This window comes from Candidatus Avelusimicrobium alvi, from assembly GCF_958451995.1.
Lineage (GTDB): Bacteria > Elusimicrobiota > Elusimicrobia > Elusimicrobiales > Elusimicrobiaceae > Avelusimicrobium > Avelusimicrobium alvi.
Window position 1 is genome coordinate 1 of the sequence record NZ_CAUDSG010000012.1, and the last position, 43,248, is coordinate 43,248.

The following is a 43,248-nucleotide window of genomic DNA, read 5'->3' on the forward strand; positions in this document are numbered from 1 at the left end:
CGATACAGTTGAAGGTGAATACCAATACTAACAGGCGGCACAGAAACGATTGCATAATAAAGTTCTCCCCAAAAGCTGTTATAACTTCCTGATACTATTATATTCTTTTCAGTCTGTTTTTCCAGCGGCCAAAGGACCTATATAAACTCTGCAAAAAGACCTATTTTTGGCATAGGTCTTTGGGATATAAAAGACAAAAAAAGAGCCGGGGGATGTGCCCGGCTCTTTTGTTCAGAACCGTTCGGGGGGTAAATCGAAAGGTTCTGGGGGATAAATCCGTCAGGTTATTATAAACCTATATAATTAATAATACATCCTGGGCAGTAAAAAAGCAAGCTTTTATACCCAAAAATTAAGGTCTAATTTACGTTAATCTTTTTATATTATATAAATATTTTTCCAAACCCGCTAAAAAATTTTTTCAAACTTTTGCTTCTGATTGGTTATAATATAGTAACTGGAGGAAGAAACCACATGAAAAAACTAGGATTCATTTTTGTTTTCACCTTGGCCGTCAGCCCGCTTTGCGCGCAGAACGCCCAAAGCCAGGACGACTATTACACAGGGTATGAAGGGGTTGTGCTGGGAGAGCGCGCGCCGCGTTCCGCCACGGACGCCATCGCCGAACAAGCCACCCAGGTTCCCGGCGATATTTACCGCGGCACCTTATTCGGCGCCGAACAGAAAAAATACGAAGGCGACACGCTGGGCAACCGCCCGCGCGCCACGACCAAATACGTGTATGACACGTCTTTGGTGCGCGCCATTAAAATCAGCGATACGGACCGCGTACGCACGCTGATGTACGCCAACGTAAACGTCAACGAAAAGAATTACGCCGGCATCACCCCGCTGACCATCGCCGCCGAAAAAGGCAATATGGAAATCATCAAGATGCTGGTAGAGGACGGAAAAGCCGTCGTCAATGATCCTTCCAGCTACGGCGTAACGCCGCTTATCGCCGCGGCCGCCGCGGGCAACGATAAGGTGGTGGAATACTTAATCGCCCAAGGCGCCGACGTTACCGCCAAAGACGATCTGGGCAAAACCGCCCTCATCTACGCCATCGGTTTCGACAACCCCAAACTGATTTCCAGCTTAATCAAGTTAGACAACAAAGCGGTCAACCTGCCGGACAATTCCGGCAACACCCCGCTGATTTACGCCGCCCAGAAAGGGCTGGTAAACAACATTAAACTGCTGCTTGCCAACGGCGCTAAAGTGGATTACCGCAACCCGGCCACCGGCCTCTGCGCGCTTTCCGCCGCGGCCGCCGAAGACCAGAGCGCGGCCATCCGCCTGCTGGTGCGCACCGGCAAAGCCGACGTGAACCTGCCCGACCTGTCGGGCCGCACGCCCATTTTCTACGCGGTGGAACAGGATAAAGCCGACGCGCTGCGCACGCTGATTTCGCTGGGTGCGGACGTAAACGCCCAGGACAACAACGGCGTTACGCCGCTGATGCGCGCCTCGGCCAAGAACCGCCAGGACTGCGTAAACATTCTGCTTAAACAAAAAAACATCAACACCAATTTAAAGGATTTTCAGGGCCGCACCGCCATTACCTACAGCGTGTACGCTGAAGAAGTGGCCCCTGCGCAGGCGCTTTTAAAAGCGGGTGCGGACATCAATACGCGCGACAGCGCTTCCAACACGCCGCTGATGGGCGCCGTTAAAGCCAAAAACGACCGTATGGCCCTGTTTCTTATCCAGCAGGGCGCGGACCTGACCGCCGCCAACGCCGCCGGCGAAAACGTATTTACGCTGACGGACGAGTATTTGCCGCAGTCTATGACCGCCAATGTGCTCGGCGTTAAAAAAGCCGAAGCGTATCAGCAGGCCCTGCAAATCCAGGCCGAAAAACTGGCCGACGTTCGCACGCTGGAACAACAGCTGGCGGACGAGGAAGCCGTCGTCCAGCAATTAAAGGACGAACAGGAAGCCCGGGCCAGAGCCGAAGCGGAAGCCGAGGCCGCCGCTTTGCGCGCGCAGATTGAGCAGGAATACCAGGCCAAAGCGGCTGAACAAATGCAGAACGACCCTGAGCTGATCCGCCTGCAGCAGCAGCTGGAAGCCGCCAAAGCCCAGAAAGAAGCCGCCTTGCAGGAAGAAATTGACCGCCAGGTAGCCGCCAAGCTGGGTAAAGACGCGCCGGAAGCCCCGTCCGTGCTGGCGGAAGAAGCCGCCGCCGTACAGGCCCAGGCCGAAGCCGCCAAACAGCAGGCCGTTAAAAAAGCCGCGGACATAAAAGCGCAGGCCAAAACTTCCGCCGCCAAACAACGCGCCGCCGCGACCAAAAAGAAAACGGCCGTAAAAACCGCCGCCAACAAGACGACCGCCGCCGCCAAACAAACCGTTCAGGCGGCCACCGCCGTCCCGCAGGAAATCAATATGGCGGACATTCTGTAAGAGGTAATTTTACCTGACTTAAAAACCCCGGGATTTTTCATCCCGGGGTTTTATTATACACGGCAACACAAAAGCCCCTCGGAAGAGGGGCTTTTGTGAAATAACTTTAATCTCAGGAAGGCCGGGCTTTGCACCAGCCTGCAAACGCCTGCCAGCGTTGGTGCAGGTCCGCCGCCTTCGCGCCGTCCAGGGCGGGGAGCACCCGCTCCGCGGCCGCTTCTTTCCAGGCCCCGGCGTTCCACCCAATCTGCCGCGCGGTAAGCCGCGCCGCGCCCAGCACGGTGCTTTCGGCTTCCTGCGCCACCCAAAGTTCGGCCTGTAACAAATCCGCCTGAAACCGCATTAAATAGGAAACGCGCGACAGGCCGCCCGACACCCGCACCGGAGAGGAAACCGGATATCCGCCCGCGCGCAAATAAGCCGCAATATCCGCCAGCAAAAACGCCACGCCGCGCGCCGCGCCGGCCACCCAGTCCGCCCGGCGGGTGCGGGGGGAAAGCCCGGCGAATGCGGGCGTAACGGAATAATCCCAATACGGCGCGCCCAGCCCGCCCAGGGCCGGCAGGAACCAGACGGGGTTTTTCGCTTCCCCGCACAGCGCGTCAATTTCCCGGTGGTCAAACGTGATACCCTGCGCGTTTAGCCACTGAAATACGCTTCCCGCCGCATTGACGGGCCCTTCCAGCAAATAATCGCATGCGCCGTCCGCGCCCGAAGCGGAAAGAGAAGTCAGCATTCCGGGCAGAAAAACGGGAGCGGCGGCCCCTGCATTATGAAGCAAAAACGCGCCCGTGCCGTAATTGATGCACGTTTGGCCGGGACGCAAATCCGTAAACGCGACGGAAGCCTGCTGGTCGCCCGCGCACGCCGCGATGGGAATGCGTACGCCCTTGTAGTCATACGCGCCGTAATCCGCCGCGCTAGGCCGGATTTCGGGCAAACAGGCGGACGGCACGCCAAACGCCCGGCAGAGTTCTTCGCTCCAGGTTTTGGTGCGAATGTCCAACAGCAGCATCCGCTGGGCCAGCGTCGGGTCCGCCGCAAAGGTTTTGCCCTGCGTCAGTTTCCAAATCAAATACGAAGCCACCGGGCCGATAAGCAGGTTCCCGGCTTTAAGAGCCTCCTTGGCGCCCGGCATATGCGCCAGACACCAGGCAATTTTAGGAGCCGAAAAATACGGCGTTTTGTATAACCCCGTTACGGCGTGTATTTCTTCCTGGGATACTTCCGCCCGACGGGCCTCCTCTACGGCGCGGCCGTCCTCCCACGTCAGCACGGGGGCTGCGGCGCGGCCCGTTTGCCTGTCCCATAATACAACCGTGGAACGCTGGGAGGTAACGGCCAAAGCGGCCGCGTTCTGCGGGCCGATTTCGTCCAGCAAATCATTTAACACGCCCAGCTGGCTGTCCGCCAAAATCTGCGCGTCGTATTCGGATAAACCGTCCCCGGGGCGCGAAGGAGCCAGCGGCGCGCTCTTCATGGCACGCACGGTGCCGTCCGCCGCCACGGCCAGCGCGCGGGAACTTGAAGTGCCCTGGTCCAGCGCCACAATAAATTTTTCGTCCGTCATTTGGCCTCCTCGCCGTTTGCGGCAGGGTCATACCAGCGGTTTTCTTTCAAAAGCGTATACGCCGCTTTATCTAAAGACAAAAGCGTTTCTTCCGCTTGTTTTACGTCAAAGCCGGGGGCATACTCTTCGGCGGACAGCAATTTGCCGCCGCTGTGGCGGATGGCCCCTTTATCCGTCACCAAGCCGATGTTTACGCCTTCGGACACCAACGCCGCGCGGGAATAAGACGCGTCAAACATATCACGCCCGAAAGCCGTATACATCGGGTTTAACCCCGTCAGGCGGTAGAGCGTAGGCACGATATCTAACTGGGAAACGACGTATTCCACCTGCTTCGGTTTTAAAATTTTGGGCGCATACACCACCAGCGGAATGCGGAAATGATTTTTTAGCGAGCCGTCCGCCGGGCCGCCGGAGGTATGGTCCGCCACAAAGACAAAAATGGTATCGTCAAACCAGCCGTCTTCTTTCGCGCGGCGCAGAAGTTCGCCTATGGACCAGTCCGCAAACGACAGCGTGTTTAAAAAGCCGTGCTCCCAGGAATCGTAGGGATACCTGTCAAACTGCGGCAGGGTGGACGCAAACGGCTCGTGCGTAATGCCCGTAAACACCATCCCCATAAAATTCGGTTCTTTGCGGTTTTTGATTTTGTCGGCGGCAAACATCATCGCGTCGTAATCGTAGCCGAAGGGAGCGCGGTCTTTGTATTTTAACCGTTCCGGGATGTCTTCCCAGCCGTAGCTGTCCCGCGCGCCCAAATAAGAAGCCAGCGCGCAGAGGCGGTAAGAATCGCGGCTGGAGGTTTGGGCGAAAAAGGTATAGTAACCCGCATCGGAAAAATGCTTGGGCATCGGCGAAAAGGCCGAAAGCTCCAGCCCGTAGCCAAACATCGGAAGCCCCGGCACCAGCGGCACGCCGGCAAACACCGCCGCAAAGCCGAAAATGCTCCGCTGGCCGGCGGCGTAAGCGTTGGTAAAATTCACGCCGTCTTTTAAAATTTGGTCAAATACGGGCGTGGAACCGAAATTATTGTGCGAAAGGCCGTCCACATAATACGGGTGCCAGCCTTCCAGAAGCACAATCAGCACATTGTATTTTTTTGCGGACGCGGGGGCGGCGTCCGTGCGGCGGCGCATTAACGGGAAATTGGGTTCCGCCGCCGTTTCGTCCGGCGCGATTAACAGCTTCTGCGTGTTTTTTATGGCTTCGGCGGGGGGGAAGTTATTGGCAATATCCACCGCGCCTTTGCGGCCCACCTGATAGGCGGTAAATACGCCGTTAAGCGTAAGAGCCGCGCCGGCGGGGGAAGAAGCGTAATTATATACATCCGCCACGCCGATGGATTTACCCGTGCCCAAGTGCCCGCGTATGCCCAGCACCGAAAGAGCCGTCACCGCCAGCAAAAGAGCGGCCGTCTTTTTCCAGCCCCAGGCACGCGGCGCATAATGCTTATCCGTCCAGCGCGAAATGCCCCACACCGCCAGCGCAAACCCGCCCAGCAAAATAAACAGCGGCAGCCAGGTCTGCGTCAGCATATAGGAAATAACAAAGCCCCAGTCACTCGACACCTGGACGATTTCCTCGGCGATGTGGCGGTTGACTTTGGGGAAATAAATCAAGTCCCCGATTAAAAACCCGGCCATAACAATCCATTCGGCCGTCAGCACGCCCGTCCAAATTTTCACCCAGCGGGCGGATTTGAGGGGGAGATTTAAAAGCAGTATCACCGGGCCCATAAAAAGCGCGATGACGGAAAAATCAAACCGCAGGCCGTTTAAAAAAGCGGAGCGGATTTCCGGCGCGGAGAGCGCCGCAAAAAACCCGTGATTTAACCAAAACAGCGCGAGGCGCGCGGCCGTAAACAACGCGCACGCCGCCAGCACCGCCAGCAGGGAAAGTTTTAAACGGAAGTCTTTTTTAGCCGCAGGCATAAGGGTTATTCCGCCTTTTCAATATCCAGTTTTACGTCCTCGGTGGTTTTGGCAAACGCCTTTAATTTGGCTTTGGCCTCGGCGGGGACGGACGCGTCCGTCAGGAGCCCGGCCACGGTGCTTTGCGTCGGCACCAGCACTTTGGCAATCAGTTTAAGCGTACGCAACAGCTCCACCACTTTGGCTTTATCGGTAAACTCCAGTTTTTCCACGCGCGCCAGCTCCGCCCGGTAATTTTTGCCGAAGTGGCGTTCAAAATTATTTTTACGCATCAGCGCGATAATTTCTTTCTGCAAAGCTTTCGCTTCGTCCAACAGCGCGCCGCAGCGGTCTATTTTCTCGCTCAGCAGGTCCTGCTCGCTTTTGGGTTCCTCTGCGGGCGCAGGCATGGGCGACAGGGAGCTGCCGCGCGCCGCAAAGCCCGTCGGGCCGTTGTAATCCTTCCCCGTAAACACGGGGCAGATGTTGCGGTAATCGCACCAGCGGCACTGGTTTTCGCCAGGGGTCGGGTCAAACTTGGCGGCGCGGATATTGTCCGCCACTTTTAACACGCCCTGCCAGAATTCAAAAATTTCTTTGTCCGGCGCGCGCTCAAACGTCATTTCGTGCAGGGTGGGCAAATGGTAAAAGCTCAGCTGCCCCACGCGCAGTTCTTTTACGCCCGGGTCTTTTTGCTGTACAAGCGCTTTGATGGCGGGGGAATTTTCCACCACTTTTTGGTACATATACAGCTGGTCCGGCTCGCGCTGGACGGTTTTGCCCGTCTTATAATCCAAAATTTTAATCTGCCCGTCCCCCAGGTAATCAATACGGTCCAAAATGCTGATCAGGCTCAGGCCGTCAATATCCAGGGTGCTTTTCATCTCCACGGACAGCGGATGAAAAAAATCCGCCGCGTGCTTGGCGTAATACGCTTCAATAATCCGCCGCCCTTCGGCGTAACCGGCCAGTTCCTTTTCCACCGACGCATAGCCTTTCTGGTCAAAAGTGGTTTTATTCCAGTATTTTTCAAAAAAGGCCAGCGCCTCGCCCAGCGTGGGGAAAGCGGGATTGGCGGGGTTATAGATGTATTCCATCACTTCGTGCAGGGCCGAGCCGAACGCAAAATAGTATTTGGGCTGTTCGGGCAGCATATGGACGTAGCGGAACTTATACTTCTGCGGGCATTCTTTATACATGCCCATTTTAGAATAGGAAAAAGACAGGTTTCTGGCCATTGGAAAACTCCCTGGAAATAGTTATTTTTATTTTAGCATTTTAAATGCCCTAAAAAGAGAAGCGTCCCTCCGGGGCGGCGGACATATAAAAACCCCCCGTAAAAACGGGGGGAAGAAAAACAAGCGGAACGCATCCGTTTTTTAAGGCTGATTAAAGCCGATAGGCCGGCGGGACGGCGTTTTGGGCACACGGATTTTGGCGCGCAGATACGTCGTAAACGGCGTTTGCAGGCCGCCGTCCAGCTTGGCCGCCAGAAGCTTTAACGAATCGCTGTAAAAAGACGGGTACAAATTAAGCAGATACACCAAATCCGCTACGCACTGGGCCGATTCCTTGGACAAGCGGTTCAGCCGGATGAGCGCGCCGCGCATTCGTCCCTGGTAAAAGCGGTTGGCCGAAGGGTTGCCCAACGGATCCAACTTATCTTTGGCTTTGATATACGCCGCACTTTCGTTTACAATTTCCAGCTCCATAGCCATTAATCTTTTGCGCAGCGCGCCGATTAATCCGTTTACTTCTTCGGGCACCTCTTCAACCTCCGGGATGGAGGCCGCCCACTCGCGGAAAAACACGGGAGAGATATTCTGATATTGGGACGCATTGGAAGATTTGGCCAAAAGCCCCGGGATGGAAGAATCTTTTTTAGGCAGGAAATTGGGGTTTCGCTCGCGCAGGAGCAAATCGCCCCATTGGGCCATTTCTTTAGTCAGCTGCGCATTAAGCGCCGCCAGCGTTTGGGCGGACTGGTCTTTTAATTGTTCCAGTATTTTCAGCCGGGCGGCGGTTTCCAGCGACGCATCCGTCAGCACCGCAGCCACCTGCTGTGCGTGCACCTGCTGCGTTACCTGCAGGGATTGGGCCGTCAGCGCATACCGGCTTTTTAAGATTTTGCTGGACAGGTTCATCCCGCCCGTTTTGGCACTTTGTTTAGCCAGCGCTTTGCCGGCCGCGCCGAGCTTAGATATTTGCGAAAACCCGGAAACGCTTAAACAGAGCATCAGTGCGGGCAGAAGAGAGAGTTTCATCAGTTTTATCATTTGTATGCTCCTTTGCTGAATGTAATGATTACTGTATAATTTTTTCATATAAAAAGCCAGCAAATTTAACTTAAAAATATTTCCGCGCCTAAATTTTCGGCTTTTGGCGCGCCGGCCGCACCGCAGAAGGTTTTGTATGTTTGGCAAAATTTTTGTAAAATAAATATGTTGCTGGAAAAACCGTTTTTGCCCCCATAGCTCAATGGATAGAGCATCTGCCTTCTAAGCAGGGGATATAGGTTCGATTCCTATTGGGGGTAAGATTTGTATAGGGAATGCTGCCAAAGTTTATTTCTTGGCAGCATTTTTTTACCTCTCCGCCGGCCCCTCTTCCGGGCATTAGTTCCAAAAATACAAGCCCCGGCCCCCGGGAACATTTATCCGTTCCTCCCGGAAAACACAATTTTGTATAATAAAAATAAGGTTTTTATATCTACAGGAGAAAACAATGCCCATCAAATGCACCCCTAAATGCAATTGTTCCCAGCTTCAGCGGCACCGCTGCCAGTTCCAGCCCGTGCTGCCCAACATCCTTAAAAAAGGCCCCGCTTCCGTCAAACCGAAAGCCGGCAAGGCCACCAAAAGCATCGCTGACCAGGCCGCCGTCAAACGGATTTTCCCCAACACGTACGGACTGCCGGAAATTACCTTTGTAAAAGGCGCCAATTCCGCCGCCTGCAAAAAAGCCGTGCGCGTGGGCGTGGTGCTCTCCGGCGGCCAGGCCCCGGGCGGACACAACGTCATCGGCGGGCTGTTGGACGGACTTAAAAAAGCCAACCCCAAAAACAAACTGTTCGGTTTCCTGGGCGGGCCCAGCGGCATCGTAGAAAACAAATGGACCGAAATCACCCCCGCTTTGATGAAAGATTACCGCAACACCGGCGGGTTTGACCTCATCCAGTCCGGCCGCACCAAAATTGAAACGGACGAACAGCTTAAAGCCGCCAAAGACAATTTAATCGCCAACAAAATGGACGCGCTCGTAGTGGTGGGGGGAGACGACTCCAACACCAACGCCTGCGTAATCGCCGAATACTTAAAACAGCAGGGCGTGGACATCAGCGTCATCGGCGTGCCGAAGACCATTGACGGCGACCTTAAAAACAAACAAATTGAAACCTCTTTCGGTTTTGACACCGCCACCAAAATTTACGCCGAGCTCGTGGGCAACATCTGCCGCGACGTCAACTCCGCGCGCAAATACTGGCACTTCGTGCGCCTGATGGGCAGAAGCGCCTCGCACATTACGCTGGAAGTGGCCTTTAAAACCCAGCCCAACGCCGTATTGATTGGCGAAGAAGTTCTGGCTAAAAAAATGACGCTCGGCCAAGTGGTGGACAATCTGGCCCAGCTGATTGCCAAACGCGCCAAAGCCGGCAAAAACTTCGGCGTGGTGCTCGTGCCGGAAGGGCTGATTGAATTTATCCCGGAAATGAAAGAACTCATCAGCGCGCTTAACGACTCGCTGGCCGACCACGAAGCCGAACTGGCCAAGATGTCCTCCATCACGGAAAAGAAAGCGTTTATCATCTCCAAACTGCCCGCCAAACTGGCCGGCTTGATGCAGTCCCTGCCGGCCGGCATCGCCAGCCAGCTGATGCTGGACCGCGATCCGCACGGCAACGTACAGGTGTCGCTGATTGAAACCGAAAAACTGCTGGTGGAAATGCTGCGCACGAAACTGGCCGAAATGAAAAAAGAAGGCAAGTATGACGGCAAGTTCTCCGCCATCACCCACTTCTTCGGCTACGAAGGCCGCTGCGGCGTGCCGTCCACCTTTGACGCCAACTACACCTACGCGCTGGGCTACAACGCGGCGGTGCTGGCGCTTAACAAATGCTCCGGCTATCTCTCTTCCGTGCGCAAGTTGACCAAAAAAGCGCAGGACTGGGAATGCGGCGGCATCCCGCTTACCATGATGATGAACATTGAACGCCGCAAAGGCAAAGAAAAACCCGTCATCAGAAAAGCGCTGGTGGAACTCAAGGGAGAGCCCTTCAAACACCTGGCCAAAAACCGCGCCGCCTGGGCGGAGCTGGACCAGTACATGTTCCCCGGCCCGATTCAGTATTTCGGCCCCGCGGAAGTGACGGATATGACCACGGTCACGCTGCTTTTGGAACAAGGCAAAAAGATTAAATAAACGTTCATACGCCGAAAAGCCGTCCGCCGAAAAGCGGACGGCTTTTTTGTATTTGAGGTATAAGGTAACGTCATTTCCGCAACCGTCCCTTGCGTCATTCTCTCTAAAACTCACGTCATTCCTGAGGGCCGTAGCCGGGAATCTGGTCGTTAATCAAAGACTAGATCCCCGACAGAAACCTTCGGTGATGACGGCATTGTGAGTGCCCCGCACCCTGCGGGCCGCCAAACTTTCGGGTATGACATCCTGGTAAGTTCCCCGCACCCTGCGGGTCGCCCGACGGGGGAAACTATCTTGCTAACCATTTAAGAGTAAATTTGCTACAATAATGCTGATCTATATACTCTTGGCGGAGGATAGAATGAAAGGCATTATTTTGGCCGGGGGTACGGGCAGCCGCCTGTATCCGGCGACGTTTGGCCTGTCCAAACAACTCATCCCGGTTTACGACAAACCGATGGTGTTTTATCCCATGTCCGTGCTGATGCTGGCCGGCATACGGGATATTCTGATTATCTCCACCCCTGCGGACCTGCCGTTATACAAAAAACTCTTTGGCGACGGCTCCGCCTACGGCATCCATCTTTCTTACATTGAACAGCCCAAGCCCGAAGGCCTGGCCCAGGCGTTTATTCTGGGCGAGCGGTTCATCGGCGCGGACAGCGTATGCCTGATTCTGGGCGACAACATCTTCTACGGACGCGACCTTAAAAAGCTGGTGGCAGAAGCCGCCGCCCAAAAATCCGGCGCGACGGTGTTTGCCTATCACGTGAAGAATCCGTCGGCTTACGGCATTGTAGAGCTGGACGCCGCCAAGAAACCCGTCTCGCTGGAAGAAAAACCCGTTCATCCCAAATCCAACTGGGCCGTAACCGGCCTTTATTTCTACGACAACCGCGTGGTAAACATCGCCAAGCAGTTAAAACCGTCCGCGCGCGGCGAGCTGGAAATTACCGCCGTAAACGACTGGTACCTCAAACACGGGGAACTCTCCGTGCAGCTGATGGGCCGCGGCATGGCCTGGCTGGACACGGGGACACATTCCGACCTGATTAAAGCATCTATGTTTATTGAAGCGCTGGAAAGCCGGCAGGGCCTTAAAATCGCCTGTCTGGAGGCTATTGCGTTTAAAAACGGCTGGCTGACGCCGGCGCAGCTCACCGAACGCGCCAATATGATGAAAAATACCGAGTACGGGCAGTATCTGTCCGATATTCCGGAGGATATGAAAAATGGATTTTTCTAAAACGCCGATTGAAGGCCTGCTGGTTTTAACTCCCCAGATATTTACCGACAACCGGGGCTATTTCTGCGAATCCTACAACCGCCGCACGCTGGCGGAGGCGGGGATAACCGCCGAGTTCGTACAGGACAACGAGTCTTTCTCCGCCCAAAACACCCTGCGGGGGCTGCACTTTCAAAAACCGCCGTTTGCGCAGGCCAAGCTGGTGCGCGTATTGGAAGGAACGGTGTGGGACGTGGCCGTAGATTTGCGCCGCGCCAGCCCGACCTTCGGGCAGTGGTTCGGCGTGGAGCTCTCCGGCGAGAATAAAAAACAGTTTTTTATTCCGCGCGGATTTGCGCACGGCTTTTCCGTGCTTTCACCCACGGCCAAATTCGCCTATAAGTGCGACAACTATTATAACAAAGCCTCCGAAGGCGCCGTGCGCTTTGACGACCCGGAACTGGCCGTAGATTGGAAAATAGACCTTTCCAAAGCCGTGCTTTCGGAAAAAGATTTACAAAATCCCGTCTTTGGGGCCTATAAAAAAGCTCCGGTATTCTAGGCTGGGCAAGGAGTGGAAGAATGTCTGAAGAAACTATTTTAGTAACGGGGGGAGCCGGATTTATCGGTTCCAATTTCATCCCGTATTTCCTGGAAGCTTTCCCGCAGTACCGCGTGATTAACCTGGATAAACTGACCTATGCCGGGAATTTGGACAATTTAACAGAATGTGCCGCCCATCCGCGCTATACCTTCGTACAGGGGGATATCTGCCACGCGGAACTGGTAAACAAACTGTTTGCCGAGAATGATATCCGGGGCGTATTTCACTTTGCGGCGGAATCGCACGTGGATAATTCCATCTCCGGCCCGCTGCCGTTCATCAAAACCAACATTGAAGGCACTTTTACGCTGTTGGAAGCCGCCCGCAAACATTGGATGAGCGCGCCCGGGCAGGTAAAACCCGGCTATGAGAACGCCCGCTTCCACCATATTTCTACCGACGAAGTCTACGGCACGCTGGGCGAAACCGGGCTGTTTACCGAAACCACGCCCTACGCGCCCAACTCGCCTTATTCGGCCAGCAAAGCATCCAGCGATTTACTCGTGCGCGCCTATTATCACACTTACGGGATGAACGTAACCACGTCCAACTGTTCCAACAATTACGGTCCTAAACAGCACGGCGAAAAACTCATCCCCACCATCATCCGCAAAGCGCTGGCCGGGCAAGCCATTCCGATTTACGGAGACGGCAAAAACGTGCGCGACTGGCTGTACGTGCTGGACCACTGCAAGGGCATTGCCCTCGTCTGGCAGAAAGGGCGCGCGGGGGAAACATACAACATCGGCGGACGCAACGAGCGCAACAACCTGCAGATTGTGGACGCCATCTGCGCTATTTTGGACGAATTAAAACCCGCGGCGGACGGACAACCGTACAAGCACCTGGTAACCTTTGTAAAAGACCGCGCCGGGCACGACCGCCGCTACGCCATTGACGCGACCAAACTGGAAACGGAGCTTGGCTGGAAAGCGGACGAAAATTTTGAAACCGGCATCCGCAAAACCGTAGCGTGGTATTTAAATTACGTCTAACTGTTGAATTCTATTATTATGAACGTAAAAGAACAAATTCAAACGCTTAGAGCACGGTATATATCTCGTACAATGCTGCAAAATTTCGTCAACCGCCAACAGGATTATACCCATCTCCCGGAGCAGAGCATACAAACAATTATATGCGGCGCTTCTAAAGCCCGTTATGATGTATATCCGAATACATTGGAAATGTTTACTTTTAACGCAGGAGAAGTATCCGCCGATCTGTATACAACTTTTTTTCTTGTAAAATCCTTATTATATCGGTGCCCAAATGTGCAAAATATAATTTTATTTTATTCATTTTATAACATAGGGTACGACCTGAGTAAAAGCAATTTTAAAGCGCTTTGCCCGTTATTTTCCTCCTATTTAAATGTTCCTCTGCCGCCGATTTCTAAAACTTTAAAATGGGGTGTTTATTTAAAAATCCTTCGTTCAAATGTAAAACCCAACCGCCAAGCATCTCCTACAGGGGACGATTTCCCCGGCATATTTACTAAACAGGACATTGATGCACTTGCCCACAAACACTACAAACAGGCAACTAAATATGGACAAAATCAGTGGAGTTGGTTTATCAAACTTCACGAATTATGTGCCCTATTACAGAAACGCCTAATTGTGGTGTTTCCGCCGGAAAGGACGGATTATCGCCAAAGCCTGAGTAAATTACAGAACAAAGAAAATATATATGCACCATTCCACACGCTAAAGCAGCTTGTTATTGATACAAGAGAATGGATGGAAGATAACTATTTTGGGGATGAATCCCATTTATCCAGAGAAGGAGCTAAAATCTATACCGATAAACTCAATAAGGCTTTAAAGCCCTATATTACTAAACCATGAAAATTATAGTTTCCGGAGCCAACGGATATATTGGCAGCCATGTTGTCAAAGCATTGCTTGACGCGGGAGCGTCTTGCACCGCCGTGGATTTTTCCAACGCCTATATTGACCCGCGAGCCAAATTCCTGCCATTAAACGTGCTGGAAAGCGGTGCGGATATTTATGTCAAACTAGGAGGGCCTGACGTATTTTTGCATCTGGCCTGGAAAGACGGGTTTGCCCACAATTCACCCGCTCATATGGAAATGCTCTCCGCACACGCCAGGCTGGTACACCACCTTCTGGAAGGGGGACTGAAACACTTGGCGGTGATGGGGACTATGCACGAAGTGGGATACTATGAAGGCGCCATTGATGACAACACTCCCTGCACGCCGATTTCTCAGTACGGCATAGCCAAAAACGCTCTGCGGGAATCCTCCCGGCTGCTGGCACACCAACACGGCGCTACATGGCAATGGCTGCGTGCCTTTTATATCTATGGAGATGATGCCAACGCTCACTCTATTTTTGGCAAGCTTTTACAAGCAGCCCGGGAGGGAAAAACTGCTTTCCCATTTACCTCCGGCAAAAATAAATACGACTTTATCCCCGTTACTGAACTGGCCCGGCAAATTGCCGCATGCATTATGCAGGACAAAATAACCGGCATCGTCAACTGCTGCAGCGGCAGGCCGGTCAGCCTGGGGGAACAGGTGGAAGAGTTTATCAGAGAAAACAACTTAAATATCCGGCTGGAATACGGAGCGTACCCGGACCGGGCGTATGACTCTCCGGCCGTGTGGGGCGACAGCACTAAAATCCAACGTATTATGGCACAAAAGTAAGTATGCGGAGCATTGAATGAAAAAAACATTGAAAAAAATAGGACAATGGTTTTATCACCGCAAATACAAAGGGAATATGTGCACCACACGCATTTTATTTTTCCGCACCTCATGCGACTTAACCCACTGCAGGGGCAAGCGGGGTCCGCAGGTAAAGTTAAATCGTCCAAATATCAAAAAGCTGGGCAGAAACACATATACCGCTCACGGATTAACTATTTATGCGGAAAACACCAGTATCGGCAGTTTTTGTTCTATTGGCCCAGGCGTAACAATAGGTCATGGTAAACATCCGCTTACCTATCTTTCTACGTCGCCCTACTTTTACTTTGATGCACTGGGCTTTAAAACCGGCGCAACTCCCAGTCATAATGAGTTTTGGGAAGCGGAACCCGTCCACATTGGTAATGACGTCTGGATTGGCGACGGTGCATTTATTAAAAACGGCCTGCACATCGGTGACGGGGCTGTTATCGGAGCACGCAGTGTGGTAACCAAAGACGTGCCGCCCTACGCCGTTGTTGCGGGTACGCCCGCGCGCATTCTGCGTTACCGCTTTGATGAACATATTCGGGCAGAACTTCTACAACTAAAATGGTGGGACTTAGAAGACGACGTCATCTGCCAAATCCCGTATGATAATATAGAGAGCGCGCTCGCATTCCTGCGGAACGTCCGTTCCCGGGCCACATAAGCCCATTGCCGATTTTCTCTCTGGCAACCCCAACGGTATATGTGAGAATAATTTGTAAGGAGAAACTTGATTAGTGAAAAGACTCGGTATCTATTTCTTTTATGATAAAGACGGCGTAGTGGATGATTATGTTCCCTATTATCTTAAACATCTAAAACCACTCTGCCAGGAGCTCTGCGTCGTCGCCAATAAACCGTTGACGGAACAGGGAGCAAGCGTCCTGCACGCCGTATGCGATAAATTAATTGTGCGCGATAACATCGGCTTTGACTCCGGCGCCTATAAGGAGGCTCTGGAAACCTACGGCTATGACGCACTTCACGCATACGACGAGCTTATTTTATGTAATTTTACCTGCTACGGGCCGGTATATCCTTTTCAGGAAATGTTTGACAAAATGGCCCTGTCAGAGGCGGACTTTTGGGGACATTGCAGATACCCCTTTGTACCCAACAAACGTCTCTGTGCGAAACAAAAAACCAATTACATTCCGGAGCATATTATGTCGTACTTTATGGTAATACGCCATAATATGCTGGTTTCACCCGCGTTTAAAGCCTATTGGCAAACATTGGAAACGGCCACCTCATACGCAGAGGCCATCGTAGTCAATGAATTACGTTTTACTGCTTATTTTGAAAAATACGGATTTAAGTCAGATACTTTTATTACCCAAAATCTCTCGTCCACATTAAAAGAAAATGCAGATGTATTTTTACCGCTGGAGTGTTTACAGGAACATAGCCCGCTGGTCAAACGCAGAGCCTTTTTAAGCGATTATGCGCTGTATTTGCATAACGGGCGGGGCACCGAACCCCGTCACGCGTTAGAATATATAAAAAATCATACTAATTACGATGAAAATTTAATTTGGGATAATCTGCTGCGTACGCAGCCAGGCTCCGTACTGAAACGCAATTTGCATTTAAATTATTTCCTTTCGGAAACAGACACCCAGGCCAAGCCCTGCACGCGGCAGCCTTCCCGCGTGGCCATGCTTTGTTATATTTATTATGCAGACATGGTAGAGTACTGCCAGAAATATGCCGCTAATTTGCCGCCAGATGCCGATATTTACGTCGTAATCGTGGATGAAGAATTAAAGAGGGAAGTACAGCACAAATTTTCCGCTCTTCCCAATAAGCTGGAAATACGCTTAAAGCCTAACCGCGGCCAGCTGGCGTCCACTGTACTGATTGCAGGACGCGATATTTTCGCGCGATATGATTATATATGCGTTACCCAGGCTAAAAAAACTTCGCAGCTGCCCGACAGTACCGCCGGGAAATGTTTTTGCGACCACTGCTGGGAAAATGTGCTCAAATCGCCTGAATATGTATTAAATGTCCTAAAAACATTTGATGATAACCCCCGCATGGGCTATGCGTGCGCCATGCCGCCGCATTGGGGAGTATTTTCACAGTTAATCGGAAAAGAAAATACACTCAACCGTGAAAATATGCTACATATCCTGCGCGATATATATCATATTTCCGTTCCCTGGGACGATGAACCGGTGGCTTCTTACGGCGAGTGTTACTGGGTGCGAGGCAAGGCCTACAAGACACTGCTATCCCATACCTGGCATTATGACGACTTTCCTGCCGAACCGGCCCCCAAAGACGGAAGCGTTTTAAACGCCTTGGAGCGTTTGAATCCCATGTTCGTGCAATATGACGGATATTACGCAGCATGGATTGCTCCGTTGTCATTAACTTCTGTATATTTAGACAACTTTTATTTTTATTTTCGTACTTTTATGCTGACGGATGCGGCTCCATTGCTCCTGCCTGAGTATTCTGAAACAACTGTAAAAGATGCAAAACAGCTTTTTAGATTGAAATTGCGGCTATGTAAATATAAAATAGCCAATATACTGACCGGGAAAAGAACAGAAAAATTTACAGCCCGGTGTTTTGAACTCAAACAAAGAATCTCCGCCGCAAAAAACTATCTTGAAATAATACGCTGGAGAAAACAATGAAACATATTTGTGTTACGGGAGCCAACGGTTACATTGCGCGCCATGTAATTCCTTTGCTCCAGCAAACCCGACAATGGCATATCACCGCTATTGATTTGACAGACAAGGGCGTATTTCCCCCTGAGATACCATTTTATGCCTGTAATATTCTCAACCCGGCACAAACTAATCAGCTATACACAAAAATAGACAGACCGGATGTTTGCCTGCACCTGGCCTGGCAGGACGGGTTTACGCATAATGCATTGAGTCACATAGACAATCTGCCCGCACATTTCCATTTTTTGCAAAGTTTAGTTGAGCACGAATGCAAGCAGCTGATGGTGGCAGGCTCCTTCCGCGAATACGGCCCGTGTAACGGCCGGGTAAGTGAAGACCACCCCTTAATTGCGGACAATTATTACTCCTGGGCTAAAATCTCACTAAAACACCTGCTTGAATTGTATTTAAAAGATAAACCGGTTACCTTGCAGTGGCTCCGCTTTTTTACGCCATACGGAGACGACGAACATAACAATTCCATTCTAAGCAAAATTATCCGTTGGGAAGCGGAAGGTAAAACTTCTTTTCCGTTTACCGAAGGAACCGAGCAGTACGATTATATCCACGTAGACGAACTGGCGCGGCAAATTTGTGCGGTCGCTGCACAAACGGACATTTCCGGAGCCATTAACTGCTGTTCAGGGAAACCTTCTTATTTAAAAGACAAAGTGGAAGAACTCATCCGTTCTCGCGGCTTTACGATTCGCCCCTCATACGGCGTATTTAAAGCAAGAGAATACGACTCACCCGTTATCTACGGAGATGACACCAAAATCCGACAAATTCTTAAAAAATATAAAAAATAATTCTGCACTCTTTTACTCCATATGACACAGACCATAAGAAACAATAATACATTACTTCGCCAAAACCGTTTGGGCATCTATTTGTTTTACGATAAAGACGGCATCGCAGATGATTATATTCCGTACTTCTTGCAGCGTTTTAAACCCTTTTTAAAGGAACTGTGTATAGTCGTCAACGGTAAGCTGACCGAAGCGTCCAGGCAGAAGCTGGCTCCGCTGGCCGACCGGCTGCTTGTGCGTGAAAATAAAGGTTTTGACGCCTGGGCCTATAAATATGCCCTGGAGTATTACGGGTGGGACAAGCTGACAGAATACGACGAAGTGATTTTATGCAATTATACGTTTTTCGGTCCGTTTTACCCGCTTGAAAAACTATTTACGGATATGGACAAAAAAGAATGCGACTGGTGGAGTCTGTACAAATGGTACGAACCCCTCCCCGTCAAACACCAACATATGCCGTCTTTTTGGATAGCATACCGCAAATCACTCGTTGGCAGTAAAGATTTCCGGAAGTACTGGGAAACCCTGCACGAAATTAATTCTTATGCGGACAGCACCATTTACCACGAACAGCGTCAAACACCCTACTACGACCAAAAAGGCTACCGGGCCGCTACTTGGATAGACCATCATAAATATAAAACAGTTTGGGAAGAACACTGGCCACTGTCATACGCGGATAAAACCGTCATTGAGGATAAATGCCCTTTTATCAAAAGAAGGTGTTTCTTTATTCAAGACGGCAAAATGCCGCTTGCCCAGGTGGTGCAGCATATTATCCCCTATCTTCGCACACACACCAATTACGACCTCGGCCTGATACAACAGAATCTGACCCGTACACAAAATACACTATCCCTGAAGCGTACATCCGGCGCCGGTTTTTGGCTTCGCGCTGCACGTTATTTTATCTGCGCATACTGCTTTCCAATCTGCGTACGCAGAAGAAAGTACCGAATGAAATTAGCCGCATGGCTGTTAGACGATAAAAAATTTAATAACCTGCTGGCGGGTAGATCCGACGGAGGAAAAATGACTTTACTAATGCTTAAACTCCGGCTGGAACTGCTGCGCCTGGTAAAACCAGTACTGGGTAAAATATTCTTCCACACCCGTAAACGAACGCTTGAACGCGCCCTGCTGCGCGAACGCACACGCCCGGCCCAAAACGTGAATTTACAACAGTTTTATGCATCTTACACCCCTTCTAAAGCCATCGTTCGCCCGATTGATATTCTCATTCCTGTTTATAATGGGTATGATGTCATCGGTCCGTGTCTGGAAAGCCTGCTTAACAACACCGATTTACCGTTCCACATCTACCTGGCGGACGACGCCAGCCCGGATGAAAAAATCTGGCCGCTCCTGCGCGCTTACCAAACCAGGCACCCGGATGCAATTACTGTAGTCCAAAACCCGGAAAACTTGGGCATTATCCATACGTTAAACCGCCTCATCGCCCTGACTAAAAATGATTTTTTGGTGTTAAACACCGATACCGAGCTGCCGCCCGGCTGGGCAAGCCGCCTGTTTAAACCTATTTTTGAAAATCCACACCTGGCCGCGGCCGGCCCGTGGAGCAATGCGGCCGATAAGCAAAGCGTCTACTTCCGCCATGAGGAACGCCCTCTGCCTATCCCGCTGAAACTGGCGGACCGGCAGGCCGCTTCTTTCGCGCCTGTGCAAATTACGCACATTCCCACCCTGGTATCGTTTTGTATGGCGATCAGCCGCCGCGCCGCCCAGCAACTGGGCGGGCTGGACCCGGTTTACGGGAAAGGATATTATGACGAAACAGACTGGCTGTTCCGCGCCAAACGCGCCGGATACGGCTTCTGCTTGGTTCCCAATGTATTTGTATATCACAAAGGCACGGCCAGTTTTCCGTCCAAGCAGAAAAAAGAACTGATGCGGCGCAACGGCAAATTATTTGAAAAACGTTTCCCGGGAGTAAAAAAAACAATGCGACGCGCCCAGTACAATCCGGCTTTTATGGCTCTTCACTTTTTAATGCTGGCCAAATGCCTGCGCGCACAATACCCGGCGCTTATACCCGCGCCCGCCGCCAAACGCCCGGGCGAAACCGCATTTTTCTGGCGTAAAGACAGAGACGCCTACCTCTACGAGTTATATGAAAAAGAGGAATACGAAGCATTGTATTCCTCTGTTACTCCTGATGAAATGGAACGCCTTACCCGACCAGTTTAAACCACGGGTCCAGCACGGGCATTAAGATATTGCGGATTTTGCGCACCCGGCGGGGGAAACCCAAATCGTTCTTTTCCACCGCTTTTTTGAGTCCGCGCGCTTTCCAGCGGAAAATCCAGTTGCGGTTTTTAAAAAGCGTTACATCCAGCGCCGCCATATCGGCGCGCACCCGGTCGTACGCTTTTTGCACCGTCTCCCGGGGCACGTTTCCAAGCCGTCCGGCAAAAAGATGTTCGTCGCCAATCAGCAGCACCAGCTTGTTAAACCAAAAGGTTTCCTTTACTTCTTCCAATACGCCGTATTTCTTTAAATTATTCTCCAGCACGCCAAAGTTTTCAATGCCGTCAAGCACCATCTTTTCGCCCCGGCCGGAAATATTGCCCGTACGGCCTACGCGGTAATAAAACAGATACGCTCCGTCCAGCATTTTCACGCGGCGGCACCGCGCCAGGCAGGAAACGCAAAACGGCACGTCCTCCGCGGCGCCCGGCGGAAAACGCAGGCCCGCGTTTTCAATAATATCGCGGCGGATGAGTTTGCCCCACACGAACGGAAGGGAGAAGGCGAACTTGACAAATTCCTCCGGCCCGTCGCCCGCGGAAGCGTCCAAATCGTGCTTGCAGGGCAGCTCCAGCGCGCGGGAGCGGGGGGTAAAAACGCCCGTTCTATCCTGATAGGTGTAAAAGTCGCAGGCGGCAATATCCAGCCGTTCCGTTTCGGCGGCGTTATAGAGGATTTCGCAGGCGCGGGTGTCTAAAAAATCGTCCGAATCCAAAAACAAAATGTATTTGCCGCGCGCTTCATCCAGCCCTTTGTTGCGCCCGATGCCCGGCCCCTCGTTGGGCACGGTAAACACTTTCACGCGCGGGTCTTTGGCGGCAACGTTTTGCAGCACGACGGCGGAACCGTCGGTGGAAGAGCTGTCCACGCAAATCACCTCAATATCCGTAAAAGTCTGCGCCAGCGCGCTTGTGAGGCATTTGGCCAGGTACGCTTCGGTATTATACACGGGGATAATCAGGCTGATTTGCGGCATATTGAAAAACACTCCTGTTTTGGATATATCACATCATAGCATTTCTGACGGGCGGAAAGAACCCCGTTTATGGGCCCAAAACAACCGTATTTCTGGGTCTTTTGGCCTATGGAGCCGGGAAGCGTTTTCGTTTATAATAAAAGTAAGGAGCGGTCCGCCAAACGGACCCGCGCACTATGATATATACGCGTTTTATGCTCAAGCCGCTCATCTGCGCCGTTTTGCTCGTCTGCCCGTTCTTACAAGTGCAGGCGCAGCTCGTATCCCCCTGGTTCAGAGGGAGCTCCGCCGCGTGGCAGGCGCTCTTAAAAAATACCGCATTCCCGCCCCTCAGCGCCAAACTGGCCCAGCCGCTAAGCTCGGCGGCCACCGGGTTCGCCGTCAAAACAACGGCTTCCAACTGGGTGCTGCACCGCATCAGCCACTCCGGCGCATTCTGCCGGATGGAAAAAGAAATCTTAACCGCTCCGTTCAAATCCGAAAAAACCCTGTTGGGCAAACTGGCCTATTTCCACGACCGGGACGCGCGCCTGTTTGCCCTGCTGCCCGCCAACAAATCCGCAGACGCCAAAGCTTTCTGGCGCCATCAGGATTTGCTGGAAAACACGCTGGCCGAAGTGGAAAGCCATTTTGCGCCCGTCCTGCCGGAACGCTTCGCCTCGGCCATGTTCCCGCAAGAAGAGGTCAAACGCCTGCTGGACGACCCGGTCCAGCCGCCGGCTTACGCGCTTTACGCCAAAGAAATGGAAGCTTTTGCCGCCCTGCCCACGCTGGAAGCCCAGCGCGCCTGGGCCCGGGGCGCGTTGGAATACACGTGGAAAAGCCTTCACTCCCTGCTGATAAAAAACCCGTCGGACATTAAACCGGTGGAATTTGAACAGTATTACCGCCAGAAACTGCGGCTGGAGTATTTTAAAACGCTTAACGAAGTGCTGGCGAAATCCACCGCCAAACGCAATACGCTTATCATCCGCCGCAAACGCAAGCTTAACGCCAATATTCCCGGCGCAGGCCAGCCGATGACGGACGCCCAGCGGCTGGGACTGCTGCAATTTACGCTGGACAAAATGGAAGACTCCGCACAAACGCTGTTCCCCGAAGAGAATCTGCCCGCCCGCTACCTGGAAACCAAAGCACTGCTTCAACAAATGAGCAAGGTTTACGAACCTTATGCCGCAGCCGAAGCCTTAGGAGCGCCGTACGAATGGACCATCCGGCACGGGAGCGCCTGGCCGGACCTGCTGGGCCAAGAAAAAGCCGCATACCTGCGGGCCCTGAAAGGACAGGCTATCTTTACAGACCTGCCGCCGCTGGTCGCGCGGCTGGACGAACAGATGGCGGCCCTGCGCCGCCAAACGCCGGCGGATGCGGATTTCTACGCCCGCTATTACCGCCTCTGGGCCGAGAAAAACGTATATAACACCATACTGGCCCGGGAACGGTTTTTCCGCGCTTTTAACCCCAAATGAATTTATCCCTGCTGCGCCGTCTGCGGCGTATATTAAACATCCTCCCGCCGCAGGAGCAGTATACCGCCCTGCGCCGCCTGCTGGCTGAACGGCTGGCGGGGGAAAACGCCCCTTGGCTAAACGCTTTCTTTCCAAAAGATGCTCCGCCAATACCCAAATCCGCTTTAAACGCCGCGCGCGGCCTGCTGGAGAAATACGCGCCCGCCTGTGAAGGAACGCCCGGCGCGTTTACGCCGGAAATCCTGGGCCTTAGCAACGAACTGTTTTCGCAAAACCGCCGCGCCAACGGAGTTTTTTATACGCCGGTGCGTCCCGCCGCACAGCTGGCCAAAGAAACCCTTTTCGCCGTGCTGACCCGCCGGGCGGGGCTTGCAAAGGAGCAGGCCCGCGCCCTTATTTGGGAAGCAAACACACCCGCCGGGCTTTCCGCCCAAAAAGCCCGCGAAACGGACCGTTTTCTGCACCATTTGACCGTTTGCGACCCGGCCGCCGGAGCCGGGGGCCTTTTAGTGCCTTTTGCCCTGGAACTGGCCGCGCTCCGCCGCAGGCTTTGCCCGGGAGAGCAAACGACGGGCAGTCTGCTGGCCCATATCCTTACGCATAACCTGTACGCGGCGGACGTTTCCGCTCGCGCGCTGGCCGATTTACAGCTGCGTTTTGCCCTCCTGCTGGCGGCACACGGCGCGCCGCCGCAGGGAAAAACCGTTCTGCCCCATACGCTGGAAGGGGACGCGCTGGCCGCCTCGGCAAACGGAAAAAGCGTTTGGCAAGCGCATTTTCCGCACGTATTTACGCATAAACGCGGGTTTGACGCGCTTCTTTCCAATCCGCCGTACGTCGGCCAGAAAAACAACCGCGCGGTGTTTGACGCGCTGCGCCGAAACCCGCTGTGGCAAACCCGCGTGGAGCCCAAAAGCGATTTACTGTATTTTTTCTTTTACCTGGCGCTGGACATACTGCGCCCCGGAGGGGTCGGCGGATTTTTGACTACGCCCTACTTCGCCACCGCCCAAGGCGCGGCCCCCCTGCGCCGCGAACTGCAGGAGCGGGCGGCGTTTCTGCGTCTGCTGGATTTTGAAGACGAACGCCTGTTTGCGCTGGCGGCGGGCCAGCACAGTTTGCTTAGCGTATTTGAAAAAAACAACGGCCCGGAAAAACCGCCCTGCCGCACGGGTAATGCGCTTATCCCCCAGCAAAACTTGTATGAAGGAACCGCCCGCTATCTGCAAACGCGGCCGCCGGAAGAGGACCCTCTTTCGGGCGCGCTGGCCAAAATGGCCGCGTGCCGCCAAACCTTACGAGAGATAGCCGGCGTCAGCAACGGGCTGATGACGGGGTGCGACAAAATTTCCGCCGCCCACCTGCGCAAAACGCCTATGCCCGGCGTAAAGAAGGGGGAAGGCGTATTCGTGCTAAGCGAACAAGAAAAAAACGCGCTTGATTTAAACGCCGCCGAACGGAAAAAATTAAAACCGTTTTTTAAAAACTCCCACATTCATCCGTACGCGGCGGACCGGACGCCCGGCGGCTGGCTGGTGGATTTTTTCTACCCCAACGACCGGGAACTGGACTTTGCCTTATATCCCGCCCTGCGTGCGCATTTGGCGCGTTTTAAGCCTGCGCTTCTCGCGCGCCGGCAAAACAACAACGGCATACACAAACAGCTGCAAAACGGGGTATACTGGTTTGGCTCCGTCCGGCGGAAAATGGATTTTGAGGCCGACAAAATCGCCGTGCCCCAGCGCGCGCCAGACAACACGTTTGCGTTTGCGCCCGGCCCGTGGTACGCCAGTTCGGACGTGTATTTTATTTCCAATCCCGCCAACGGGATTTCCCTCTGGTACCTGCTTGCCCTCTTCAATTCGGCCCCGTACTTTGCCTGGCTCTTTTATAAAGGCAAACGCAAAGGCCGCTTGCTGGAGCTCTATTCCGCGCCGCTTAACGCACTGCCCGTGCCCGATGCGCCGGCGGACCAGCGGCGCAGGCTGGAAACGCTCGCGCGGCAAATGCACAATCTGACGGCCCGACACCCGGCGGCGGATATCTCCGCTCTCCAGCAAGAGGCCGATACATTGGCCGGCTCCCTGTTTGGGTTTACCCCGCAGGAAACCCAAGCCGCCGTTCTCTTGCGCCGCCGTATGCGCGCGGGGAAGCCAAAAAAGCTATAATTATAAAGTTACCGCCCGGTAGGGCGAGACCCTGGACTAACTTTGTTTATGAATATCAGAAACCTCTGCGCTTTTGCGTTTATCAATTTGCTTTTATGGTGTCTGGCCGCGCTTTGCTACTTTCAAACCGGCGGCTTTTTTACCGACGGCTACGGCCTGACGTTCACCGCGCTGTTCATCCCCGGGCATATCCTGCTGTTTGCACTGGGACTGTTTTTGCTCAGCCTGCCCGCGCGCCTGATCGGCCCCCGGGCCCTGCAGGCGGCGTGCGTGGGATGGGGGGGACTTTTCTCCTTATTCTTCGCCGTGGACATTCTCGTCTATTCCCAATACCGTTTTCATATAAGCCCGGCCATGCTGCAGCTGTTTTTCGGCCCGGCGGGCAAAGAAATTTTCGTATTCCCGGCCTTAACCTGGGTGCTGGCCTTTGCCGGAGCCGCCGTTTTGTTTGCGGCCCAGTGGGGCCTTAGCGTATTATGCAAACGCCTGCGCCCCGGCAATAAAACCATTGGAGCGGTTTCAGCGGCAATGCTGCTGATTTTTACCGCTTACAACGGCATGTACGCCTGGGCGCATTTTATGATGGTGCCCACCATTTCCGCCCAACGCGACCGCCTGCCCTTTGCCAATCCGCTTTCCGCCAACCGCCGCCTGCGCAAGATGGGGTTTGAACCCAAAAGCGAACCTTACACCATGCCCGAACAGGGTACTTTAAAATACCCGCTGGCGCCGCTTGCGTGTACGCCCGGGCAAAAGATGAATGTGCTGGTTTTTTTGGTGGAATCGTGGCGGGCGGACAGTTTTACGCCCGAAGTAATGCCTAACCTCTGGGCCTGGAGCCAAAAAAAGGGCGTAACGTATTTTGCCGACCATTTAAGCGGCGGCAACGCCACCGAAGCGGGGGTATTTTCGCTGTTTTACTCCATGCCGTATTCGTATTGGAACGATTTTACCAGCCGCCACCTGCCGCCCGTTTTGGTAAGCGAAGCGCAAAAGCTGGGTTACGAACCCGCCGTGTACAGCAGCGGCAAGCTCAACAGCCCGGAGTTTAACCAAAACGTGTTCGCGGCTATTCCCAATCTGCGTCTGGAATCCAAAGGGACGGAAAAATGGGAGCGCGACATAGACTCCATCCGGGATTTTGAAGCGTTTTTGGATACCCGCGCCGACCGGGAACAACCCTTTTTCGGTTTCCTGTTTTTAGACGCGCCCCACGGCAGCGACTATCCCGCCGAAGACGCCGTATTTAAACCCGCCGGAGAGCAGATGAACTACCTTCTGCTCAGCAAAAACACCGATCCCGCTCCGTATATGAACCGCTACAAAAACTCCATGCATTTTACGGACCGGATGATTGACCGCGTGTTAAAAGACCTGCAAAAACGCGGCGAGCTGGACAATACCCTTATCATTCTGACCGGGGACCACGGGCAGGAAATCAACGACACGCGCAACAATTTCTGGGGCCACAACAGCAATTTTGCCAAATACCAGACGCATGTGCCGATGTTCGTATGGATGCCGGGCACGCCGGGCGGCGTAAAAAACTACCGCACCAATCACTACGACGTGGCGCCCACCGTGCTCGCGCACGCCTACGGCTGCGTCAACCCCGCGGGGGATTATTCCATCGGGCAGGATTTGTTTGACCCCGCGCCCAGGCCGTTTTCCATTATTTCCAGCTACACCAAAAAAGCCGTCCGCACCGAAGACAAACTGACGGTGATTGACGCCTACGGCAACCTGGAACACTACGACGAAAACTTCACCCTGCTTAAAGCCGGGGCCAATCCCGCGCGCGTGGGAGAAGCGTTTAAAACGTTTTCCAAGTTTTACGAATAGACGGGACGGAGTCCCAGGTAAATATAGGTCAAAAGTCCCTTGTTTTATACGGCTTAACTTGTTTTACTAATAATATATTCATCCCAACACGAAAGAGGAGCATTATGAAAAAAATTTCGCTGATGTTGCTGGCAGTACTCTTTATGATTCCCGCCGCGGCCCAGGCCCAAACGAGCGGCGCAGACAATCAGGTTCTCTCCGACAAAGCCAAGAAAAAAATTTCCGACACCATTACCCAAAAAATGTCCGCGGTGGAAACGCTTAAAATTATCAACGAAGCCTCCGCCATCCCGCAGGCCGACGCATTCCTTAAAGCGCACGTCTTTCCGTTTGCCAAGTATCTTAAAAAATCCAAAAAAGAAGATCCGGCCGCCGTACTGCAAGCCGCGCTGAAAGACCTTTACGAACCGCTGGCGGAAAATTTCGCCGCCAATAAACAAGCCGCGCTCAACGGGGCCGCCATTGAACCCGCCGACCAAAAAGCGTTTGACGCCGTTGTAAAAGTATTGCAGCTGCCGTTCCAGGTGGGCTGGAGCAAAAAGGACATCGCGCTGGGCAGCTACTTAAAGCAACACGCGGGCGATGAAGACCGCGCCTTGGCCGCCTTTGCCACATTGCTTGGCGCCGCCGAATAAAATGTAAACCGTTTGCATATTTTCCCCGGGTATTTTATATCCGGGGTTTTTTATGCGCGCGGGGTTGCCAATAAAAGCATTTTTATTGTATTCTATGAAAAGACGGATAACTTAGGAGGATGTATGAAGGCATTTACGACGTATTATTGGGACGTTTTAAAGAAACAGTACGTAAACTTCGCCGGACGCGCCACCCGCACCAATTACTGGATGTTCGTGTTGTTCAATTTCTTGGTGTTCTTGGTTTTGAGCGTGATTCTGAGCTTCTTTGGCGACGTGGGTAACGTCATTTATTTCCTGCTTACCCTGGCCGTGCTCCTGCCCTCTCTGGGCATCGCGGTGCGCCGCTTGCACGATACGGACCGCAGCGGCTGGTGGCTGCTCATCTCCCTCGTTCCGTTTATCGGCACGCTGGTTTTGCTGGTCTTTTTGGTTCTGCCCAGCACCGAAGGCGCCAACCGCTTCGGCAATTAAGTTTTACCGTACCGCCCGTACCGACGGGCGGTATTTTTTTGTCTTGTTGGGGGAAGAATCCGTATGAGAAGGTCCAGAATTATCCTTTCAGCCGTCCTGCTGGCGGTTTTCTCGCTCGGCGCATACGCCGCGTTTATGTATGTATATACCGAATGGAAGTTTGCTCCCGTTGAACTCTTGCAGGAACCCAATCACGCCGCGCCGCACGCCCAATGGAACGCCCCGCAGGAACGGCTGTTTATTCACCAGGTTAATACCGTGCGCCGCGCCAAAAATAAAGACCGCAGTTATAACGGCTACGAACTGGACCTGCTGCCCGAAACAGCGGGGGGAGAGCTGTTTGTGGCGCACGACGAAAGCGCCCTGCCCGGCAAGGTAAAACTGGCCGATATTTTTTCCGCCGTCAAAAACCCGCAGGATAAAACCTACTGGCTGGACCTAAAAACCGAACTGACCCCCGCCCAGCTGGATGAAATCCTGCAAACCGCCCGGCAGTTTAACGTGCCGGAGCAAAACCTTTTATTTGAAACCGTGCCCGGCCCGACGGCCAAACTGATTAACAAAAAGGGCCTCGCGCTTCTGCTGCAGCTGACCGACGGCTTTGACGAGGATGAAAAAGACCCCGCCAAACGCGCGGAAATCAACCGCCGCGCGCTGGCGGAATGGACGGAGTACCGTCCGGCGGCGGTAACGGCCAGCTTTGGCAAATATCCGTATCTGCGCGCGTACTTCCCGGATATGCCCAAAGCCGTGTATTATTCCGCCACCCGCCGGCCCAGCCTTAAAAAACCCTTTATGGTGCGCCATATCCAGAAGGACCCGTCCGTCCGGATTTTTATGATTGACGAATACACCTGGTAGTCCCGCCCCTTTTACCTCCGCCCGCCGCCCCTGCGGCGGGTTTTTATATGCCCGGCAAACGGTTTTTCTACCGGGCGGTAAATATGTTATAATTTTAGACGCTGTGCGTTCCGCCCGGCGGCACGCCGGTTAACCGTTCGGACGCCGGCATATTCCCGGCGTTTCAGCCGGCCGAAACAATTTTGATTTGTCGTACCCGTTACCCCTTTGAGGGGAAGGCGGCGGGCCTTTATCCGCCGCACTTTTTACATCATTCAACACGTAAGGAGACCGTATGAAAACCGCTCTTACCCGCGCCCAGGCGCTTGCGCTGTTACAAAAATACAACAAAGAACCGTTCCATATTTTGCACGCGCTGACGGTGGAAGCCGTTATGCGCCATTTTGCCAATACGCTCGGCTACGGCGAAGAAGCCGATTTTTGGGCCCTCTGCGGCCTGTTGCACGACGTGGATTTTGAACAGTTCCCGCAGGAGCACTGCAAAAAAGCGCCGGAGCTGCTGGCTGAAATCAACGCCGAGCCGGAACTGGTGCGCGCCGTCTGCTCGCACGGCTACGGGCTGGTAAGCGACGTAAAACCCGAGCTGGAAATGGAAAAAGTGCTTTTCGCCGCCGACGAACTGACCGGGCTTATCGGCGCGGCGGCGCGTATGCGCCCTTCCAAAAGCGTGAGCGATATGGAAGTGTCCAGCCTGAAGAAAAAATTTAAAGATAAAAAATTCGCCGCCGGATGCTCGCGCGACGTGATTGCCCAAGGGGCCGAAATGCTGGGCTGGCCGCTGGAAACCCTGTTTGAAAAAACCATTGAAGCCATGCGCGCCACCGAAGAAAGCGTGAAAGCAGAAGCCGCACAACTGGCGTAAGCTCTCCAAAGACAAAAAATACCGGGCGCGTATTACGCCCGGTATTTTTTCCTATAAATTCTATAACTTCATCTCTTTTTCCAGACGGGCGAAAAATTCGCCGGCTTTTTCCGGGAAATAGACGTCCGTTACCGCATCCGTAAACGCCGAGGGGAGGGGATTTACTTCAATAATTTTAGCCCCGAACTGTTTGGCCGTAAGCGGCAGGGAACACGCGGGCATTACCTGCCCGGCGGTGCCGACGATAATCATCACATCCGCGTTCTGCGCCATTTCAAGCGATTTTTCATACGCCAGCGGAGGAATTCCTTCCCCGTAAAACACAAAATCCGGCTTGAGCACACCGCCGCAAAAACACCGCGGGGGCACCTGCTCCACATTCACGTCTTCCAGCCTGTATTTCCGCCCGCAGTTTACGCACGAAAGCGTATGAATCGTACCGTGGAACTCCTGCACGTTTTTGGAGCCGGCTCGCTGGTGCAGGCCGTCTATATTCTGCGTAATCACGCCCTTTACAAAGCCTTTCTCTTCCAGTTTGGCTATCACTTCGTGCGCTTTATTGGGGGAGGCTTCGTCCATATCGGTAAAGAAAATCTTTTTCATTTCCCGCCAGGACTCGGCGGGGTTGTTTTCAAAAAAATTGATTTCAATATATTTCGGGTCGTACCGGTTCCACAGGCCGCCGGCGCCGGTAAACGGCGCAATGCCGCTTTCCACGCTTACGCCCGCCCCGGAGAACACTACGCCGTATTCGGCGTTTTTAATCAGTTGTACAGCTGTTTGGATATCGCTCTTCATATGGGTATTGTATAATATTCTAACCCCAAAAACGGCTTGCGCCGGAGGAAAGCCTTTGCTACATTAAACTACGGGGGGAACCGTATATGCCGCAAACCGCACACAGCGCCAAACATTACTTATACAATGTTTTGCAATTTAACAACCGCAGTAAAGTAACCGTCGCGCTCAACGCGCTTATTATTACGCTTATTTTGCTCAGCGTGCCCGTAGACGTGATTGAAAGCGTGGGGGACGTCAGCCCCGCCGTCAAACGCTTTATCTACCACCTGGATTTTGCAATGAGCATCGTATTTGCGCTGGAATACGCCCTGCGCGTCATCACCTGTACCGAAGACCCGCGCTTCAAGCGCCCCATCATTGGGCGGCTTAAATATATGTGCACGCCGCTCATGCTGATTGACCTGTTTGCCATTTCGCCGTTCTTTATTTTGGGCAGCGGTATGGTGCGTATGCTGCGCGTATTCCGCATTTTAATGCTGATGCGCTACACCAACGCCATCCAGCTGATGAACACCGTTGTCAACGAAAAGAAAAGCGAACTGGCCATCTGCGGCGCGTTTATTTTAATGCTGTGGGTGTGGAGTTCGTTTATGATTTACCGCGTGGAGCACCTCGCCCAGCCGGACGTATTTAAAAATATGCTGGATGCGCTGTGGTGGTCCCTGGAAACGTTCACCACGCTGGGGTACGGCGATATGGTGCCGATTACCCTGTTTGGGCGCGTGATAACGGCCATCACGGTGGCGATGGGGCTTGTGCTGTTTGCCATCACTACGGCGGTGCTGACGGCGGGTATCATTCAGGAACTGCAAAAATTTGAGCACAAAGCCAATAAACCGCAGGTATAACGGGATTATTGAAAGACCCACTCCCCGTCAGCATTTTTAACGGCTCCGGCCTGGGAACAAGGTTCTGCTTCGTCGTGTTCCGTATAGCAGTAAAAAATGCCGTGCGTGCCGCCGCCGTCATAATTGCCGCCTACAAAGCGGACGGAATAATCCTTATCAATCCGGTCTGCGTACAAATCCAGCGCGTGGCCGCCGCCAGGATCATTACCATAGGTGCATTCGTCGGCGTAAATTTCAAAATTTTTAGTGGTTACATGCGTCCGTCCGTCCACATCTTTCGTGGTGCCGGGCAGTGTGATATCCAAGTCTTCCAGCTTCCACGTACCGCACAAATCCCCATTGCTTAAGACGTATAAATCTTCAGCATCGGACAAACTTTTAAGCAGTATTTTGGCTTCACTCACGCGGCTCTTTTCCACCGCTTTCGTGTATTGCGGCAAAGCTACCGCGGATAAAATACCGATAATAAGCACGACAACCAGCAGTTCTATCAAAGTAAAACCTTTCTTCATAAATACTCCGGGAAAACGCAGATTTGCCCGGCGCAGATGCCGTATAAAAACGCCAAGCAAGACGGGCCGTGCTTTTTCCAATTTATCAAAAAAAAAAAACAAATCAAGGGGGCGAGCCGCCCCTCCCTTTCCCTGACGGAACCATCCGACTAATTAAGCCACACTGTTTAAATAATGTTGCCAAGTACCGTAAAGCGAGCCCGAAAAGCCGCTCGCAGAGTGCCGGGGGCAGGGCCCAGAGCCTGGGCTCCCTTCTCTGGCCTGACCAGGGCTAACGCAATAAGCGGTGCTATTAATTAGAGGGGAACAACAAAGGGGGTATGAAACCGCCCGCAGGGTCCGGGCCTGGGGGCTCTGGCGGCGCGCAGCGTGCCTGACCAGAGCTCAGCAAAACACGGTGCTTTTAGATACTTGGGAGAGAAACATTCGGGGATGCACCAGAGGGCGGTTTGCTATGCGGACACATCCGACGAATTGAGCCACATTGTTTAAACAATGTCGCCAAGTATCGTAAAATCTGCACGGCTCCGGCGGCAAAAAAAGGAACAAGAAAACGCCCCGCTTGGAAACGGGGCGCTCCTCCGTCAGCTGTTGGCTAAAATCAGGCGGCTTTGCCCTTTTTCGTTTTGTTCAGCACACTTACCCAATACACCGTTTTGCCGTTTTCCCATGTTTTTTTCACGCCGTGGAACTCCGTCTCAAAACCCGGGAAAAGATTGTCAAATTCCTCGTTTAGGCGTAAAAAGCGCATCACGGGGGAATCCGCCGCGGGGAAACGCTCCCCGGGCATAATCACCGGCACGCCCGGCGGGTACGGAAGCACCATAAACACGCTCACGCGGCCCGGGGCGTCCGCCAGACGCACGTATTCCGTCTTCCCTTCCGAAAGGCCGTAATACGCTTTATGCGGCGCAACCGCCTGCACCGGAAGCTCGCTGTAAAGCGAAGCCGAACGGCGCATAATATCGGCCTGTTTTAAATAGGCGTGCATAGACGCACATAAATCGGCAAGGCCCGTCTTTTCATACCGCCCGGGATAGGCCGCGGCAATATCCGGGAACCATTTGGACAGGGCGGCATTATCGGCGTATTCCAGTTTAAAATCGTGCAAGATGCGCAACAGCTCCGCCGCGCGCTCCGTACTTACCCCCGGAGCAAACAGGAAAAGCAAATTGTAAAAACCCGTCTTTTCGGGAATCACGCCGCGCGCCTGCAAATACTTTTTTACCACGCAGGCGGGAATACCCAAGTCCGTCATGGACGCGTCGGCATTTACGCCGGGCGTCAGCAGCGTAACCTTCAGCGGGTCCAGTATCAAATCGTCCTCTTCCGAAATATCCATCCCCGTCCACTTGTCCCCGGGTTTTAAACGCCAGTCTTTCGGGTCCAGCTCCAGCCGTTTGCGCTCCGGCTGCCACGCTTTAAACCACCATTCGCCCTTTTTTGCATACCGTTCCCCGGCGCGGCGAATCGCCGAGCGGAAACGCACGGCGGCGTTTAAAGCTTTGTTTAGCAGGTCGTAACCGCTGTCCTTCATAATCTGCGCGTTCACGTCCAAAGACGCAAACAGCGGGTAAAACGGCGAGGTGCTGGCGTGCATCAAGTTCGCTTCCACAAGTCCCCGCAAGTCCAGTTTTTCACTGCCGGTTCCCTGTCTGAAATGAAGCATGGAACACTGCGAAAACGCCAGCAGCAGCTTGTGCGTGGACTGCGTGGCAAAGACGGGAGGATAATGCCCGCGGCGTTTAAAGCACAGGCTCATGGCGTAGCGGTGTTCATAAAACGGGTGAAAGGCGGCGTAAGCGTACCAGGCTTCGTCAAAAAGCAAAAAACGCGCGGAACCCGCCAGCAGGGATTTCACTTTTTCGGCATTATAAATCACGCCGTCGTAGGTGGAATTGGTAAGAACGCTCAGCTGCACTTTGGCGGCTTTTTTATTGGTCGCCAGCGGGCTGGCCGCTATTTTGGCGCGGATGGATTTTTGGGAAAACTGTTCAAACCCCACCGGGCCGATCAGCCCGTATGCACACGGTTTGGGGGTTAAATAAACGGGTATGGCCTCGTTCATAATAATGGCGTGCATAACGGATTTATGGCAGTTGCGCCCGACCAGCACCAAATCCCCGGGCGCGACGGTGGCAAAGAACACCACTTTGTTCGCCGTAGAAGTGCCGTTTAATACAAAAAACGTAACATCCGCGCCAAAAATTTCGGCGGCGCGGCGTTCGGCTTCGGCGGGCGGCCCCTGATGCTCCAGAACGGAGCCCAGCTCTTCCACACTGCTGGACACGTCCGCATAAAAGAGGTTATGGCCGAAAAATTCATAAAAATCTTTTCCGGCCGGGCAGGATTTAAGCCCGTTGCCGCTGGCGTGGCCGGGCGTGCTCCACAGCGCGGCTTTCTTTTTGGCAAACTTTTTAAGCGCCCCGTAAAAAGGGGGGAGTTTTTCGTATTTTTCGTCGGTCATGGTAATAAAATAAACGGTATTTTAATTAATCATTATACAAAAAGGCCGGGGATCAAGCCCGGCCTTTTAAGCGGTTTTACGTCCGCACGCTAGATGCTTACAAGCCCTCTGGAAAACACGTAGACTGCGCCCAAGGCGAACACGATAAGCAACGTAACCACGGCCACTTCGCCTTCCTTAAAGACGGGCTGGCCGTCTTTTTGCTGTTTGCGGGCCCAGACGAATATCGGAATACCGAGCGCCAGGAAAATAACCGCCAGGAACAGGTACTTGAGTCCGGCCGCGTAAATCAGCCAGCCGCCGTAAACAGTACCCAGCGTAGACGTAATAAGCGCCGCCGCGCGTCCTTTAGGCGAAATTTTGGTAAATTCGCCGTCTTCGGTCAGTTTCCACAGATAAGCCGTGCTCGCGATATACGCCGGCAGCACCATCACCCCGGTAATAGACAACATCGTATTCCACGCGTTGTTAGAGAAATACACCATTAAAATGGCGAGCTGCATCAGAATACTCGTTACCCACAAAGACACGGACGGCGATCCGTTCTTGTTCTGGATGGCAAACTGTTTGGGAAACGTGCCGTTTTCGGCGGCCGCCGCGGGAATTTCCGCGGTGATCATCGTCCAGGCGAGCCAGGACGAAAGAACCGCCACCAACAGCCCGATGTTCATCAGCCACGCGCCCCACGGACCGACCACTTTTTCAAGCACGCCGGCGGTGGAGGGGTTTGGAATCGCGGCCAGCTCCGCCTGCGTCAGGAAACCGAACGGCAGCACGGAAAGACCAATATAAATAACCAAACAACCCAAAAAGCCCAAAAGCGTCGCCTTGCTGACGGCGGACTGGCTTTTTGCGCGGTTTGAAAGCACCACGGCGCCTTCAATACCGATAAACGCCCATAACGTAACGAGCATAGTACTCTTTAACTGGGTGGGCAGACCGCCTAAGGATTTGCCTCCTTCGGTAAGCGTGCCCCAGAAGTTGAAGTCAAACTTATCCATATGGAACGTAAACAAAAGGATAAGGATGAACAGCAGCAGCGGAACCAGCTTGCCCACGGTGCCGATGACGTTTAAAACAGCCGCCTGCTTTACCCCGCGCAGCACGACAAAGTTAAACACCCAGATTAAGAGCGAGCCGCATACGATGGAGAGCAAATTATTGCCGCCCGCAAAATACGGCGGAAAGAAATAATTTAATGCGTCCATCGTAATGACGGCATACCCTACGTTGCCGAAGATCTGGCAGAGCCAGTATCCCCAGCCGATGGTAAACCCCACATAGGGGCCGAAGCCCTCACGGGCATACATGTAAATGCCGGACGTTAAGTTCGGCTTTACGCGCGAAAGTACGCTAAACGTGTTAGCGATAAAATACATCCCTACGCCGGTAATCAGCCACGCGAGAATCACCGCCCCCGCGCTGGCCCCGGCCGCCATGTTTTGGGGGAGGGAGAAAACCCCGCCCCCGACCATGGAACTCACAACAATGGCTGCAAGACCTATTACCCCTAACTTGGCAACCGTGTTATTTTTATCTCCCATATATCCCCCAAAACGCTTTCAACCGCAAACGTTTATCAGTCCAGAACCTTCTTGCCGGTCGGTACGGCGAGCGGCGCATATTTAAAGTTCAGAAATCCCATTACCGTCAGGCAGTACGCAAACGGCTGCGTAATGTTGATGTAGTTGTGCCAAAGCTGGAATTCGCTGTGTTTTTCAACGCCGCGGATTTCCAGTTCGTGGTTCAGGGATTTATTGAGCCACATTTCACAATGGCCTTTGGCGATTTCATCGTCAATGGGAGTATCAAAATATTCCACATATTCGGCCGCCCAGCCGCCAATCAGATTGCCTTTCTTGTCTTTACCCCAGCAGACGCCCAACCCGGTGGCGATGGCTTTGTGGTCTTCAATTTTGGCGCCGTTGCCGGCCATAATCACTTCCAGCACCGCGCCGTGCGTAAACTGGTTGGCCACTTCGTCAACCGGATAGATGTTCTGGTACAGGTCTTTAGGCAAAACCGAGGTGTACGGAATGACGTTAAAGTCCTGGATTTTCGCCTGCTGTAAGGCGGAGTCGTAGCAGAACGTCTCAAAAGGCTGAGGCGGAATGCCGTCGGACGCCTGGCCCGCGCCGCCCGAAATGAAAGCTAACGTAGGATATCTGGTCCCCAGAGTAGTCGTATTATTTTCCATAGTATTTATCTCCTTGTACTGCTTGTTTTTACCCCATTACAACATTACGGTTGTACGCAACCCGACCACAGTTGTTACCCCCTGGTCCGGGTTGGAAGCGGCCTTCGGATAGAGCTGCAAGTCCGGCGTGACCGTTATAAATTTGCCGATGCCCCATACCCACTGGAGCTCAAAAACAGTTTCGCTTGAACGCATCTGCTCGGGATAGCCCATCCCTTTGGCGCTTAAACGGTTGTACGCCGCGCCGAAGGTAATGGCGTCCTGCGGGTTGCGTTCCAGCGGATCTAACCACGACGCGCCCATCACATACGAATTTTTGATGGCCGTCGCGCCGCCCGTAGAACCGTTGGCGCGGCCGAATACGGCGAACTTGTCGCCCAGGTTCTGCATCGCGTTGACGGACCAGCCGTTGACGTTTTCGTTCTGCGCCGAGACGGATGGCTGATAGTAATACAGCACGCCGTACTGCCCCGCGCCCAGCCCGAAGGAAGGCGTCCACGCGACGGAGCCGAAGCCCGTATATTTGCCGTCAAAAGCGGTTCTGCCGTGAATCTGCGCGCCGGTGACGTTCGTAGCGTCCTGATAGCCGGCGGCCACGGTCCATTGGCTGTTCTGCGCCTGGACGTACGCCCCCAAAGACGCACTCGGATAAGCCGAAGACGCATTTTGCGAGAGCGAATAGTTCATCAGTGCGGTTTGCTGGTTGTCCAAAAATTCCGTACCGTCAAAGTTGTAGAGGGGAAATTGCCCCACGGTAACGGACAGCCAGTTTAAATCTCCCGGAAGGGTGTGCGTGTAAGAAAGCTGCGAGAAAATTTCCTGGTTGGAAGAATAGTCGTTAAACGCGCTGACGACGTTGGAGCGGTCTTGCAGGACGGCGGCTTCGGACCCCCAGTAGCGGATTAAGTTGTAGTTGACGTTGACCGTACCGGAGCCGAGGGCGCGGTCTTTAAACAGGGTCCACGTTAAATAAGGGTAGTAAATACCCTGGATGGCCGTTTGCCTGCCGTTAGGCGCCACGCGCTGCACGGTATAGGATACGTCCACACCCACCTGCAGGCCCAGCTTGTCGGCCAGGTCGTTCTTGGCGTTTAAATATCCCTGGCCAAATTCGGAAAACGGATGGCTTTCCACCTGCTGGCGGGACATGAGACGCTGTTCGTGCTTGGCCGAAGATTTCGGCGCGGAAGAAGCGTCCGTATAGTTTTGCGCGTAAGCGGCCGAAAAGCTAAAAGCCAGCATAACGGCCAGCGCGGTCTTGATGGTGCTCATGGTCTGTTTACCCCCGTAAACGTGTTCTGAACAAATGCGGCTGTTTGTACAGCCGGTACTGCTTTGGTGCTGCGCGGCTTACCCTTGCCGTAACTCTAAAGTAACACTCTGTCCGCACCCCCGCAACCCTAAAAATGGATTAGTTATGCGCGTTTTGCGCGCCCCCAGAGGAGAAACAGATTGGGGCGGGCGCCGAACTAACCCTTTTTTGGGGTAGACAAAATCCGCCCCGCGCAAAAATCCGTACGCAAAACCCTTTATTTCAAGTAGAATATATTACATATGATTACTACCGCTCCTCAGACGGCGTCCGTCCGCACCGAAGGCATCAAATACGCGGGCTCCAAACTAAAACTTCTGCCCTATATATTGGAACTGGCGGGAGAACTTCCCGGCGTACAAACGGTATTGGACGGATTTAGCGGCACCACGCGCGTGGCGCAGGCGCTGGCGCAAAGCGGGTATACGCTTACCGCCAACGACACGGCGGACTGGAGCGGCGTATTCGCCGCGTGTTACTTGCTGGCGGACAAGCCCGACGAGTTTTACCAAAAACTCCTGGCGCACTTAAACGCCCTGCCGGGCAAAGACGGCTGGTTTACCGAGCATTACGGGGGAGGGGAAAACGATTCTAAAAAACCTTTCCGCCTTAAAAACACCCGCAAGTTAGACGCGGTGCGGGAAGAAATAGACCGCCTGGGGCTCCCGCACGCCGACACCTGCGTCCTGCTCGCGAGCCTTATGCTGGCGCTGGACAAGGTGGACAGTACGCTGGGGCATTTTTCGTCGTATCTTTCGCACTGGTCGGCGCGCTCCGCCGGGGAATTATATTTAAAACTGCCCGCGCGGTTTACACACGGCGGGGGGCATACGGTGCTGACGCAGGACGTTTTTAAAACCGTCCAAAACCGCCGCTGGGACCTGGCATATTTTGACCCGCCCTACGGCTCCAATAACGAAAAAATGCCGCCCAGCCGCGTGCGTTATGCGTCGTATTACCATTTTTGGACCACCGTCGTCCGCAACGACCGGCCAGACACGTTTGGCGCGGCCGCCCGCCGGACCGATTCGCGCGACGCGCAGGCGGCGTCGGTGTTTGAAGAGTTCCGCAAGAACAAAGCGGGCCGCTTTATTGCGCTGGCCGCGCTTGAAAAACTGCTGGCGCAGACGGACGCGCGTTATATTATGCTTTCCTACAGTTCCGGCGGGCGCGCCGCCAAAGAAGAACTGCTGGATATACTCCATAACAACGGAAAAATGATAAAATTTTTGGAAATTGATTATAAAAAGAACGTTATGGCCGATATGAACTGGACGAAAAAGTGGATAAACGAAAATAAAAATTACGAGTATCTGTTCGTCTTACAAAAGGAGTAATAAATGAGCGATTTATGGAACCGTTTTTGGGATATTTTTGACCCCGAACGCAAAGGCCCGCTGTTTTGGCGCTACGGCTGGAAAGGGATTTTATTTATAGCCGCGGCAACATACTTTATGTACCAGTGGTTTGTGGGGCCGCGCCACAGCCCGTTTGCGGGCGTACTGTGGCTGATGACCATCGGCATACACGAAGCCGGGCACCCTATTTTCCGGATGATTTCGGGCGGGAACTTCGCCTGGACCATTTGGGGCGGCACGGTGATGGAACTGGGCGTGCCGTTCCTGGCGTTTTTGTGGTTTTTGCACAAAGGGAGGGAAATTCAGGCCGACATATGCATTTTACTGCTGGCCATCGCCTGCTACAGCGTGGGCCACTACGCCGGATGCAGCCTGGACCCGGTCATCACCCTCTTAAACGCCGGCCCCGAAACATTGCCGGACTGGGACTATATGCACAAATGGCTCGGCACCGAAGGATACGAATGGCATATGCGCCACGCGTTTTACGCGCTAAGCGCGTTTTTAACCGCGCTGGGCCTGTATTTAACCGCCGCGCATTTTTGGGCCTGGAACAACCCGGACGGGCACAATTACAATAAAGACGACGACGGACACGACCGTTTTTTTACGCGCGGTTAAGGAGAAAAAATGTTTGCCAAGTGCTGCGGGCTTATTGCCCGCCTGACGCATCTGCCGGAAGAATTTATCCGGTTTTTGATTATCGGCACGCTCAACACGGCTTTTGCGTACGGCGTGTATTCGCTGTTTATTTTCGCGGGGCTGCACTATGCGCTTGCGGTGTTTTTGTCCACGGTTATCGGCATATTTTTCAGCTTTAAAACATTTGGCAATTTTGTTTTCGCCAACCCGGACAACCGCCTGATTTTCAAATTTTTCGCCGTCTACGCGCTGTGCTACCTGTTAAACGTGGGCATTCTGCGCCTGCTGACGGGCGCGGGTATGGAAAACCTCTATCTGGCGGGGCTTATCAGTTCGTTTTTGGTGGCGATGGTGAGCTTTTTCTTAAACAAATTTGTGGTGTTTAAAAAGAAATAACACGCTTAGACGTCCGATAAAAAACCCGCCGGTGAAGGCGGGTTTTTTGTCAGCCGAATAATCCGTTTTCCGCGGCGGGCGGCAGTTCTTTGGGCGGGGTTTGCCCCTTGCCTTTATGCCCCGTATAATCGTAATTCATACGCTTGAGCAGGCGCGCGTTGTCTTTGGTGAGGGGGACTTCGTAAATATCCACAATGCGCTGCGCCACGGGCAGAAACGCCCCGCGGTTGCCGTCAATATGCCCGCGTGCCACTTTTACGGCGTCGGCGGCGGTTGCCACGGCGTTCTCCGCGCGCGCAAAGTTCACCAGGAAATCATTAAACTTTTCCACCAGTTTTAAAATATCTTCCTTCAGGTCGTCCATATACTCGTGCTGTTTGTCTATATCCCAAAGCTTGGACACCATTTTAAGCGTACTCATCAGCGACGTGGCCGACACCAGGGCAATATTGTTTTTCCACGCTTCGTTTAAAATTTCCGGGTCCGCCTCCACCGCCGCCAAGAGGGCGCTTTCGGGATAGACGAACATCAGCGTATAATCGGGCTGGACTTTGTCGCCCTGGGCCTGAAATTTTTTGTAATATTTTTTGGAACTTAAATCCTTGATGGTCTTTTTAACGTCTTTTACGTGCTCGCTTAAAAACGTTTCCTTTTCCTTCGGGTCCTGGGCGTTAAAATACTGCACGTAATGGTTGAAAATGGTTTTGGAATCCACCACAATCCAGCGGTCGCCCGGAAGGGCAATCTGCACGTCCACGCGTTTGCCTTCGTCGGAAACCTGCTGGTAATAATCCAGCCCTTCCTTCATACCGGCCGCGTCTAAAATACGTTTTAACGTTTCCTCGCCCCAACTGCCGCGCACGATGGATTCGCCCTTGATGGCATTGGTTAAATGCACGGCGCTCTGATCAATTTTTTCCGTGGATTTAATCACGTCCGCCAGGCCCTTTTCAAGCCGGGCCTGCACGGCGGTGTTCTGGCGTTCCATCTCCGCCACCTTTTTGACAAAGCTTTCCAAATGCAGCGCAAGCGGACGCAAAGCCTCGGAATTTTTGGCTTCAAGCCCTTTGCTCTTATCGTCCAGAATTTTGGAAGCCAGCTCCGAAAACTGGGCCTGGTAAGTGGAAGACAAATCCTTAAAATTCTTTTCAATCAGCGTTTTTTCGCGCTCTAAAGAGAGTTTTTCCTGCTCCAGGCGCGTCCGCTCCACCAAAAGGCCCGCATTTTCCGCCCGCAAACGCTCCGTTTCCGGCTCCAACGCCGCCAAACGCCGCCCCTGCTCCTCCAGCGCTTTTACGCGCGCGGAAAGCCACAGCCACGCAAACAAAAATCCCACGCCGATGCCGGCCAGTACCGCAACAATATACATATTAAAATCTCCTTACGCCGTTTTTTTAATTGTACAAAGTTTTGCGGCGGCGCATTTTGCCGCACGGCCAAAAGAGGGGGGAGAAAGTGACAAATCGCGTTTAATTTTTTATAAAATATGTTATAAGATATAGAAAATTACGTTTAAGGAGCATACTGATGAAAAAAACTTTACTTCTCGCCGTAATCGCCGCCGCGCTGGGCGCCGGCTGCGCCTCCACTTCCGGCACGCAGGCCACCACGGCCAACCAGACCATGACGCTGGAACAGGCGCTTGAAAAATCCGCCGAAACCCGCCAGAAACTGTTGGATGCCAAGCAGTCCTATCAGGACGCCAAAAACGCGGCCGACGTAGCCAGCGGCAAAAAAACCGCCGCGGACGTAGCCAAAGAACAACTCCAGCAAAAAGCCGACGAAACCAAGGCCAAACTCCAGGCCGAAAAAGAAGCCTGGCTGGAGCTGATGAACTAATCTTGACGTTCGTACAAGCAAACAACTCCCCGGGTGTATCCACCCGGGGAGTTTCATTAAATAAGCTTCCTGCAATTTGAAACTACTTTTATGATTTTTTCTTACATAAAACGTTTTTAACTGTATAACGGACAGTAGGAACTGGTGCCTCCAACAAATCAACACACATAGCACTATCAATAACATCAAAGTATGTTGTTTTGGTGCAAGCCAAACAAGGATTCCCAACACTACATCCAGCAGGAAGAGGAAGTAAGTGTGTTGCTAAATGCGCCTGAATTTCAGCTGGACAAGGATAAACCGGCCCGACCTCAGCCGTATTCAACGCCCCAGACAAATTTACATTAGTACAGCCATGTTTAGTTCCATCTTGTGTCATACAAGAGGTAGCGGTGACAGTTGAAGAATAAATATAATACTCATGTTCTGATTCACTCGGTATACCCGTTCCGCATACCAGATACACTTCTTCCGCATTTTTGAGTTTTACCCTCTGCCAAGATACCTGCGGCGCTCCGCTGGCACCCGTCGCCGCGCACGACGGGAACTTTTCCCCTCCCGTACGCATATGCGACGCAAACAACTTGAGCTCGTCCACCGTCATATCCGTAGCTTCCAGGCTATAGCCGTTGTTTAACGTACCAATACGCAGGTTTGTAGCAAAATCTATATTCGCCTCTCCAGAACCGCTCCCCAAAGCTACGTTCGTGCTTTTTACGGCAGAAGCCGTGTTTAAATCTAATTTTCCCCGGTTCAGGTTGACGGTTGTGGCCTGTAACGGGCGAATACCCAATGCGCCGGACTCTGAACAGCCCAGGTTCATTTCACAGGCGGACGTAAGGCCTATGTCTAATTGTTTGCTGGCGTTAATCTTGCTGTATGCCACATACGGCACGGGAAAGTATGTTACCATTTTGATTTTGTTTTCAGAGAATGCCAATAATGGCACACATAACAAAGATAAGGCAATAAGAATAC

General features: G+C 53.0%; 36 protein-coding genes and 1 tRNA gene. 24 read left to right on the forward strand and 13 right to left on the reverse strand.

All coding sequences use genetic code 11. The features are described 5' to 3' along the window. Positions 1 to 474: 474 nt before the first annotated feature. Positions 475 to 2,409: an ankyrin repeat domain-containing protein gene (locus ACQY36_RS03650; RefSeq protein WP_428072243.1), complete on the forward strand. Its 1,935-nt coding sequence runs from the start codon at positions 475 to 477 to the stop codon at positions 2,407 to 2,409. A 112-nt stretch (positions 2,410 to 2,521) separates the two neighbouring features. Here the strand turns inward: ACQY36_RS03650 and ACQY36_RS03655 are convergent, their stop codons facing one another. The 4 genes from ACQY36_RS03655 to ACQY36_RS03670 form a co-directional block, all read right to left on the reverse strand. Continuing rightward, positions 2,522 to 3,979, reverse strand: coding sequence for an FGGY family carbohydrate kinase (locus ACQY36_RS03655; RefSeq protein ID WP_428077820.1), 1,458 nt, complete (start codon positions 3,977 to 3,979; stop codon positions 2,522 to 2,524). Then, a complete protein-coding gene (locus ACQY36_RS03660) occupies positions 3,976 to 5,910 on the reverse strand; it encodes an LTA synthase family protein (protein WP_428077822.1) in 1,935 nt (644 codons plus the stop codon). The genes ACQY36_RS03655 and ACQY36_RS03660 overlap by 4 nt, the downstream gene beginning before the upstream one ends. Positions 5,911 to 5,915: 5 nt before the next feature. Next, positions 5,916 to 7,127 carry a RecB family exonuclease gene (locus ACQY36_RS03665; protein WP_428077824.1) on the reverse strand — a complete coding sequence of 404 codons (1,212 nt, stop codon included), beginning with the start codon at positions 7,125 to 7,127 and terminating at the stop codon, positions 5,916 to 5,918. A 141-nt stretch (positions 7,128 to 7,268) separates the two neighbouring features. Continuing rightward, positions 7,269 to 8,165 carry a hypothetical protein gene (locus tag ACQY36_RS03670; protein WP_428077826.1) on the reverse strand — a complete coding sequence of 299 codons (897 nt, stop codon included), beginning with the start codon at positions 8,163 to 8,165 and terminating at the stop codon, positions 7,269 to 7,271. A 188-nt stretch (positions 8,166 to 8,353) separates the two neighbouring features. On the opposite strand from ACQY36_RS03670, the gene ACQY36_RS03675 reads away from it, so the two are divergent. The 11 genes from ACQY36_RS03675 to ACQY36_RS03725 all read left to right on the forward strand — a co-directional run bounded on the left by ACQY36_RS03675 (position 8,354) and on the right by ACQY36_RS03725 (position 20,551). Further along, positions 8,354 to 8,425: transfer RNA gene (locus ACQY36_RS03675), tRNA-Arg, on the forward strand. Between the two features lie 188 nt (positions 8,426 to 8,613). After that, entirely contained in the window at positions 8,614 to 10,308 is a 1,695-nt protein-coding gene (locus tag ACQY36_RS03680) for a diphosphate--fructose-6-phosphate 1-phosphotransferase (RefSeq protein ID WP_428055933.1), read from the forward strand. A 361-nt stretch (positions 10,309 to 10,669) separates the two neighbouring features. Further along, positions 10,670 to 11,554 carry a glucose-1-phosphate thymidylyltransferase RfbA gene (gene rfbA / locus ACQY36_RS03685; RefSeq protein ID WP_428071061.1) on the forward strand — a complete coding sequence of 295 codons (885 nt, stop codon included), beginning with the start codon at positions 10,670 to 10,672 and terminating at the stop codon, positions 11,552 to 11,554. Beyond that, entirely contained in the window at positions 11,541 to 12,095 is a 555-nt protein-coding gene (gene rfbC, locus ACQY36_RS03690; RefSeq protein ID WP_428077828.1) for a dTDP-4-dehydrorhamnose 3,5-epimerase, read from the forward strand. Before rfbA ends, rfbC begins: the two co-directional genes overlap by 14 nt. Positions 12,096 to 12,115: 20 nt before the next feature. Next, entirely contained in the window at positions 12,116 to 13,132 is a 1,017-nt protein-coding gene (rfbB, locus tag ACQY36_RS03695) for a dTDP-glucose 4,6-dehydratase (RefSeq protein WP_428077830.1), read from the forward strand. Positions 13,133 to 13,150: 18 nt separating this feature from the next. Further along, the gene (locus tag ACQY36_RS03700; RefSeq protein ID WP_428077832.1) at positions 13,151 to 13,987 is read left to right on the forward strand and encodes a hypothetical protein; all 837 of its coding nucleotides are present in this window, start codon (positions 13,151 to 13,153) and stop codon (positions 13,985 to 13,987) included. Next, positions 13,984 to 14,814 (forward strand): NAD-dependent epimerase/dehydratase family protein, encoded by an 831-nt coding sequence (locus tag ACQY36_RS03705; protein WP_428077834.1) that lies wholly within the window; start codon positions 13,984 to 13,986, stop codon positions 14,812 to 14,814. Before ACQY36_RS03700 ends, ACQY36_RS03705 begins: the two co-directional genes overlap by 4 nt. Before the next feature lie 16 nt (positions 14,815 to 14,830). Further along, positions 14,831 to 15,508, forward strand: coding sequence for a CatB-related O-acetyltransferase (locus ACQY36_RS03710; protein WP_428077835.1), 678 nt, complete (start codon positions 14,831 to 14,833; stop codon positions 15,506 to 15,508). Between the two features lie 73 nt (positions 15,509 to 15,581). Then, positions 15,582 to 17,492: a rhamnan synthesis F family protein gene (locus ACQY36_RS03715; protein WP_428077837.1), complete on the forward strand. Its 1,911-nt coding sequence runs from the start codon at positions 15,582 to 15,584 to the stop codon at positions 17,490 to 17,492. Beyond that, positions 17,489 to 18,340, forward strand: coding sequence for an NAD-dependent epimerase/dehydratase family protein (locus tag ACQY36_RS03720; RefSeq protein WP_428077839.1), 852 nt, complete (start codon positions 17,489 to 17,491; stop codon positions 18,338 to 18,340). Before ACQY36_RS03715 ends, ACQY36_RS03720 begins: the two co-directional genes overlap by 4 nt. Positions 18,341 to 18,361: 21 nt before the next feature. Continuing rightward, positions 18,362 to 20,551, forward strand: coding sequence for a rhamnan synthesis F family protein (locus tag ACQY36_RS03725; protein WP_428077841.1), 2,190 nt, complete (start codon positions 18,362 to 18,364; stop codon positions 20,549 to 20,551). Here ACQY36_RS03725 and ACQY36_RS03730 read toward each other — a convergent pair. Then, the gene (locus tag ACQY36_RS03730; protein WP_428077843.1) at positions 20,535 to 21,587 is read right to left on the reverse strand and encodes a glycosyltransferase family 2 protein; all 1,053 of its coding nucleotides are present in this window, start codon (positions 21,585 to 21,587) and stop codon (positions 20,535 to 20,537) included. The genes ACQY36_RS03725 and ACQY36_RS03730 overlap by 17 nt on opposite strands. A 194-nt stretch (positions 21,588 to 21,781) precedes the next feature. Here ACQY36_RS03730 and ACQY36_RS03735 point away from each other — a divergent pair, with 194 nt between their 5' ends. The 7 genes from ACQY36_RS03735 to ACQY36_RS03765 all read left to right on the forward strand — a co-directional run bounded on the left by ACQY36_RS03735 (position 21,782) and on the right by ACQY36_RS03765 (position 29,898). Further along, the gene (locus tag ACQY36_RS03735) at positions 21,782 to 23,056 is read left to right on the forward strand and encodes a hypothetical protein (protein WP_428077845.1); all 1,275 of its coding nucleotides are present in this window, start codon (positions 21,782 to 21,784) and stop codon (positions 23,054 to 23,056) included. Then, entirely contained in the window at positions 23,053 to 25,224 is a 2,172-nt protein-coding gene (locus ACQY36_RS03740) for an Eco57I restriction-modification methylase domain-containing protein (RefSeq protein ID WP_428077847.1), read from the forward strand. The genes ACQY36_RS03735 and ACQY36_RS03740 overlap by 4 nt, the downstream gene beginning before the upstream one ends. 48 nt (positions 25,225 to 25,272) lie before the next feature. Continuing rightward, positions 25,273 to 27,066, forward strand: a complete 1,794-nt coding sequence (locus ACQY36_RS03745) for a sulfatase-like hydrolase/transferase (protein ID WP_428077849.1) — start codon at positions 25,273 to 25,275, stop codon at positions 27,064 to 27,066. 104 nt (positions 27,067 to 27,170) lie between these two features. Then, positions 27,171 to 27,701 carry a hypothetical protein gene (locus ACQY36_RS03750; RefSeq protein WP_428077850.1) on the forward strand — a complete coding sequence of 177 codons (531 nt, stop codon included), beginning with the start codon at positions 27,171 to 27,173 and terminating at the stop codon, positions 27,699 to 27,701. A gap of 123 nt (positions 27,702 to 27,824) precedes the next feature. Further along, positions 27,825 to 28,175 (forward strand): DUF805 domain-containing protein, encoded by a 351-nt coding sequence (locus ACQY36_RS03755; RefSeq protein WP_428055901.1) that lies wholly within the window; start codon positions 27,825 to 27,827, stop codon positions 28,173 to 28,175. A gap of 63 nt (positions 28,176 to 28,238) precedes the next feature. Beyond that, positions 28,239 to 29,036, forward strand: coding sequence for a hypothetical protein (locus ACQY36_RS03760; protein ID WP_428077852.1), 798 nt, complete (start codon positions 28,239 to 28,241; stop codon positions 29,034 to 29,036). 274 nt (positions 29,037 to 29,310) lie between these two features. Next, positions 29,311 to 29,898: an HD domain-containing protein gene (locus ACQY36_RS03765; protein WP_428055897.1), complete on the forward strand. Its 588-nt coding sequence runs from the start codon at positions 29,311 to 29,313 to the stop codon at positions 29,896 to 29,898. A gap of 60 nt (positions 29,899 to 29,958) precedes the next feature. Here the strand turns inward: ACQY36_RS03765 and ACQY36_RS03770 are convergent, their stop codons facing one another. Continuing rightward, positions 29,959 to 30,696 (reverse strand): SIR2 family NAD-dependent protein deacylase, encoded by a 738-nt coding sequence (locus tag ACQY36_RS03770; protein WP_428077854.1) that lies wholly within the window; start codon positions 30,694 to 30,696, stop codon positions 29,959 to 29,961. Positions 30,697 to 30,782: 86 nt separating this feature from the next. Between ACQY36_RS03770 and ACQY36_RS03775 the strand changes: the two genes are divergently transcribed. After that, on the forward strand, positions 30,783 to 31,547 hold the full coding sequence (locus tag ACQY36_RS03775; RefSeq protein ID WP_428055893.1) for an ion transporter: 765 nt from the start codon (positions 30,783 to 30,785) through the stop codon (positions 31,545 to 31,547). Positions 31,548 to 31,552: 5 nt separating this feature from the next. Here the strand turns inward: ACQY36_RS03775 and ACQY36_RS03780 are convergent, their stop codons facing one another. The 5 genes from ACQY36_RS03780 to ACQY36_RS03800 all read right to left on the reverse strand — a co-directional run bounded on the left by ACQY36_RS03780 (position 31,553) and on the right by ACQY36_RS03800 (position 37,995). Then, a complete protein-coding gene (locus tag ACQY36_RS03780; RefSeq protein ID WP_428071101.1) occupies positions 31,553 to 32,059 on the reverse strand; it encodes a type IV pilin protein in 507 nt (168 codons plus the stop codon). A 601-nt stretch (positions 32,060 to 32,660) separates the two neighbouring features. Further along, positions 32,661 to 34,526 (reverse strand): lysine decarboxylase, encoded by a 1,866-nt coding sequence (locus ACQY36_RS03785; RefSeq protein ID WP_428077856.1) that lies wholly within the window; start codon positions 34,524 to 34,526, stop codon positions 32,661 to 32,663. An 89-nt stretch (positions 34,527 to 34,615) separates the two neighbouring features. Then, the gene (locus ACQY36_RS03790) at positions 34,616 to 36,070 is read right to left on the reverse strand and encodes an amino acid permease (protein WP_428055887.1); all 1,455 of its coding nucleotides are present in this window, start codon (positions 36,068 to 36,070) and stop codon (positions 34,616 to 34,618) included. Positions 36,071 to 36,105: 35 nt separating this feature from the next. Next, positions 36,106 to 36,723: a pyruvoyl-dependent arginine decarboxylase gene (locus ACQY36_RS03795; protein WP_428071989.1), complete on the reverse strand. Its 618-nt coding sequence runs from the start codon at positions 36,721 to 36,723 to the stop codon at positions 36,106 to 36,108. A 36-nt stretch (positions 36,724 to 36,759) separates the two neighbouring features. Then, positions 36,760 to 37,995 carry a carbohydrate porin gene (locus ACQY36_RS03800; RefSeq protein WP_428055883.1) on the reverse strand — a complete coding sequence of 412 codons (1,236 nt, stop codon included), beginning with the start codon at positions 37,993 to 37,995 and terminating at the stop codon, positions 36,760 to 36,762. Between the two features lie 282 nt (positions 37,996 to 38,277). Here ACQY36_RS03800 and ACQY36_RS03805 point away from each other — a divergent pair, with 282 nt between their 5' ends. From ACQY36_RS03805 to ACQY36_RS03815, 3 genes are read left to right on the forward strand one after another with little or no spacing between them, the layout of a single operon-like run. Continuing rightward, complete coding sequence (locus ACQY36_RS03805; protein WP_428055881.1) at positions 38,278 to 39,372, forward strand: DNA adenine methylase; 1,095 nt, start codon at positions 38,278 to 38,280, stop codon at positions 39,370 to 39,372. 3 nt (positions 39,373 to 39,375) lie between these two features. Then, entirely contained in the window at positions 39,376 to 40,014 is a 639-nt protein-coding gene (locus tag ACQY36_RS03810; RefSeq protein WP_428077858.1) for a hypothetical protein, read from the forward strand. A gap of 9 nt (positions 40,015 to 40,023) precedes the next feature. Beyond that, the gene (locus ACQY36_RS03815; RefSeq protein WP_428077860.1) at positions 40,024 to 40,431 is read left to right on the forward strand and encodes a GtrA family protein; all 408 of its coding nucleotides are present in this window, start codon (positions 40,024 to 40,026) and stop codon (positions 40,429 to 40,431) included. A gap of 49 nt (positions 40,432 to 40,480) precedes the next feature. Here the strand turns inward: ACQY36_RS03815 and rmuC are convergent, their stop codons facing one another. Beyond that, a complete protein-coding gene (rmuC, locus tag ACQY36_RS03820; protein ID WP_428077862.1) occupies positions 40,481 to 41,800 on the reverse strand; it encodes a DNA recombination protein RmuC in 1,320 nt (439 codons plus the stop codon). A gap of 158 nt (positions 41,801 to 41,958) precedes the next feature. On the opposite strand from rmuC, the gene ACQY36_RS03825 reads away from it, so the two are divergent. Continuing rightward, a complete protein-coding gene (locus ACQY36_RS03825; RefSeq protein ID WP_428072120.1) occupies positions 41,959 to 42,270 on the forward strand; it encodes a hypothetical protein in 312 nt (103 codons plus the stop codon). An 88-nt stretch (positions 42,271 to 42,358) separates the two neighbouring features. Here ACQY36_RS03825 and ACQY36_RS03830 read toward each other — a convergent pair. Then, positions 42,359 to 43,248: hypothetical protein (locus ACQY36_RS03830; protein WP_428077864.1), on the reverse strand; the 890-nt coding region annotated here is incomplete at its 5' end.

Bases quoted from the DNA above. Each gene is read 5' to 3' on its own strand.
- ACQY36_RS03810 (WP_428077858.1), top strand. From the start codon at position 39,376: ATGAGCGATTTATGGAACCGTTTTTGGGATATTTTTGACCCCGAACGC.
- ACQY36_RS03735 (WP_428077845.1), top strand. From the start codon at position 21,782: ATGCTCAAGCCGCTCATCTGCGCCGTTTTGCTCGTCTGCCCGTTCTTA.
- ACQY36_RS03795 (WP_428071989.1), bottom strand. From the start codon at position 36,723: ATGGAAAATAATACGACTACTCTGGGGACCAGATATCCTACGTTAGCT.
- rmuC (WP_428077862.1), bottom strand. From the start codon at position 41,800: ATGTATATTGTTGCGGTACTGGCCGGCATCGGCGTGGGATTTTTGTTT.
- rfbA (WP_428071061.1), top strand. From the start codon at position 10,670: ATGAAAGGCATTATTTTGGCCGGGGGTACGGGCAGCCGCCTGTATCCG.
- ACQY36_RS03725 (WP_428077841.1), top strand. From the start codon at position 18,362: ATGACACAGACCATAAGAAACAATAATACATTACTTCGCCAAAACCGT.
- ACQY36_RS03650 (WP_428072243.1), top strand. From the start codon at position 475: ATGAAAAAACTAGGATTCATTTTTGTTTTCACCTTGGCCGTCAGCCCG.
- rfbB (WP_428077830.1), top strand. From the start codon at position 12,116: ATGTCTGAAGAAACTATTTTAGTAACGGGGGGAGCCGGATTTATCGGT.
- rfbC (WP_428077828.1), top strand. From the start codon at position 11,541: ATGGATTTTTCTAAAACGCCGATTGAAGGCCTGCTGGTTTTAACTCCC.
- ACQY36_RS03800 (WP_428055883.1), bottom strand. From the start codon at position 37,995: ATGAGCACCATCAAGACCGCGCTGGCCGTTATGCTGGCTTTTAGCTTT.
- ACQY36_RS03750 (WP_428077850.1), top strand. From the start codon at position 27,171: ATGAAAAAAATTTCGCTGATGTTGCTGGCAGTACTCTTTATGATTCCC.
- ACQY36_RS03670 (WP_428077826.1), bottom strand. From the start codon at position 8,165: ATGATAAAACTGATGAAACTCTCTCTTCTGCCCGCACTGATGCTCTGT.
- ACQY36_RS03775 (WP_428055893.1), top strand. From the start codon at position 30,783: ATGCCGCAAACCGCACACAGCGCCAAACATTACTTATACAATGTTTTG.
- ACQY36_RS03790 (WP_428055887.1), bottom strand. From the start codon at position 36,070: ATGGGAGATAAAAATAACACGGTTGCCAAGTTAGGGGTAATAGGTCTT.
- ACQY36_RS03730 (WP_428077843.1), bottom strand. From the start codon at position 21,587: ATGCCGCAAATCAGCCTGATTATCCCCGTGTATAATACCGAAGCGTAC.
- ACQY36_RS03815 (WP_428077860.1), top strand. From the start codon at position 40,024: ATGTTTGCCAAGTGCTGCGGGCTTATTGCCCGCCTGACGCATCTGCCG.
- ACQY36_RS03705 (WP_428077834.1), top strand. From the start codon at position 13,984: ATGAAAATTATAGTTTCCGGAGCCAACGGATATATTGGCAGCCATGTT.
- ACQY36_RS03785 (WP_428077856.1), bottom strand. From the start codon at position 34,526: ATGACCGACGAAAAATACGAAAAACTCCCCCCTTTTTACGGGGCGCTT.
- ACQY36_RS03780 (WP_428071101.1), bottom strand. From the start codon at position 32,059: ATGAAGAAAGGTTTTACTTTGATAGAACTGCTGGTTGTCGTGCTTATT.
- ACQY36_RS03660 (WP_428077822.1), bottom strand. From the start codon at position 5,910: ATGCCTGCGGCTAAAAAAGACTTCCGTTTAAAACTTTCCCTGCTGGCG.
- ACQY36_RS03720 (WP_428077839.1), top strand. From the start codon at position 17,489: ATGAAACATATTTGTGTTACGGGAGCCAACGGTTACATTGCGCGCCAT.
- ACQY36_RS03825 (WP_428072120.1), top strand. From the start codon at position 41,959: ATGAAAAAAACTTTACTTCTCGCCGTAATCGCCGCCGCGCTGGGCGCC.
- ACQY36_RS03710 (WP_428077835.1), top strand. From the start codon at position 14,831: ATGAAAAAAACATTGAAAAAAATAGGACAATGGTTTTATCACCGCAAA.
- ACQY36_RS03770 (WP_428077854.1), bottom strand. From the start codon at position 30,696: ATGAAGAGCGATATCCAAACAGCTGTACAACTGATTAAAAACGCCGAA.
- ACQY36_RS03655 (WP_428077820.1), bottom strand. From the start codon at position 3,979: ATGACGGACGAAAAATTTATTGTGGCGCTGGACCAGGGCACTTCAAGT.
- ACQY36_RS03805 (WP_428055881.1), top strand. From the start codon at position 38,278: ATGATTACTACCGCTCCTCAGACGGCGTCCGTCCGCACCGAAGGCATC.
- ACQY36_RS03755 (WP_428055901.1), top strand. From the start codon at position 27,825: ATGAAGGCATTTACGACGTATTATTGGGACGTTTTAAAGAAACAGTAC.
- ACQY36_RS03700 (WP_428077832.1), top strand. From the start codon at position 13,151: ATGAACGTAAAAGAACAAATTCAAACGCTTAGAGCACGGTATATATCT.
- ACQY36_RS03665 (WP_428077824.1), bottom strand. From the start codon at position 7,127: ATGGCCAGAAACCTGTCTTTTTCCTATTCTAAAATGGGCATGTATAAA.
- ACQY36_RS03765 (WP_428055897.1), top strand. From the start codon at position 29,311: ATGAAAACCGCTCTTACCCGCGCCCAGGCGCTTGCGCTGTTACAAAAA.
- ACQY36_RS03745 (WP_428077849.1), top strand. From the start codon at position 25,273: ATGAATATCAGAAACCTCTGCGCTTTTGCGTTTATCAATTTGCTTTTA.
- ACQY36_RS03760 (WP_428077852.1), top strand. From the start codon at position 28,239: ATGAGAAGGTCCAGAATTATCCTTTCAGCCGTCCTGCTGGCGGTTTTC.
- ACQY36_RS03740 (WP_428077847.1), top strand. From the start codon at position 23,053: ATGAATTTATCCCTGCTGCGCCGTCTGCGGCGTATATTAAACATCCTC.
- ACQY36_RS03680 (WP_428055933.1), top strand. From the start codon at position 8,614: ATGCCCATCAAATGCACCCCTAAATGCAATTGTTCCCAGCTTCAGCGG.